The sequence below is a fragment of the Mesorhizobium sp. M1169 genome (genome assembly GCF_040318345.1).
GTDB lineage: Bacteria > Pseudomonadota > Alphaproteobacteria > Rhizobiales > Rhizobiaceae > Mesorhizobium.
In genome coordinates this window covers 1-42099 of sequence record NZ_JAMYME010000051.1, presented here as the reverse complement: position 1 = coordinate 42099, position 42099 = coordinate 1, and the positions used below count along the sequence as shown (strand labels likewise).

The 42099-nt window shown below is 63.2% G+C and carries 46 protein-coding genes; 25 read left to right on the top strand and 21 right to left on the bottom strand.

Annotated elements, in window-relative coordinates:
* The first annotated feature begins 372 nt into the window (after positions 1-372).
* The gene (locus NKH41_RS30335) at positions 373-501 is read left to right on the top strand and encodes a hypothetical protein (protein WP_352767336.1); all 129 of its coding nucleotides are present in this window, start codon (positions 373-375) and stop codon (positions 499-501) included.
* Positions 502-771: 270 nt separating this feature from the next.
* On the opposite strand, the gene NKH41_RS30330 is transcribed toward NKH41_RS30335, so the two are convergent.
* Positions 772-1995: an argininosuccinate synthase gene (locus NKH41_RS30330; protein ID WP_352767338.1), complete on the bottom strand. Its 1224-nt coding sequence runs from the start codon at positions 1993-1995 to the stop codon at positions 772-774.
* Positions 1996-2163: 168 nt separating this feature from the next.
* Between NKH41_RS30330 and NKH41_RS30325 the strand changes: the two genes are divergently transcribed.
* A complete protein-coding gene (locus NKH41_RS30325) occupies positions 2164-2805 on the top strand; it encodes a LysE family translocator (protein ID WP_352767339.1) in 642 nt (213 codons plus the stop codon).
* Here the strand turns inward: NKH41_RS30325 and NKH41_RS30320 are convergent.
* From NKH41_RS30320 to NKH41_RS30310, 3 genes are all read right to left on the bottom strand, one after another.
* Positions 2777-3256, bottom strand: a complete 480-nt coding sequence (locus NKH41_RS30320) for a hypothetical protein (protein WP_352767341.1) — start codon at positions 3254-3256, stop codon at positions 2777-2779. The two genes, NKH41_RS30325 and NKH41_RS30320, sit on opposite strands and share 29 nt — an antisense overlap.
* On the bottom strand, positions 3253-4485 hold the full coding sequence (gene rlmN, locus NKH41_RS30315; protein WP_352767342.1) for a dual-specificity RNA methyltransferase RlmN: 1233 nt from the start codon (positions 4483-4485) through the stop codon (positions 3253-3255). The genes NKH41_RS30320 and rlmN overlap by 4 nt, the downstream gene beginning before the upstream one ends.
* Positions 4486-4752: 267 nt before the next feature.
* The gene (locus NKH41_RS30310; RefSeq protein WP_023721899.1) at positions 4753-5259 is read right to left on the bottom strand and encodes an invasion associated locus B family protein; all 507 of its coding nucleotides are present in this window, start codon (positions 5257-5259) and stop codon (positions 4753-4755) included.
* 360 nt (positions 5260-5619) lie between these two features.
* On the opposite strand from NKH41_RS30310, the gene NKH41_RS30305 reads away from it, so the two are divergent.
* Complete coding sequence (locus NKH41_RS30305) at positions 5620-6228, top strand: methyltransferase family protein (protein WP_352767344.1); 609 nt, start codon at positions 5620-5622, stop codon at positions 6226-6228.
* Between the two features lie 44 nt (positions 6229-6272).
* On the opposite strand, the gene NKH41_RS30300 is transcribed toward NKH41_RS30305, so the two are convergent.
* The 4 genes from NKH41_RS30300 to NKH41_RS30285 form a co-directional block, all read right to left on the bottom strand.
* Positions 6273-6635: a YkvA family protein gene (locus NKH41_RS30300; RefSeq protein ID WP_352540811.1), complete on the bottom strand. Its 363-nt coding sequence runs from the start codon at positions 6633-6635 to the stop codon at positions 6273-6275.
* A 92-nt stretch (positions 6636-6727) separates the two neighbouring features.
* Positions 6728-7024 carry a 4a-hydroxytetrahydrobiopterin dehydratase gene (locus tag NKH41_RS30295; RefSeq protein WP_352470832.1) on the bottom strand — a complete coding sequence of 99 codons (297 nt, stop codon included), beginning with the start codon at positions 7022-7024 and terminating at the stop codon, positions 6728-6730.
* A 6-nt stretch (positions 7025-7030) separates the two neighbouring features.
* Positions 7031-7627, bottom strand: a complete 597-nt coding sequence (thpR, locus tag NKH41_RS30290) for an RNA 2',3'-cyclic phosphodiesterase (protein ID WP_352470831.1) — start codon at positions 7625-7627, stop codon at positions 7031-7033.
* Positions 7628-7764: 137 nt separating this feature from the next.
* Positions 7765-8409, bottom strand: a complete 645-nt coding sequence (locus tag NKH41_RS30285; RefSeq protein ID WP_352450197.1) for an arylesterase — start codon at positions 8407-8409, stop codon at positions 7765-7767.
* A 107-nt stretch (positions 8410-8516) separates the two neighbouring features.
* Here NKH41_RS30285 and NKH41_RS30280 point away from each other — a divergent pair, with 107 nt between their 5' ends.
* The 4 genes from NKH41_RS30280 to NKH41_RS30265 all read left to right on the top strand — a co-directional run bounded on the left by NKH41_RS30280 (position 8517) and on the right by NKH41_RS30265 (position 13455).
* Complete coding sequence (locus NKH41_RS30280) at positions 8517-9227, top strand: ABC transporter ATP-binding protein (protein WP_352615489.1); 711 nt, start codon at positions 8517-8519, stop codon at positions 9225-9227.
* Entirely contained in the window at positions 9227-11776 is a 2550-nt protein-coding gene (locus tag NKH41_RS30275) for an ABC transporter permease (RefSeq protein WP_352935304.1), read from the top strand. Before NKH41_RS30280 ends, NKH41_RS30275 begins: the two co-directional genes overlap by 1 nt.
* 219 nt (positions 11777-11995) lie before the next feature.
* Entirely contained in the window at positions 11996-12775 is a 780-nt protein-coding gene (locus NKH41_RS30270) for a Bax inhibitor-1/YccA family protein (protein WP_254817871.1), read from the top strand.
* Between the two features lie 110 nt (positions 12776-12885).
* Positions 12886-13455: a GNAT family N-acetyltransferase gene (locus NKH41_RS30265; protein WP_352470829.1), complete on the top strand. Its 570-nt coding sequence runs from the start codon at positions 12886-12888 to the stop codon at positions 13453-13455.
* A gap of 4 nt (positions 13456-13459) precedes the next feature.
* On the opposite strand, the gene NKH41_RS30260 is transcribed toward NKH41_RS30265, so the two are convergent.
* Positions 13460-13846, bottom strand: a complete 387-nt coding sequence (locus NKH41_RS30260; RefSeq protein WP_031212724.1) for a DUF2794 domain-containing protein — start codon at positions 13844-13846, stop codon at positions 13460-13462.
* A 475-nt stretch (positions 13847-14321) separates the two neighbouring features.
* A complete protein-coding gene (locus NKH41_RS30255) occupies positions 14322-15071 on the bottom strand; it encodes a DUF1223 domain-containing protein (protein WP_352470828.1) in 750 nt (249 codons plus the stop codon).
* A gap of 175 nt (positions 15072-15246) precedes the next feature.
* Here NKH41_RS30255 and NKH41_RS30250 point away from each other — a divergent pair, with 175 nt between their 5' ends.
* Entirely contained in the window at positions 15247-15927 is a 681-nt protein-coding gene (locus NKH41_RS30250) for a ceramidase domain-containing protein (protein ID WP_352780229.1), read from the top strand.
* Positions 15928-16019: 92 nt separating this feature from the next.
* Here NKH41_RS30250 and acnA read toward each other — a convergent pair whose 3' ends face one another.
* Positions 16020-18710: an aconitate hydratase AcnA gene (gene acnA, locus NKH41_RS30245; protein WP_352767348.1), complete on the bottom strand. Its 2691-nt coding sequence runs from the start codon at positions 18708-18710 to the stop codon at positions 16020-16022.
* A gap of 282 nt (positions 18711-18992) precedes the next feature.
* Between acnA and ccmA the strand changes: the two genes are divergently transcribed.
* From ccmA to NKH41_RS30215, 6 genes are all read left to right on the top strand, one after another.
* Positions 18993-19601: a heme ABC exporter ATP-binding protein CcmA gene (gene ccmA / locus NKH41_RS30240; RefSeq protein ID WP_352767350.1), complete on the top strand. Its 609-nt coding sequence runs from the start codon at positions 18993-18995 to the stop codon at positions 19599-19601.
* Between the two features lie 196 nt (positions 19602-19797).
* Positions 19798-20463, top strand: a complete 666-nt coding sequence (gene ccmB / locus NKH41_RS30235) for a heme exporter protein CcmB (protein ID WP_352470824.1) — start codon at positions 19798-19800, stop codon at positions 20461-20463.
* Positions 20463-20840, top strand: coding sequence for an Imm50 family immunity protein (locus NKH41_RS30230; RefSeq protein WP_352470823.1), 378 nt, complete (start codon positions 20463-20465; stop codon positions 20838-20840). The genes ccmB and NKH41_RS30230 overlap by 1 nt, the downstream gene beginning before the upstream one ends.
* 102 nt (positions 20841-20942) lie before the next feature.
* A complete protein-coding gene (ccmD, locus tag NKH41_RS30225; protein ID WP_352456348.1) occupies positions 20943-21110 on the top strand; it encodes a heme exporter protein CcmD in 168 nt (55 codons plus the stop codon).
* Positions 21107-21682, top strand: a complete 576-nt coding sequence (locus NKH41_RS30220) for a DsbE family thiol:disulfide interchange protein (RefSeq protein WP_352767352.1) — start codon at positions 21107-21109, stop codon at positions 21680-21682. Before ccmD ends, NKH41_RS30220 begins: the two co-directional genes overlap by 4 nt.
* Before the next feature lie 15 nt (positions 21683-21697).
* Complete coding sequence (locus NKH41_RS30215) at positions 21698-22741, top strand: DUF2332 domain-containing protein (RefSeq protein ID WP_352767354.1); 1044 nt, start codon at positions 21698-21700, stop codon at positions 22739-22741.
* Between the two features lie 16 nt (positions 22742-22757).
* Here NKH41_RS30215 and NKH41_RS30210 read toward each other — a convergent pair whose 3' ends face one another.
* Entirely contained in the window at positions 22758-22925 is a 168-nt protein-coding gene (locus NKH41_RS30210; RefSeq protein WP_023721879.1) for a hypothetical protein, read from the bottom strand.
* A 264-nt stretch (positions 22926-23189) separates the two neighbouring features.
* Here NKH41_RS30210 and NKH41_RS30205 point away from each other — a divergent pair, with 264 nt between their 5' ends.
* Both NKH41_RS30205 and NKH41_RS30200 read left to right on the top strand, forming a co-directional pair.
* Positions 23190-24107 carry an SMP-30/gluconolactonase/LRE family protein gene (locus NKH41_RS30205; protein WP_352767356.1) on the top strand — a complete coding sequence of 306 codons (918 nt, stop codon included), beginning with the start codon at positions 23190-23192 and terminating at the stop codon, positions 24105-24107.
* Between the two features lie 32 nt (positions 24108-24139).
* On the top strand, positions 24140-24349 hold the full coding sequence (locus NKH41_RS30200) for a tautomerase family protein (protein WP_352767358.1): 210 nt from the start codon (positions 24140-24142) through the stop codon (positions 24347-24349).
* 106 nt (positions 24350-24455) lie between these two features.
* Here NKH41_RS30200 and NKH41_RS30195 read toward each other — a convergent pair whose 3' ends face one another.
* The 8 genes from NKH41_RS30195 to NKH41_RS30160 all read right to left on the bottom strand — a co-directional run bounded on the left by NKH41_RS30195 (position 24456) and on the right by NKH41_RS30160 (position 31566).
* On the bottom strand, positions 24456-24989 hold the full coding sequence (locus NKH41_RS30195; RefSeq protein WP_352767671.1) for an NADPH-dependent FMN reductase: 534 nt from the start codon (positions 24987-24989) through the stop codon (positions 24456-24458).
* Between the two features lie 40 nt (positions 24990-25029).
* Complete coding sequence (locus NKH41_RS30190; RefSeq protein ID WP_352685342.1) at positions 25030-25650, bottom strand: pyridoxamine 5'-phosphate oxidase family protein; 621 nt, start codon at positions 25648-25650, stop codon at positions 25030-25032.
* Positions 25651-25740: 90 nt separating this feature from the next.
* A complete protein-coding gene (locus NKH41_RS30185) occupies positions 25741-26406 on the bottom strand; it encodes a septation protein A (protein WP_352493215.1) in 666 nt (221 codons plus the stop codon).
* Positions 26407-26466: 60 nt separating this feature from the next.
* Positions 26467-28050: a signal recognition particle-docking protein FtsY gene (gene ftsY, locus NKH41_RS30180; RefSeq protein WP_352767360.1), complete on the bottom strand. Its 1584-nt coding sequence runs from the start codon at positions 28048-28050 to the stop codon at positions 26467-26469.
* An 11-nt stretch (positions 28051-28061) separates the two neighbouring features.
* Positions 28062-29363, bottom strand: coding sequence for a tRNA (N(6)-L-threonylcarbamoyladenosine(37)-C(2))-methylthiotransferase MtaB (gene mtaB / locus NKH41_RS30175; protein WP_352685340.1), 1302 nt, complete (start codon positions 29361-29363; stop codon positions 28062-28064).
* A complete protein-coding gene (gene dapF, locus NKH41_RS30170) occupies positions 29363-30247 on the bottom strand; it encodes a diaminopimelate epimerase (RefSeq protein WP_352470815.1) in 885 nt (294 codons plus the stop codon). The genes mtaB and dapF overlap by 1 nt, the downstream gene beginning before the upstream one ends.
* Positions 30248-30321: 74 nt before the next feature.
* On the bottom strand, positions 30322-30483 hold the full coding sequence (locus tag NKH41_RS30165) for a DUF1328 family protein (RefSeq protein WP_031195454.1): 162 nt from the start codon (positions 30481-30483) through the stop codon (positions 30322-30324).
* Positions 30484-30555: 72 nt separating this feature from the next.
* Positions 30556-31566, bottom strand: a complete 1011-nt coding sequence (locus NKH41_RS30160; protein WP_352540819.1) for an MBL fold metallo-hydrolase — start codon at positions 31564-31566, stop codon at positions 30556-30558.
* 306 nt (positions 31567-31872) lie between these two features.
* On the opposite strand from NKH41_RS30160, the gene NKH41_RS30155 reads away from it, so the two are divergent.
* The gene (locus NKH41_RS30155) at positions 31873-32412 is read left to right on the top strand and encodes a protease inhibitor Inh/omp19 family protein (protein WP_352767361.1); all 540 of its coding nucleotides are present in this window, start codon (positions 31873-31875) and stop codon (positions 32410-32412) included.
* A 144-nt stretch (positions 32413-32556) separates the two neighbouring features.
* The gene (gene zapE, locus NKH41_RS30150; RefSeq protein ID WP_352685338.1) at positions 32557-33759 is read left to right on the top strand and encodes a cell division protein ZapE; all 1203 of its coding nucleotides are present in this window, start codon (positions 32557-32559) and stop codon (positions 33757-33759) included.
* Between the two features lie 31 nt (positions 33760-33790).
* Here zapE and NKH41_RS30145 read toward each other — a convergent pair whose 3' ends face one another.
* A complete protein-coding gene (locus NKH41_RS30145; RefSeq protein WP_352685337.1) occupies positions 33791-34219 on the bottom strand; it encodes a GNAT family N-acetyltransferase in 429 nt (142 codons plus the stop codon).
* Positions 34220-34451: 232 nt separating this feature from the next.
* Between NKH41_RS30145 and mdh the strand changes: the two genes are divergently transcribed.
* The 7 genes from mdh to NKH41_RS30110 all read left to right on the top strand — a co-directional run bounded on the left by mdh (position 34452) and on the right by NKH41_RS30110 (position 42085).
* Complete coding sequence (gene mdh, locus NKH41_RS30140) at positions 34452-35420, top strand: malate dehydrogenase (RefSeq protein WP_352456335.1); 969 nt, start codon at positions 34452-34454, stop codon at positions 35418-35420.
* A gap of 41 nt (positions 35421-35461) precedes the next feature.
* A complete protein-coding gene (gene sucC / locus NKH41_RS30135; protein WP_352767363.1) occupies positions 35462-36658 on the top strand; it encodes an ADP-forming succinate--CoA ligase subunit beta in 1197 nt (398 codons plus the stop codon).
* On the top strand, positions 36658-37149 hold the full coding sequence (locus tag NKH41_RS30130; RefSeq protein ID WP_352540825.1) for a hypothetical protein: 492 nt from the start codon (positions 36658-36660) through the stop codon (positions 37147-37149). The genes sucC and NKH41_RS30130 overlap by 1 nt, the downstream gene beginning before the upstream one ends.
* 32 nt (positions 37150-37181) lie before the next feature.
* Positions 37182-37553 (top strand): cupin domain-containing protein, encoded by a 372-nt coding sequence (locus NKH41_RS30125; RefSeq protein ID WP_352767365.1) that lies wholly within the window; start codon positions 37182-37184, stop codon positions 37551-37553.
* A 2-nt stretch (positions 37554-37555) separates the two neighbouring features.
* A complete protein-coding gene (locus tag NKH41_RS30120; protein WP_352767366.1) occupies positions 37556-38053 on the top strand; it encodes a DUF1579 family protein in 498 nt (165 codons plus the stop codon).
* A 12-nt stretch (positions 38054-38065) separates the two neighbouring features.
* The gene (sucD, locus tag NKH41_RS30115; protein ID WP_352450172.1) at positions 38066-38968 is read left to right on the top strand and encodes a succinate--CoA ligase subunit alpha; all 903 of its coding nucleotides are present in this window, start codon (positions 38066-38068) and stop codon (positions 38966-38968) included.
* 126 nt (positions 38969-39094) lie between these two features.
* The gene (locus NKH41_RS30110; RefSeq protein WP_502906069.1) at positions 39095-42085 is read left to right on the top strand and encodes a 2-oxoglutarate dehydrogenase E1 component; all 2991 of its coding nucleotides are present in this window, start codon (positions 39095-39097) and stop codon (positions 42083-42085) included.
* The last annotated feature ends 14 nt before the right edge of the window (positions 42086-42099 follow it).

The following is a 42099-nucleotide window of genomic DNA, read 5'->3' as shown; positions in this document are numbered from 1 at the left end:
TCAAAGGCCGGACATATGGACGCAAGCGATCGAAAACGACGCAAAACAACCGTTGCAGGCAGGGCGCCGTCCACATATGGATCCTGGGGTCTGCGCCGCGTCGCTTCGCTCCTGCTCCGCCCTGGGATGACGAAGCGAGGGAGGCTTCGGCCAATCTCAAGGTTGCCGTTTGCCGGCAAAATTACGCTGCAACAGTACTAGTTCCTCTGCACAGAGGTTTTGGTTCTTTGACAGAGCCTGAAAGGGCTGTGGACGGGAGCCTGCCGATCGGGCTGCCAATCGCCAAGGTTTGCGATTAGCGATAAGCCACCACATCTTCGTCATCCTCGGGCGGAGCAGGAGCGAAGCGACGTTGCGGAGACCCGAGGATCCATGCCGTTACGTCAGCCGAAGAAGGCAGCGGTTCAGAACGGCACTTGCGTCCGCACCAGCGCCGGCTACCCTTCAACCGTCACCGGCCATGCCACCATGACCGCGAGCCAGAAGCGCGGTACGAGCTGATCGAGAAGACCAACCCGGAGTGGTTCGAGCTTTTTCGCGGAACGGGGTGGTAGACTCCGGTCCGCAGGAGCACTGCCGCTAGGGAACGGCATGGATCCCAGGGTCTGCGCCGCGTCGCCTTGCTCCTTGCTCCGCCCTGGGATGACGAAGTCGAGGGGTGTCTCAGCAAATCTCCGAGGTTGCGATTTGCAGGTGAAATTGGCCGCTGACAGAACTATCGACGGTTGCTGCCGCTTCCAACCCGTCAAAATCACTGTGCAGAGAAACTGGCTATTTTCTACGGTTACGCGCCGCCAGCGTCCGCAGCCTGAGCGCATTGAGGCGGATGAAGCCTTCGGCATCCTTCTGGTCGTAGGCGCCGCGGTCGTCCTCGAAGGTGACCAGCGCGTCGGAATAGAGCGTCTTCCTCGACTTGCGGCCGGTGACAATCACGTTGCCCTTGTAGAGCTTCAGCCGCACGGTGCCTTCGACGTCTTCCTGGCTCTTGTCGATCATTGCCTGCAGCATCAGGCGCTCGGGCGCGAACCAGAAGCCGTTGTAGATCAGCTCGGCATAGCGCGGCATGAACTCGTCCTTGAGGTGGGCCGCACCGCGGTCGAGCGTGATCGATTCGATCGCCCGATGGGCGGCGATCAGGATGGTGCCGCCGGGGGTCTCGTAAACGCCGCGCGATTTCATGCCGACGAAACGGTTCTCGACCAGGTCGAGCCTGCCGATGCCGTTGTCGCGGCCGAGATCGTTCAGCGCCGCCAGCATCGTTGCCGGCGACAGCTTCTTGCCGTTGAGCGCAACCGGGTCGCCCTTGAGGAATTCGATCTCGATCTCGGTGACCTCATCCGGCGCATCCATCGGCGAGATGGTGCGCTGGTGGACGAATTCCGGCGGCTCGCTCCACGGGTCCTCCAGCACCTTGCCCTCGGAGGAGGAGTGCAGCAGGTTAGCGTCGACGGAAAACGGCGCATCGCCCTTCTTGTCCTTCGGCACCGGGATCTGGTGCTGCTCGGCGAAATTGATGAGATCGGTGCGCGACTTGAACGACCAGTCGCGCCAGGGCGCGATGACCTTGATGTCGGGGTTCAGCGCATAGGCGGAAAGCTCGAAACGCACCTGATCGTTGCCCTTGCCGGTGGCGCCATGGGCGATGGCATCGGCGCCGGTCTCTTTTGCGATCTCGACAAGATGTTTCGAAATCAGCGGCCGGGCGATCGAGGTGCCGAGCAGATAGGTGCCTTCATAGACGGCGTTGGCGCGGAACATCGGAAAGACGAAATCGGATACGAACTCCTCGCGGACATCGACGATGCGGATGTCCTTGATGCCCATCATCTCGGCCTTGCGCCTGGCCGGCTCCAGTTCGCCACCCTGGCCGAGATCGGCGGTGAAGGTGACGACCTCGGCGCCGAGTTCGGTCTGCAGCCATTTCAGGATGATCGAGGTATCAAGGCCGCCGGAATAGGCGAGCACGACTTTCTTGACGGCTTTTGCTTTCGACATGGTGGGCAGTTCCGCGACAGGGGTTCTTCGCGGGCGAGGTATCACGGCGTTTTAGGCCAGCGCAAGGGACGAATGATGCCTGGACCAGATGCTTCATCTCCAAGAGGCTGGCGAGCACACGGCTCTTGCGCTATGGCTGCGCCGTCTTTTGCCGCTACGAGACGAGCCATGTCCTTCATCCCCGACAGTACGACGCTTATCCAGTTCTCCATCGCCACCTTCATCCTGGCGATCACGCCCGGGCCTGACATGACGCTGTTCGTCTCGCGCACGCTGAGCCAGGGCCGTGCCACCGGCTTTGCCTCGATGGCCGGCGCCTTGTGCGGCACGCTGATCCACACCACGCTGGTGGTGGTCGGCGTCTCGGCGCTGATCGTCGCCTCGCCGATGGCGTTCTTCGTGCTGAAGATTTTCGGCGCCGGCTATCTGGCCTTCCTGGCATGGCAGGCGATCACAAAAGGGTCGGCGTTTTCACCGGAGAAGAAGAGCGGGCCGAAGATTTCACTGGTTCGCAGCTGGCTCGCGGGGCTCGGGGTGAATCTGCTCAACCCGAAGATCATCCTGTTCTTCATGACCTTCCTGCCGCAATTCGTCTCCGTGCATGACCCCAACGCGCCGGGAAAGCTGTTCTTCCTCGGCGCGATGTTCGTCGTGCTGGCGATCCCGGTGACGGCGCCGATGGTGCTGGCGGCGGAAAAATTCTCGGCCGCGATGAAATCCAGCCCGCGCGTGACCCGCGTCGTCGACTATCTCTTTGCCGGAGTTTTTTCGGCCTTCGCGCTCAAGATCCTGACGGCCCAGGCGAAATAGGGCGTCCGATCTGACGCCAGCTTCCGGCCGAGCGGCCGGCGCTCAGCCAGTAGAAAATACCGCCGACCATGCCGCAGCCGATCACCGCCAGCATGACGCTGGTATTGGTAACCTCGAAATTGGCATCGGCCGTCTGGTGGACGAAGCCAAGGAAGACCGCTGCCACCACAGCACCCGCCAGCGCATAGAACAGCCAGTCACGTCGGCCAAGGATCTCGGAGGCGAGGATGGCGATGACGGCCGGCATGAAAGCGAAATAGGCGACGAACAGCCCGACGAAGGGGATTGAAAACCACAGCGAGGCCTGCGCCGCCGGTTGCGTCTCGTCCGTCATCAGCCCAAGAGACGCCAGGAACATGACGTTAAGGAAGGCGCTTGCCGCCAGCGAAGCAACGCCGTAGCCGACAAGGATGACGGCGAAGCGGATCAGATAGGCGACGAGGCGGTTCACGCCTCGCCATGCCCCGCGATCATCATCGCTTCCAGCGCCAGCCGGTCGACCTTGCGCATGCGCTCGGAGTCCGACTTGAGCTGGCCGCAGGCGGCGAGGATGTCGCGGCCGCGGGGCGTGCGGATCGGCGAGGCATAGCCGGCATTGTTGATGTAGTCGGCGAATTTCTCGATCGTCTCCCAGTCCGAGCACTGGTAGTTGGTGCCCGGCCACGGATTGAACGGGATCAGATTGATCTTGGCCGGGATGCCCTTGAGCAGCTTGACCAGCGCCTTGGCGTCCTCGATCGAATCGTTGACGTCCTTCAGCATGACATATTCGAAGGTGATCCGCTTGGCGTTGGACAGGCCGGGATAGGCACGGCAGGCAGCGATCAGTTCGTTCAGCGGATACTTCTTGTTGATAGGCACCAAAAGGTCGCGCAGATCGTCGTTGGTGGCGTGCAGCGAGATCGCCAGCATGACGCCGATCTCCTCACCGGTGCGGAAGATCTCGGGCACCACGCCTGAGGTCGAGAGCGTGATGCGCCTCTTCGACAGGGAAAGCCCGTCGCCGTCGGATGCGATAAGCAGGGCCTTCTTCACCGCCTCGAAATTGTAGAGCGGCTCGCCCATGCCCATCATGACGACGTTGGACACTTTCCGCCCCTCGGCCGGCACGATGGCGCCGTCGGGCGTGTCGCGGTCGGGGAAATCGCCAAGCCGGTCCCGGGCGGTCAAGAGCTGGGCGAGGATTTCCTCGGCGGTCAGGTTGCGCACCAGTTTCTGCGTGCCGGTGTGGCAGAAGGAGCAGGTCAGGGTGCAGCCGACTTGCGAAGAGATGCAGAGCGTGCCGCGGCCTTCTTCGGGAATGTAGACGGTCTCGATCTCGACCGGCCGGCCGGCGCCGCGCGGCGGAAAGCGGAACAGCCATTTGCGGGTTCCGTCGGAGGAAATCTGCTCCTCGACGATCTCGGGCCTGGCGACGGTGAAATGCCTGTCGAGCGCGGCGCGCAGATCCTTGGAGATGTTGAACATGCCGGCGAAGTCGGAAACGCCGCGCACATAGATCCAATGCCAGAGCTGTTGGGCGCGCATTTTCGCCTGGCGCTCCGGCACGATGCCGGCGGCGACGAGGGCGGCCCCGAGTTCGGCGCGCGTCAAGCCGATCAGCGACGGTTTTTCAGGCGTCGTGCGGGTGCGCAACGCGTCACGCGCGCCTTCGGCGGTAAGATCGAATGAAAGGGTCATTGTTGCGCCAATATAAGCGATTTGCGGCCGAATACAGCATCGTGCCCGAAATGAAGCGCGGCGCATAGCACAGGTTAGCGGCGGAGTCATGCCGGGGTTCTTCCTTCTCCCCTTGTGGGAGAAGGTGGCCGAGCGAAGCTCGGTCGGATGAGGGGTGTTCCAGCTTGGCGCCGACGGCGTTCCGTCCAACACCCCTCTTCCGTCTCGGCGCTGCGCGCCGATCCACCTTCTCCCACAAGGGGAGAAGGGAAGACCGCGCCTAACCGCCTACTTGCACTTGGCGATCGAGGCCAGCGCCGCCGAGATGCCCTTCAGCGAGAAGACGTAGGTGGTGGTGTTGCCGCGGCCGGACTTAGCCGACACCTTCATGTCGGTGCCGGTCTTCATCGCGGCGATCAGCACCGGCTCCTCGGCGGCGTTCTCGACCCAGGCCGACTTGCCGCGCGTGAACATCGAAAAAGACTTCTTGTCGATGGTGACGGTGGCCTTGGAACCTTCCTGGAAGGTATAGCCGGCGATGAATTGCGGCTCGTAGGACACTTGCTGCCCCGGCCGCTGGCTGACGAAGAAGAACATGTCGCCGTGATCGAGCGTCGGCGGCTGCTTGTCGGTTGGCACCGTCAGGACATAGCAGACCTTGCCGCCGCCCGACGCCTGATAACTGTAGGTGCCCCAGGCATTATGCTGGCCGATCTTGGTTGCCGACTGCGCCAGCGCGGGCGCCGTCAAGGCCACCAGGGCCAGGCTGGAAACTATAGCAATCAATCCGCGCATCGCTTTTCCCGTATTCCACTGGTGCGGCGGCAGGCCGGCTCGGCGTCCTGCCCGTCGCTTCATTTTGATTTAATCTGGGTTACCAAACGGTGAATTTCCCCTTAGAAAAGGATGTTCACGCCAGGAAACCGCCGCCGTCTTCGCGCTGCCGCTCGAAAAAGCGGCTGGCGCAATGTCCCTGCCGCGACTTGGAGGCCACGAAAACGGCAAGAGTTTGACTTTTCAAGCAGCTAGGTCTTGCGGCGATTCCGCTTTTCTAAGGTACGTGACGAATTTCCCTGCAGGCGGTACCATGTCTGCGTTCGCCGCCACGGCGCTCGGCCAGGGTGCCCTCCCTGTCGGCTTGCGGGAGATTTGGCCATGGTCATTTCCGAGACAGTTCTGATCCTGGCGGGCGGCACAGCCGTCCTGGCGATTGTGTTCGGCATTCGTGTCGCCATGCGGCGGGCGGCCGGTGGCGCGGTGCGCCGGTCGGATGCCGGGGAGACGGCGGGCGGATCGGGCGCGCCCGACGTGGCCGGGGTCATTGCGCTGCCGCCTTTGATCTTTCTCGGTTTCCTGGTGGCGGCAACCGTGCTCGAGGTGCTCGTTCCGCTCCCGATCATGGCCGGGCAGGCGCTCGCCCGCTATCTGACCGGCGCCGTGCTCGCGGTGTGCGGCTTCGTGTTCATCTTTATGGCAGCGGACCGCTTTCAGGCCGCTGGAACCAACATACCACCGACCTTGCCAACGACGGCGCTGGTCGTCGACGGTATCTATCGTCGGACCAGGAACCCGTTCTATCTGGGGACGACCCTCGTCTATTTGGGCCTCGGCGTCGCGGCCGGAAGTCTTTGGGCTATCGCGCTCGTCATCCCCCTGCTGTGGGTGATCAATACCGGCGTCATCGCGCCGGAAGAGCGCTACCTCGAGCGGAAGTTCGGAGATGTCTATCGCGCCTACAAGGCGCGGGTGCGGCGGTGGATTTGACGGCCGGAAAGTCGGTTCTCACGCGATTTTTGCGCCGCACCGGCTCAGCTCTTGCCGGCGATGGCCTGCCTGGCGGCGAGCCGGTGCGCCGGCGTGATGTGGGCGCTGACGGCGGTAATCGCGGCGGTCAGCACGGCGATGTCGTCGGTGAAGCCTAGCCCAAGGATGAAATCGGGGATGACGTCCGTCGGCAGCACGAAATAGCCGAGCGCAGCAATCAAGGTGCCCTTGGCGCGAAGCGGCGTCTTCTTGTCCATGGCACAGTAATAGGCGGCGACCACCTCTTCCATAAACGGGATATGCCGGGCGGCCTTCTTCGCCGTACGCCAGAACTTTTCGCGCACTTCGCTCTCGTTGCCCGGCTTGCTGCCGAGGCCGAAGAAATCAAAACCGGATTTTTGCGCCATCAACCTCTCCTTGCGGCCGTCGCGTGGCTTCACGCGTGACCGCGAGGCAAAATGTGGTGAAAGCCGAACCTCGCTGCAAGGTGCAGACAGGCTCAGCCGCCGAAATAGCGGTTCATTTTCCTGGCCAGATCGAAATCCAGCGCGGTCAGGCCGCCGGCGTCGTGCGTGCTGAGCGTCACGTTTACCGTCTTATAGACGTTCGACCAGTCGGGATGGTGGTCCATCTTCTCCGCGGCCAGGGCGACGCGGGCCATGAAGGCAAAGGCTTCGGAGAAATTCTTGAAGGTGAAGGTGCGGGTGATCGAGCCGCCATCCTTGGCCAGCGACCAGCCGTCGAGGCCGGCAAGTTCGGCGCGGATCGCTTCTTTTGCTAGTTTCTCCCTGGCCATGTCCGTCTACCGCATGATCCGCGAAGCGTCGGCGCCGCCGACCAAACGGCTGGCGACGCGGTTGTCAGCACCTGAAAGCGGCCAGGCCTCCTCGACGACGTAAGGGCCGCCGCCGACCGAATCGCGCGACGACATCAGCACGAAGCGGCCGACCCGGAACGGCAGCGTCGAAAAATTGCCGCGTGCCGACAGGTACTGGGCGACGTCGAGCGGGCTCGAATTGCGCAGGCGGGCCAGCGTCACATGCGGCATGAACTTGCGCGGGTCGGCCGGAATGCCGAGCCGCTGGCAGATGCGCTCGATCTCGGCCTGCAATGCGGAAAGATCGGGCGAAGCGGCGACCCCGGCCCACACCGCATGCGGCTTCTTCTGGCCGAAGGCGCCGACGCCGGACAGCGTCAGCGGGAAGGACGGGCGGTGAACACGGTCAAGCGCATTGGCGATGTCGTCGGCGACATGGCCCTCGACATCGCCGATGAAGCGCAGCGTCAGATGATAGTTTTCGACGTCGATCCAGCGGGCTCCCGGCAGGCCGCCCCTGAGCAGGGACAGCGAAAGAGCGGCATCACGCGGTATCTCGAGGGCGGTAAAAAGACGCGGCATGGGAAGCCTCCTGTCCTCGAATCGAACTCTTGCCCCTAGCGAATCATCGATATTCAAACGGGGCAAGGGGTTTGTTGGTCGCAGGCCTGCCTAAAAGCTTCCCTTGCGGAAGGTGTTGCGACGGCGAACCCTCGCCTTCAGGAATTGCCCCGGACCGCTTCAATGGTCTTCTCCACACTGGGCAGGATACCCTCGACGATACGGTCGACGCCTCGGGCGTTCGGATGAAGGCCGTCCTCGAGTTGCAGGACGGATTGACCGGCGATGCCCTCGAGAAAGAAAGGATAGAGCGGCACGCCATATTTTTCAGCCAGTCGCGGAAAGGTCGCGTCGAAGGCGTTCTGGTAGTCGGCGCCGAGATTGGGCGCCGCGCGCATTCCGGCCAGCAAAACGGCGATCTTGCGCTGCTTCAGTTTTGCCAGCATGGCGTCCAGGTTCTTTTCCGCTATGGCGGGCGAAACGCCGCGCAGCATGTCGTTGGCGCCGAGCTCCAGGATGACGAGTTGCGTGCCGTCCGGCACCGACCAGTCGAGCCGCGACAGGCCGCCGCTCGTCGTATCGCCGGAGACGCCGGCGTTGGCGACCGTGACATCGTAGCCCTTGGCGCGCAGCGCCGCCTGCAGCTTCTCGGTGAAGCCCTGACCTGGCCCGAGGCCATAACCCGCCATCAGGCTGTCGCCGAAACCGACAATGGTGAATGGTTCGGCACGCGCCGACGAAATGGCGCCGCAAATGGCGAGGAAAAGGGCGAACGCTGCGGCAAAGGTGTGTTTGAAAGCCATGCGGCAGGCCCCATATGACCAGGAACATCTGTTGGCGAAGGCAGGTTTTCGTCTTTGTCGAGCATCGGATGCACTAGCCTTCATCCCCCATATAGGACGATTTGATTTTGGAAGAAGCCGTCATTTCGCTGAAAGACGTATCGCTGACGCTCGGCGAAGGTGCATCCTCGGTCCATGTGCTGAAGGGCGTCAGCCTCGATGTGGCGGGCGGCGAAGCGACAGGCATCGTTGGACCTTCAGGTTCGGGAAAGTCGACATTGCTGATGGTTTTGGCCGGGCTTGAAAGGGTCGATTCGGGCACGGTCCGAATTGCCGGCGAGCTGCTCAACGGCAAAAGCGAAGATCAGATCGCATCGTTTCGGGGACGAAACATCGGCATCGTGTTCCAGTCTTTCCATCTCATCCCCAATATGACGGCGCTGGAAAACGTTGCGGTCCCGCTGGAGCTTGCCGGCCATGTCGATCCATTCGGCGTGGCGGCACGCGAGCTGGCGGCGGTGGGCTTGAGCGATCGCGTCACCCATTACCCCGGCGAATTGTCTGGCGGCGAGCAGCAGCGCGTGGCGATCGCCCGGGCGCTGGCACCGTCGCCACGCATCCTGATCGCCGACGAGCCGACCGGCAATCTCGACCAGGCGACGGGGCGGCACGTCGCCGACCTGCTGTTTGCCAAGGCGGCCGAACGCGGCATGACGCTGGTGCTGGTCACGCATGACCCGGTACTCGCGGCGCGCTGCTCGCGCCAGGTGTCGATGCGGTCGGGGCTGATCGAAGACGCGCCTAAGCCGGCCACCAGGGCTGGCAGGATGACCGCATGATGCCGCTGGCGCGCACGCTGAGGCTCGCCTTTCGGTTTTCGCTGCGAGAAATGCGTGGCGGGCTGTCCGGCTTCCTGATCTTCCTTGCCTGCATCGCGCTCGGCGTCGCTGCGATCGGCGGCGTCAATTCGGTGGCGCAGGCTATTTCCGCCGGTGTTGCCGACCAGGGCCAGACGCTGCTCGGCGGTGATCTCCGCTTCCAGCTCAACCAACGCGATCCGACCAGAGCCGAACGCAGCTTCCTCGACCGGCTTGGCACGGTTTCGCACAGTGCCAATATGCGCTCGATGGCGAGGCTCGAGGACGGCTCCGACCAGGCGCTGGTCGAGGCCAAGGCGGTCGACGGCGCCTATCCGCTCTACGGCGCGCTGGAGACCGAGCCGGTGCTGTCGCGAGAAGATCTGTTCGGCGAAAAATCCGGGGTCTTCGGCGCCGCCGCGCCGGACCTCTTGTTCGAGCGGCTGAACCTTGGCATCGGTGACCGGCTGAAGCTCGGCAGCGCGACGTTCGAGCTGCGTGCCAGGCTGGTCAACGAGCCGGATGCAGTGTCGGATGGCTTCGGTTTTGCGCCGCGGCTGATGGTGTCGACCGACGGGCTTGCCGCTTCCGGCCTGATCCAGCCGGGCAGCCTGGTCGAGAACGCCTATAAGGTCCGCCTGCCTGGCGGCACCACTGAGGCACTGATCAAGGCGATCCAGGAGCAGGCGGCAAACCAGTTCCCGCAGGCCGGCTGGTCGATCCGCACCCGCAGCAACGCAGCACCGGCGCTGTCCTCGAATATCGAACGGTTTTCGCAATTCCTGACTCTGGTTGGGTTGACGGCGCTGGTGGTCGGCGGCGTCGGCGTGGCCAATGCGGTGCGTGCCTATCTCGACGGCAAGCGCGGCGTCATCGCCACCTTCAAGAGCCTGGGGGCTTCGGGCGGCTTCGTCTTTGCCGTCTATCTGGTGCAGATCCTGATGATCGCCGCCCTCGGCATCACGCTAGGCCTTGTGCTTGGCGCGCTGATGCCGTTCGCGGCCAGCGCCGCACTCCAATCGGTCATTCCAGTGCCGGCGGAAGGTGGGTTCTATCCCGGCGCCCTCGGCATGGCAGCGCTGTTCGGGCTGCTGGTGACGCTGGCTTTCGCCTTGCTGCCGCTCGGCCGCGCCCGCGACGTGCCGGCAACGGCGCTGTTTCGCGAAATGGGTTTCGAGGGCCGCGGTTTTCCCCGCCCGCTCTATATCGCCGCGGCATTGGGCATCGCGCTGTTGCTCGCGGTACTGGCGATCCTGTTTTCCGGCGACCGCCGTATTGCCTCGATCTTCGTTGGCGCCACGATCTTTTCGTTCCTGGTGCTGCGTGTGGTCGGCTCGCTGGTGCAGTGGGCGGCGAAGAAAAGCCCGCGCGTGCGCTCGACCGCGCTCAGGCTCGCCATCGGCAACATCCATCGGCCTGGCGCCTTGACGCCGTCCGTGGTGCTGTCGTTGGGACTCGGGCTGACGCTGCTGGTGACGCTGGCGTTGATCGACGGCAATCTCAGGCGGCAGATCTCGGGCAGCCTGCCGGAAAGGGCACCGAACTTCTTCTTCGTCGATATCCAGAGCAGTGACGTCGATGCCTTCTCCGCGCTGGTCGGCAAAGAGGCACCGCAAGGCAGGCTGATCAAGGTGCCGATGTTGCGCGGCCGGGTGATGGCGCTCAACGGCGTCAATGTCGACAAGGTCAAGGTTCCGGCCGAAGGCGCCTGGGTACTGCGCGGCGACCGTGGCCTGACCTATGACGCAAAGCTGCCGGAGAATGCGACGCTGACCGAGGGCAGCTGGTGGCCGGAGAACTATGCCGGCGAGCCGCTGGTCTCGTTTTCCGCCGAGGAAGGCAAAGAGATCGGGCTGAAGCTCGGCGACACCATCACCGTCAACGTGCTCGGCCGCAACATCACGGCCAAGATCGCCAATTTCCGCCAGGTCGAATGGGAAACCATAGGCATCAATTTCGTCATGGTGTTCTCGCCCAACACGTTCGCCGGTGCGCCGCATGGCTGGTTGGCGACGCTGACCGAGACGAATGCGTCGGCAGCCGACGATGTGCATCTTCTCAACGCCGTCACGCGTGCCTTTCCCGCGGTGACGACGGTCAGGGTCAAGGACGCGCTCGAAATCGTCAACCGGCTGGTGGCGCAGCTCGGCACAGCAATCAGGGCAGCAGCGGGGGTGGCGTTGATCGCCTCGGTGCTGGTGCTGGCCGGGGCGCTCGCCGCCGGCAACCGGGCTCGCATTCACGACGCGGTGGTGCTGAAGACCCTGGGTGCGACCAGAAAAACGCTGATCGCCGCGTTTTCGCTGGAATACATGCTGATCGGCCTTGCTACCGCGATCTTCGCGCTGGCGGCGGGCGCTGTGGCGGCATGGTTCGTCGTCGCGCGCATCATGACGCTGCCATCGCACTTCATGCCCGAGGTGGCGGTGGCGACCATCGGCTTTTCGCTGGTGGTCACGGTCGGCATCGGCCTTGCCGGCACGTGGCGGGTGCTGGGCCACAAGGCGGCGCCGGTGCTGCGGAATCTTTGAGCCAGAGCCGGTTTCGATTAAATCTCGGTAATGTTCCGGGCGGGAAGGCCAATAAAACCGTATCTCCGGCACTTCACGGAGCATTACGCTTGGTTACGGTCTTGTCCTTTACGCCAAGAACCATCATATTTCGGCGCAGGCATGCTGGAGCCCCGCCAGCGGCGCCTGGGTTCAAAAGGACCTGACACCGGACGGGGCGGAAGCAATATGAGGATTTCCATGGCTGATCCCGTTCGCAATTATCAGACGCGCGCCGTGCCCGGCGCCGGCGTCGATGCTGCCATCGACCAGGGCCTGCGGGCCTACATGATTAAGGTCTACAATCTGATGGGGCTTGGCCTCCTCATCACCGGCCTTGCCGCGGTCGGCACAATCATGCTGGCCACTACCAGCGATCCCGCCTCGGCGGTCGCGACGTTGCCAAGCGGCGAGATGCTGACCTCGTTCGGCTACGCGATCTTCGGCTCGCCGCTGAAATGGCTGGTGATCTTCGCCCCGCTGGCAGCGGTGATGTTCCTGTCGTTCCGCGTCCAGTCGATGAGCGTTTCGGCTGCGCAGACGACATTCTGGGTCTACGCCGGCCTCGTCGGCCTGTCGCTGTCGTCGATCTTCCTGGTCTACACCACCGCCAGCATCTCGCAGACCTTCTTCGCCACCGCCGCCGCCTTTGGCGGGCTGTCGCTCTACGGCTACACGACCAAGCGCGATCTCTCGGCGTTCGGGTCGTTCCTGGTCATGGGCCTGGTCGGCCTGATCATCGCGATGGTGATCAACATCTTCCTGCAGTCGTCGGCGCTTTCCTTCGCCGTTTCGGCGATCGGCGTGCTGATCTTCGCTGGCCTCACCGCCTACGACACGCAGAACATCAAGGAGATGTACTTCGAGGGCGACGAGACCGATGTCGCCGGCCGCAAGGCGATCATGGGCGCATTGAGGCTCTATCTCGACTTCATCAACCTGTTTATGTTTCTGCTGCAGTTCATGGGCGACCGTCGCTAAGTACGGTTTTCCTGGACCAGCGAGTTTGGAAAGGGCGGCCCAATGGCCGCCCTTTTCTTTTGTCCCGGCTTTTGCTGTGATATAGGGCAGATGAACGACGTGCCTAAATTATGAGCAGCATCACGATACGCGCCGCGACATTGGCCGACCTTGACCAGATCACGGAAATCTATGCCGACGCGGTGATAAACGGCACGGCGAGCTACGAACTCGAACCGCCGAGCCGCGCCGAGATGGGCACGCGCTTCGACACTCTGATGGCGGGCGGCTTTCCCTATCTCGTTGCGGAAAAGGCCGGCGCCGTGCTCGGCTATGCCTATGCCGGGGCGTTCCGGCCGCGCCCGGCCTACCGCTTCGTCGTCGAGGATTCCGTCTATGTCGCGCCCGAGGCCAAAGGGCAAGGCGTCGGGCTGCTCTTGATGCAAGGGCTGATCGAAGCGGCCAAGGCGGCGGGTTTTCGCCAGATCATCGCGGTGATCGGCGACGGCCGGCCCGACAGCGCCTCGGTAAGGTTGCACGAGAAGCTCGGCTTTCGTCATTCCGGCCGCCTGGAAGGCTCAGGCTATAAGCACGGACGCTGGCTGGACACGGTTTTCATGCAGCTGCCGATCAACGGCGGGGCGTCCATCCCGCCTGATCCGCAATCGCTGCCCGAGCGCAAGTTCCGCCTGCAAAAATAAAGGGTTACGCCTCGACCAGCTTCAGTGTTCGGTCGAACACGCCAAGCACCCGGCCGAGTTCCTGGCCGCGCTTGAGGATGCGCCCGCCGGCGGCGATGACGGCGAACGCGCCTTGCCGGCGCGCCAGCTTCGGATCCTTGACGATCTGGAAAAGCGGCACCTCGCTGGTGCGGCGGAAGACGGAAAAAACGGCGCGGTCGGCGAGATGGTCGATGGCATAGTCGCGCCACTCATTGGCGGCAACCATACGGCCGTAGAGCCTGAGGATCTGGTCGAGTTCGCGCCGGTCGAACCGCACCGGCTGGTCGAGGCGTTCGCGTCTTGCCTCATGCAGCGGGATCAATATTGCGGATGCGTCCCCATCCTCCGTCCCGCTGCTGCGATCAGTCATGCCTGGATCCTCGCAATGAATCGTACGCCGACCAAAGTTGGCGCTTTCGTTGCCGAATTGCAAGGCCCGGCCGGGCAACGGCAGCACCGCGCGGTTTCTCCAGCGTCCAGTCACGTTTGCGAAACGCCTGTTGAAATTGGTGATGCTTTGCCACAATCCTGCCCTTTTTTATCCGTGCTCATGCCCCAATGTCCGACGAATTTACCGGCGTTGCCTGAGACGGTTCGGTCCGGCACCGGCTCGTAAACCCCAAGCCCCCCGCCCACGGGTCTGCGTCGGATCGAACCAACCTCGGTTTTTCCTTGGAAAGATCGGGTGCGACGATCCCAAAACCTAAATGACCGGCGTCAGAAGCAAGCTGACGCCGGTTTTTTATTAGCCGTGGCGATGCGATCCATCCAGATAGGCTGTCGTCGGAGGCTTGAGCGCGGTTATCCCTTCTCCCACAACAAGGGGAGAACGGGGGGCGCCCTATCTAAGGCTTGCGGATAAAGGCTGCGCCCAGGATCGGCCCGGGCATGCCGTCCTTGCCGACCGACTGCAGCAGCACGGCGCAGCCGCCCTTCTTGGCGATCTCGCTCATCGGCAGTTCGTAGCGCTGCGCCTTGCCGTGCCACATGCCGGCGGTCTGGATGCTGGAGACGGCGTTCCAGTAGGTCATGCTGCGGCCGCTGTTTTCGCCCTTGCCGATCTTTATCGTCTGCGGCGGATTGAAATAGACGATGACGACATGCGCGTCGGTTGGGCCGGTCACAGCGTCGCCGGCATCGATCATGACGCGATCGCTGGTCCGGCTGACCTTGATGCCGACGCGCATGCCTTCGCCGACCCTCTCCATGCGGGCCAGCGCGCCGTCGACTTCCTTGCGGCTGGCGCCGTTGACATGGCTGCGGCCGTTTATGACGGCTTGCGGGGTGTAGACGGAACGACTGCCGAAGGCGCGCATATACTCGTATTGCCGCTCGGTATTTTCCTTGCGGCTCAGCGTGTCCTGCCAGCCGAGGTAATCCCAATAATCGACATGATAGGCGAGCGCGACGATGTCCTCTTTGGCGGCGAGCTCGGCGAAGAATTCATCTGCCGGCGGACAGGAGTTGCATCCCTGGCTGGTGAAGAGCTCGACGACGCCTAATGGCTTGTCGGTTGGCTCGGCAAGGGCCCTGCCGGCAAACGCCGAGAGGGCCAGCGCAAGGGCCGCAAGCCGCAATGGTCTTCGAGATGGCATGGCCGTTCCGATCCCGCCGGTGACGCCGGCTTTGTTCTGGTTGTCGAAATATGTGGCAGAAGCGGCAGTCAACGGGAAGTCACGTTGCGGTGAAATTTTGCCGTTGCAACCGCTGGCAAGGGCGCAATAGGTGGACTTGCACTTCACGATGGAAGCGATTCGGGCGGCAATCAGCATGTGGCAATCTCTCCTGGCGCCGGTCGACCTCTATTGCGAGCGGACGGGGCCGGAATTCTGGGCCGAACCGCTCAATGCGCTGAGCAATCTGGCTTTTTTTGCCGCCGGGCTATGGGGTGTCTGGCAGGTGCGCAAGCGCGGCACCGGCACCTTCGCCGAAGTGCTGGCCTGGTGGGTGGTGGCGATCGGCGTCGGCTCGTCGCTGTTCCACACCTTTGCCAACCGTGGCACGGTCTGGGCCGACGTGCTGCCGATCGCCGGGTTCACGCTGGCCTACACGCTGTTCAACCTGCGGCGTTTTCTCGGCATGAAATGGGGCAAGGCGATCGCCATTTTCGTCGCCTTCTATGCCGTCGCCGGGCTGGTGACCTTTGCCGTGCCCGACTGGCTGCGCCAGGCGTCGAACGGGACGACCGGCTATCTGCCGCCCTTCCTGGCGCTCGCCTTCTTCGGCGCCATGGTGGCGGCCAGCGGTAACCGTGCCGGCTGGTACAATCTGGCGGGCTCGGCGATCTTCGTCGTGTCGGTCATCTGCCGGATGATCGATCCGCTGGTCTGCGGCGGCTTTCCGCTCGGCACGCATTTCCTGTGGCACATATTCAACGGGCTGATGCTCGGCGTGCTGCTGGCGGCGACAGCGCGGTTTGGAAAGCCGGGAATTGGGGGAGTAGGGCAGTAGGGCAGTAGGGCAGTAGGGCAGTAGGGCAGTAGGGGAATAAGTCGCTTCTCCTTGCTTCACCCTACTGCCTACTCCCTTATTGCCCTACTCACTTAAGCGGCCAGATCGCGCAGCACGTATTGCAGGATGCCGCCATTCTTGAAGTAGTCGAGCTCGTCCAGCGTATCGATGCGGCAGATGATCGGAACCTCTTTGACGCTGCCGTCGCCGTAGGTGATCCTGGCGATCATCTTCTGCCGCGGCTTGATGTTGCCCAGTCCGTCGATCTCAACCAGTTCGTCGCCCTTGAGGTTGAGCGAGGCCCATGAGGTGCCTTCCTCGAAGACGAAGGGGATCACGCCCATGCCGACCAAATTGGAGCGATGGATGCGCTCGAAGGACTGGGCGATGACCGCGCGGACGCCCAGCAAATTGGTGCCCTTGGCCGCCCAGTCGCGCGACGAGCCGTTGCCATATTCGACGCCGGCGAAGATGACCAGCGGCACGCCTTCCTTCTTGTACCGCATGGCGGCGTCGTAGATCGATTCCTCTTCTTTCGACGGGTAATGGATGGTGTAGCCGCCCTCGCGGCCGTTCTCGCCCAGCATGTGGTTGCGGATGCGGATGTTGGCGAAGGTGCCGCGCATCATTACCTCATGATTGCCGCGGCGCGTGCCGTACTGGTTGAAATCGGCGACGCCGACGCCGTGGTCGGTGAGGTACTTGCCGGCCGGCGAGGCCGCCTTGATCGAACCGGCCGGCGAAATGTGGTCGGTGGTGATCTTGTCGCCGAACAGACCGAGCACGCGCGCGCCCTTGATATCGCCGATCTTGCCGAAGCCCGACGTCATGCCGGCGAAATAGGGCGGGTTTTGCACATAGGTGGAATTGTCGTCCCAGGCATAGGTCTGGCCTTCCGGCGCCTTGACGTTCTGCCAGTACTCGTCGCCCTTGAAGACGTCTGCATATTTGCGGGCGAACAATTCGCGCGTGACGTTCTTCTCGATGAATTCCTGGATCTCGACCGAACTCGGCCAGATATCCTTGAGATAGACCGGATTGCCGTTGCGATCCTCGCCGAGCGGTTCGGTGGTCAGATCCTTGGTCACGGTCCCGGCCAGCGCGTGGGCGACGACCAGTGGCGGCGAGGCGAGATAGTTCGCCTGCACGTCGGGCGAGACGCGGCCTTCGAAATTGCGGTTGCCGGACAAGACTGCTGCAGCAATCAGGCCCTTATCGTTGATGGTCTTGGAGATCGGCGCCGGCAACGGGCCGGAATTGCCGATGCAGGTGGTGCAGCCGAAGCCGACCAGGTTGAAGCCGATCTGGTCGAGCTCCTTCTGCAGGCCGGATTTCTCGAGATATTCGGCGACGACCTGACTGCCCGGCGCCAATGAGGTCTTGACCCACGGCTTCTGCTTGAGGCCGAGCCGGTTGGCATTGCGCGCCAACAGCCCGGCGCCGATCAGCACGCTCGGGTTCGAGGTGTTGGTGCAGGAGGTGATGGCGGCGATGACCACATCGCCATGGCCAAGATCGTAGTTCGTGCCGTCGACGGCATAGCGCTTGTCGATTTCGGCGGCCTTCCTGTATTCGGACTCCATGGCCTTGGCGAAGCCGGCCGGAATGTCTTCAAGTGCGACCCGGCCTTCCGGCCGCTTCGGCCCGGCCATCGACGGGACGACACTGCCGAGATCGAGCTCCAGCAGGTCGGTGAAGACCGGATCGGCCGAGCCGGCGTCGCGCCACAAGCCTTGCGCCTTCGAATAAGCCTCGACCAGGGCGATGCGGCTTTCGTCGCGACCGGACATGGTCAGATAGCGGATCGTTTCGCTGTCGACCGGGAAGAAGCCGCAGGTGGCGCCATATTCCGGCGCCATGTTGCCGATGGTGGCGCGGTCGGCCAGCGTCATGTTGGACAGGCCCGGCCCGAAGAATTCGACGAACTTGCCGACGACGCCCTTCTTGCGCAGCATCTGGGTGACGGTGAGCACCAGGTCGGTGGCGGTGACGCCTTCCCTCAGCCTGCCGGTGAGCCGGAAGCCGATGACTTCAGGCAGCAGCATGGAGACCGGCTGGCCAAGCATCGCGGCCTCCGCCTCGATGCCGCCGACGCCCCAGCCGAGAACGCCGAGGCCGTTGATCATCGTGGTATGTGAATCGGTGCCGACGCAGGTGTCGGGATAGGCGGTGGTCTCGCCGTCTTCGCTGTTGGTCCACACGACCTGACCGAGATATTCGAGATTGACCTGATGGCAGATGCCGGTGCCGGGCGGCACGACGCGGAAATTGCGGAACGCCTGCTGGCCCCATTTCAGGAATTTGTAGCGTTCCTCGTTGCGCTCATATTCAAGCTCGACATTGCGGGCGAAAGCCAACGGCGTGCCGAATTCGTCGACGATGACCGAGTGGTCGATGACCAGATCGACCGGCACCAGCGGATTGATCTTTTGCGGATCGCCGCCGAGCGAGGCCATGGCGTCGCGCATGGCGGCAAGGTCGACCACGGCTGGAACGCCGGTGAAATCCTGCATCAGCACGCGAGCCGGGCGATAGGCGATCTCGACGCCGGCGGTGCCCCGGTCAGTCAGCCAGCCGGCGACCGCCTGGATGCTCTCCTTGGTAACGGAACGGCCGTCCTCGTTGCGCAGCAGATTCTCCAGCAGCACCTTCATCGAATAGGGCAATTGGGCAATACCGGTGAGGCCGTTCTTTTCGGCCTCGACAAGGTCATAGTAAATGTACTCGGTGCCGCTGGCGGTCAGCGTGCGGCGGCAATTGAAGCTGTCGAGTGATTTGGACACGTGCGATCCCTAACTGTCGGTTGCCGGAAGGGAACGGACGCCAGTGGGCATGCAAATCACGCGCAAAGGTGCGGGTACGGCCATTTCCGCTATCCGTTCCCAAGCGTCCGGGCCGTTCAAGGCGGCACGCGCGCTGGTTCGGCGCAAATTCGGTTCCCGTGCCGACCGCTGGCACGGATGATGCGGATATAGAGAATTTTCTGGAATAGTTCTAGACACGGAATCGCCATTTTTGGTGCGGCGCACCGAAGCCGCGCCTGAACTTTCGGCGAAGGGGGACGGATGCGGCTGATCGCCGAAAATCTGGGCGGCGAACGCGGCGGCGAGACGGTATTTTCCGGCATCGAATTCGCGCTGGGGGATGGCCAGGCGCTGGTCGTCACCGGGCCGAACGGCGCCGGCAAATCGACGCTGCTCAGGATCGTCGCCGGACTGTTGCCGGTGGCGGCAGGCCGTGTGCGGCTCGAAGGTGGTGGCGAAGACTTTCCGTCGGCCGCCTCGGCGTGTCACTATCTCGGCCACCTCAACGCGATGAAGACGGCGCTGAGCGTTACGGAAAACCTGTGCTTCTGGCGCGATTTTTCGGGCGCCGGTTCCGCGGGTGTTGGAGAGGCGCTGGAAACCGTCGGGCTGGGCGGCATCGGCCATCTGCCTTTCGGCTATCTCTCGACCGGGCAACGCCGCCGCGCGGCGATTGCAAAACTGCTGGTAAGCCACCGGCCATTGTGGCTGCTCGATGAGCCGACGGCAGGACTGGACAACGCTTCGGAGGAGAGATTCGGCGAATTGATGGGGAAGCACCTCGAGAGTGGGGGGATCGTGGTTGCGGCGACGCATTTGCCGCTTGGGATCGAGGGGGCACAAGGGCTGGTGATGGGCGAGGCCGTTTGATGTTGGTGCTCTACGGCGCCCCCCTCTGTCCTGCCGGACATCTCCCCCACGAGGGGGGAGATTGGCAGCTTCGTCGCTGCGCTCAACTCTCAACGATCGAGATTGGCGAAGGCAGTCGTGACAGCCAATCTCCGCCCTTGAGGGGGAGATGTCCGGCAGGACAGAGGGGGGTGCCCAGGCGAAAGCATCTCACATCATGCTAGCCCTCTTTCTGCGCGACATCCGCCTGAGTATCCGCGCCGGCGGCGGGGCGCTTACCGGCGTGATTTTCTTTCTCGCCGTTATCGCGACCATCCCCTTCGGCGTCGGTCCCGAGCTGAAGCTGCTGGCCCGCATCGGCCCGGCGATCCTGTGGATCGCCGCATTGCTGGCCTGCCTGCTCGGCCTCGACCGCCTGTTCCAGGCCGACCGCGAGGACGGCTCGCTCGATCTTCTGGTGCTTGGCAACGACCGGCACATGCTGGCCTTGACCGTTCTGACGAAATGCCTGGCGCATTGGGCGGGAAGCGTGCTGCCGCTGGTCATCGCCGCTCCCTTGCTCGGCCTGTTCATGAACATGGAGCCCATCGGCATCGGTGCGACGGCGCTGACGCTTCTGGTCGGTACGCCGGCGATCACCTTCATCGGTGCCGCCGGTGCCGCGGTGGCGGTGGCGCTGCCGCGCGGGGGCCTGCTGATCTCGGTGCTGGTGCTGCCGCTAACTATTCCCGTGCTGATCTTCGGCGTATCAGCAAGCTATGGCGCGGTGGCGAACCCCGATCCTTTTCTGCAGCCCTTCCTCATTCTCGCCGCGCTGACCCTGTTCCTTGCCGTGCTCGGGCCGGTGGCGGCGGCGCTGGCGCTTCGGCACGGAACGGATTGATGTGGCCGCTGCGCATAGAGAACCCGATCTTTCTCCAGACAATCTACGGCAACTATCCGGACCTGTCTTCCGTCGAGGTAACCAAGGCCGAAATCAATCGTGAAGGGCCTAGCATGTATCTTTCCTTCATCTCGACCGTCCTCCCCTACCGGCCCCCCGCCAAATGGGCGGCGTTCAATGCCGTGTCTTTCGGGCTTGAGTTCATCGCGGTCGAATCGATTAGCCTTCGCAAGTTCCGGAGCCATGGCTGGAGTGCAATCAGGATGTGGGATGACGCCGGTAGAATCCTGCTTACCTGCGAAGGGGCTGTCAGGCTGTCTCTGACGTGCCAATACATGCGTATCAAAAACATATCAGGTGTTTTGCGTTCGCAGTGACCTTCGGCTTGCGATAACCGCAAATCTGCCGCAGACCCGTTCATTGCGACAAACAGCCGGTGAGGCTATGAATTCCGCCGTGAGAAGCCTTGGATCGGGAAAATGAGCGTTCACGCCCTTTATGTCACCGCCGCCTATGCGATCACGGCCGTGGTGCTGGGTGGGCTGATCGGCTGGATTCTGCTCGACCAGCGCGGCCGCAAGCGAGAGCTTGCCGAGCTGGAGGCATCCGGCGTGCGCCGGCGCTCCGACAAGGCAGTAAAATCATGAGCACGGAAACCCAAACATCGGCGCGCCGCCGCCTGATCGTGCTGCTGCCGCTGGTGGTCTTTCTCGGGCTGGCGGGATTGTTCCTGGCGCAGCTTTTGTCCGGGCGCGACGTGTCGGAAGTGCCGTCAGCGCTGATCGGCCTGCCGGCGCCGCAGACCAACCTGCCGGCGCTCGAAGGCACCAATTTGCCGGGCCTCGATTCAAAACAGTTCGCCGGCAAGGTGACGCTGGTCAACGTCTTCGCGTCCTGGTGCGCGCCGTGCCGCGAAGAGCATCCGGTGCTGCTGGCGCTGTCGCAGGACAGACGCTTCGTCATGGCGGCGCTGAACTACAAGGACCAGCCGGAAAACGCCCGTCGGTTCCTTGGCGATCTCGGCAATCCATTCCAGGCGATCGGCGTCGACCAAGCCGGACGCACGGCGATCGACTGGGGTGTCTACGGCGTGCCGGAAACCTTCGTCATCGGCAAGGATGGCAAGATCGCCTATAAGCATGTAGGGCCGCTGACGCCGGACTCGGCGCGGACGCTGCTGTTACCCGAAATCGAGAAGGCGCTCGCGGCTCCGGGCTGAGACACCTGAAACGCGATGGACGAACGAGACATCCGCGATCATTTTCTGGCACAGGCGAAAGCCTGCGATGGACTTGGCTCGCCTTTCACCGCGAATTTATGCCGTGCGCTCGCTAAGGTTCTCGACGCAAACACCAGGACCGGGCAGGCGGTGCTCGGTTGGCCGGGCGACGCGCGCGCCGACGCCCTCGCATTGCGGCTTTGCGGCGCGCTGCATGGGTTGGTCCTGACGGGTGCCAATGAGCGATTGGCACTGATCTATCCGCCCAACCAGACAAGCGAATCCGAGATCGCGGCGGTGCTGCCGGAGGCAATTGCGCGATCCGACGAGCGGATCGTCGCCGGCCTCGCCGGTGCGCCGCAGACCAATGAAATCGCCCGGTCGGCGATGCTGCTGCCTGGATTTCTGACGGTCGCGCGGGAAACCGGCCTGCCGCTGGACTTGTGCGAGATTGGCGCCAGCGCTGGGCTCAATCTCCTGTTCGACAGCTTTCACTACCGCTACGGCGATGCCGAGTGGGGCGACCGGACCTCCACCGTTCGGTTGGCGCCGGAGGTGCGCGGACTCGCTGTTCCGCTTGGTGGAGCGATCGACGTCCGCCACCGCGCCGGCTGTGACATCGCGCCGGTAGATGTCGCCGACGCAGCCACACGGTTGCGGCTTCGGTCTTACGTCTGGGCCGATCAGGCTACGCGGCTGGCCCGGCTCGACGCTGCGCTGTCACTTGCCGAAAAGTTTCGACCGCCACTTGTCAAAGCGGACGCGGCGGATTTTGTCGGGAAGGGGCTGGCCGCGCGGCAGGAGGGTGGCGCTTTTGTGCTCTATCATTCGATCATGTGGCAATACCTGCCGCGGGCGACCAAGGATGCGATCATCGTCGCCCTGGAGCAGGCGGGCAGACAGGCCACGGCCGCTGCGCCTATCGCAAGGCTGAGGATGGAGCCGCGCGATCCCACAAACAATTGGGCGGTACTCAGCCTGACTTTATGGCCGGGCGGCGAGACGCACCGCCTGGCCCATTGCGATTACCACGGCCGCTGGATCGAATGGGTGGGCTAAGCCCGATCCCATTCACTCAGCCGTAGATCTGCTTGTGGACCTGGTAGAGCATTTCTGAGCGGTCGGCGCGCATGTCGGCGAGGTCGCGGCTGCTGAAGCTGTCGATTTCGGCGACGAGGCGGTTGTAATGCCGGCGCTTGGCGATGCTGGCGCGAGCGCGGCTCATGAGGCTGTCGATGATCATAGCGAGTTTCCTTTTGCGCCGCATTTCGCGGCCAGTTGTTCCTCCCTTGATCGATACGGAGCATGACATAGTTATGGTGCGTTGCAAAAATAAGATGTTGCAATGCACCATTGCGCTGGGCGCATAGCCGGTTAACGGGATGTGACCTGCCGTCCGGGCCAGCATTCGCTTCCATAATGCTTCAGACGCATCATCGATCTTGCCATATCGATCGCAGGCTGGCTTGATCGCGCCCTTGCCAAGCGACTGCTACCGGGAGGAACCATGGCCAGCGAATTCTACGAAGTTCTCGATCCGCGCTTTTCGCGGCTTTTCAACGGCAATGCACAGGTGGACAGGCTGTTTACCGGCTGCCGATGGGCGGAAGGACCGGCCTGGTTTGCAGCCGGGCGCTATGTGGTTTGGTCCGACATCCCGAACAATCGCATGCTGCGTTACGACGAGACCGACGGCAGCGTCAGCGTGTTCCGTCAGCCGTCCGGCAATTCCAACGGCAACACCGTCGACCGGCAAGGCCGGCTGGTTACTTGCGAGCATTCCGGCCGCCGCGTCAGCCGCACCGAGCATGACGGCTCGGTCATCACCATCACCGACAAATGGCGCGGCAAGCGGCTGAACTCGCCCAATGACGCGGTGGTCAAGTCCGATGGCTCGATCTGGTTCACCGATCCGAGCTACGGCATCGATACCGATTACGAGGGCGACAAGGCCGAAAGCGAAATCGGCGCCTGCCATGTCTACCGGGTCGATCCCGGCACCGGCGAGACCGAGGCGGTGATCACCGACATGGTGAGGCCCAACGGGCTCGCCTTCTCGCTCGACGAGCGCCAACTCTATGTCGCGGATACCGGCCGCACGCATGGTGCGCAAAATCCGGCGCACATCCGGGTGTTCAATGTCGGCCAGGGCGGCAAGACGGTCTCAGGCGAAAAGGTCTTTGCAGACTGCACCGCCGGCCTGTTCGACGGTTTCAGGCTGGATGCGGACGGCCGCATCTGGACCAGTGCCGCCGACGGGGTCCATTGCTACGATCCGGACGGGACGCTGATCGGCAAGGTCAAGGTACCAGAAGTCGTTGCTAATTGCGTGTTCGGCGGCAACAAGCTGAACTGCCTCTACATCGCCGGCACCACATCGCTCTACATGGTCCGGCTCATGGTCAACGGCGCCAAAACCTACTGAGCGGCCGCCAAGCATATGCAAGGGAGGGAACCATGCCATTCGTGAATATCCGCCTGGTCAAGGAGGCGATTGCCGATGACCCGGCCGGCAAAAAGGCCGCGATCGCCGCCCAGGTGACAGCGGCCATCACCGGCGTCACCGGCCTGACCAACAACGATGTCTGGGTGGTTTTCGAGGAGGTCGCTGCACGCGACTGGTTCGTCGGCGAGACCGACGTCGAGACGCGGAGGAGCAAGGGATAGTTCCCGGCACAGATTGGCCGCAGCTCCTAGCGTCGTCATCCCGGGGCGGAGCAGGAGCGAAACTCCGTCGCGGAGACCCTGGGATGGCGAAAGCACGGTCCGGCGTTCACCGCGAGCGGATGAACTCCGCGAAGGCGGATAGGGCATCGCGCATCGTCAGCCGGTTTTCCGGCTGCGATAAGATATCCTCCACCTCCGGCGGCTTCTTGCCGAGCAGCGCTATTTCGAGCGCTGCTTCCTCATGGAGCGCAAAAGACATTGTCCGCATGATCTCGACCAGTGCGGCGCGGGCAAACAGCGAGCGCGGCGAGGCATGCACCAGCATGGCTGGCTTGCCAACGGCGGCATCGCGCGACACCAGCCAGTCAAGCGCGTTCTTCAGGCCGCCTGGCACACCGTGGGCATATTCCGGGCAGGAGACGATGACGCCGTCAGCGGCGGTGACCGCATCGATCAGCACTGCTGCTTGCGGCGGCGTCCGCTCGCCTTCGTCGTCGGGGTTGAAGATCGGCAGCCGGCCAAGTCCATCGTAGACGAAGACGTGACAGTCCGGCGGCGCGTTTTGCGCGAGTGCCGCGACCAGGGCCGAATTGGTCGAGGCGGCGCGCAGGCTGCCGGAGATGGCGAGGATGTTCAGCAAAGGAATGGAGACCGGCTTGGGCGATTCGTTGCCGGGCACGCTACCACATGGTCTCCCTGTATTCCTCATCCAGCCAGCGGTCGGTCGCCTCGGCCGAATCGGCGAGCGCCAGCTGGTCGCGCAGGATCTGGCCGAGCGTCGGCAGCGTCGCGCGGTCGTACCAGCTCTCCGGCTTCCACAGTTCGGAGCGCATGAAGGCCTTGGCGCAATGCATATAGGCGGCCTTGACCGTCACCACGACGACGCTTTGCGGCGCCTTGCCGTCGACCGCCAGCCGCTCGCGTAACGCCGCATCGACGGTGATGCGGGCATCGCCGTTGACACGCAGCGTCTCGTTCATGCCGGGAATGAGGAAGAGCAGCCCGACCGAGCGATTGAGAAGGATGTTCTCCAGCGTGTCGAGCCGGTTGTTGCCCGGCCGGTCGGGGATGGCGATGGTCTTCTCGTCGAGCACTGCCACAAAACCCGGCCTGTCGCCCTTGGGCGTCACATCGGCATTGCCGGCGCCGTCGGACGAGCCGATCAGCACGAACGGGCTCTTGCCGATGAATGAACGGCAGTGGCCGTCCAATGTCTTCAATTCCTTGCGGATCGAGCCGTCGGTCAGCCGAGGCGTCTTGTAGATCGTCCTCAACTCGTCGCGCGTGGTGATGAATTCCATGCCCCTCTCCCCTTATTCTGATGCAATTCCCTAGGGAAAACGCTACGCGCTTTTCCCGGGAAAACCGCTACACACTTTCCTGGAATTGCTCTATTTGCCGGCCTTCTCTTCCTTGCCGGCCTTGTCCTCGAGCGAATGGCGCAGGATCAACGGCATTTGGCTTAACGTGAAGACAAGGGTAATGGGAATCGTGCCCCAGACCTTGAAATAAAGCCAGGCTTCCTCAGAAAAGTTGCGCCACACGATCTCGTTCAGCGCAGCCAGAAAAAGGAAGAAGAGTCCCCATCGGAAAGTGAGCTTGCGCCAGCCTTCGGCGTCGAGATTGAAGGCGGAATCAAAGACATAGCCCAACAGCGATCTGCCAAACGCCAACCCGCCAAGCAACGTGATGCCGAACAGGCTGTTGATGATTGTCGGCTTCATGAAAGCGAAGGTCTTGTCCTGCAGCCACAGCGCCAGCGCGCCAAACACAAACACCACGATGGCCGAGACCAACGGCATGATCGGCCAGCTACGCGTCAAAATCCACGAAACGCTGAGCGACAGTGCCGTCGCCACCATAAAGAACGCTGTGGCAATCAGGATAGGCTCGCCGATATGGCCGAGGATCGGAAACTTCCCGACAAGCCACGCGCCGCGGATGGTGGTGAAAAAGAACACCAGGCCAGGCCCGAGTTCGAGCAGGAATTTCAGGCCGGGGTTCAACGCCCTGCGTCGCGGATCGGACGGGTCGCCTTCGAGGATGGGTGGGTTCATAGCGTCCTTCTTACGCATGATCCAATCCAAAGAGCCTGCAACTTTTCGGAATCATGCTCGTCAAGCCACTCCAGCGATCGCCCTGGCGAATTCGCTTGCGGAAAAGGGTTCGAGGTCGTCGACCTGTTCGCCGACGCCGATGAAATAGACCGGCAATTTGTGCTTTGCCGCGATCGCCACCAGAATACCGCCGCGCGCCGTGCCGTCCAGCTTGGTCATTACCAGGCCGTTGACGCCGGCGACATTGCGGAAGATCTCGACCTGGTTGAGCGCATTCTGGCCGGTGGTGGCATCGACCGTCTGCAGCACGGTGTGCGGCGCTTCCGGATCGAGCTTGCCCAGCACGCGGACGATCTTTTCCAGTTCCGCCATCAGTTCGGTCTTGTTCTGCAGCCGCCCGGCGGTGTCGATGATCAGCACGTCGGAGCCGGCCTCCTTCGCCCGCTCGAATGCGTCATAGGCGAGGCCAGCGGCGTCGGCGCCGAGCTTCGAGGCAATGACTGGCGAGTTGGTGCGCTCGCCCCAGATCTTCAGCTGCTCGATCGCGGCGGCGCGAAAAGTGTCGCCGGCGGCGAGCATCACCGAGAGGCCGCCATCGGTCAGCTTTGCCGCCAGCTTGCCGATGGTTGTGGTCTTGCCGGTGCCGTTGACACCGACGACCAGGATGACATGCGGCTTGTGGCTTAGATCGAGTTCCAGCGGCATGGCGACATGCGTCAGCACCTTCTCCACCTCGGCCGCCATGATGGCGCGGACTTCGGTGTCGGAGACGTCCTTGCCGTAGCGGCTGGCGGAGAGCGCGTCGGTAACGCGCAAAGCCGTCTCCATGCCGAGATCGGCGCGGATCAGCACATCCTCCAGGTCCTGCAGCGTGTCCTCGTCAAGCTTCCGCTTGGTGAAGACGCCGGCGATGTTGCCCGACAACTCCTTGGAAGAGCGGGCAAGCCCGTCTCGCATGCGCTGGAACCAGGAGCGCCTCGGCGCCGGTTCGGGCGCCTTCTGCGGCTCGGCTTTCTGCTCGACCTTCTTGGTTACGGTGACTTTGCCGGGGGCGGGCTTTGGCTCAGGTTGCGGAACGGCTTCCGGCTCGGGCTTTACCTCCCCCTCGATGGGAGGGTGGGGCGCCGGCACGACCTCCGGTTCGGGCGCGATCTCGGTCAAGATCGGTTTCGTCTCGGCCGGCGCTGGCTGGCGGATCGGGGGCGGTATTTCGGCGGGCGGGACTTCGCGCTCTGGCGCTGCTGAGGGAGCCTCGGTGGGCACTACCGGCACTTCGACGGGTGCAGGTTCCGGCTGGGAGGGGACGATTTCTGGCTGCTGCGGCTCGGCCCGGATCTCCTCCGGTTCCTCAGCAGGCGTTTCCGGCTCGGGTGGAATGGTCGGCGGCGGCTCAGGCTTCTGCTCTTCCGGCGCCGGTTGCGGTGCCGGAGACAACTCTGGTTCGACTGGCGGTGGAGGTACGGCTTCGACTTCGGGCCGCGATTCTTCGCGTTTCAAAAACTCCGGGACGGCCTGCTCGGCGGCCGGTTTCAGCGCCTCCAGTTCGTCCCATTTGATCGGCGGCAGCGGCGCGGCCTCGTCGGGCCGCTCCTCGACGACTTCCTTCTTGCCGAACGAAAATATCTTCTTGAAAAACCCAGCCATGTCTTGCGCTCTCAGGCGGCGCGGGCGGCAAGCGGCGCGGCGATCAGTCGGATACCGTCATGGCCGGCGATATCAGCCTCGACAATGTCGCCCGGAGCGCCGGCAGAGACCGCGGCCAGCGTAAACCCTTCGGTGCGGCCAAGGCCGTCACGCTCGACCAGGATCGACTGATGCGTTCCAGCGAGCGAGGTAAGATGGCGGCGATAGGCGGCCTCGCCGGCGGCGCGCAGGCGTGCCGCGCGTTGCTTGACGACGTCGCGGCGGAGCTGCGGCATGCGCGCGGCGGGCGTGCCCTGGCGCGGCGAAAACGGGAAGACGTGGAGATGCGTCAGGCCGCATTCCTCGACGATCTCCAGCGAGTTTTCGAACATGGCGTCCGTCTCGGTCGGGAAGCCGGCGATGATGTCGGCGCCAAAAACAATGCCCGGGCGCAGTTTGCGCACATCCTCGCAAAAGCGGATCGACTGGTCGCGGCTGTGCCGGCGCTTCATCCGCTTCAGGATCATGTCGTCACCCGATTGCAGCGACAGATGCAGATGCGGCATCAGCCTCGGCTCGGTGGCGATGGCGTCCAGCAGATCGTCGTCGGCTTCGATCGAGTCGATCGAGGAAAGCCGCAGGCGTTTCACGTCTGGCACCTGCTTCAGGATGGTCTTGACCAATTTGCCGAGCTTCGGTGCGCCCGGCAGATCGGCGCCAAAACTGGTCATGTCGACGCCCGTCAGCACGATCTCGGCATAACCATTGCCGACGAGTCGCTTGATCTGCTCGACCACGGCGCCCATCGGCACCGAGCGCGAATTGCCGCGACCGTAGGGAATGATGCAGAAGGTGCAGCGGTGGTCGCAGCCGTTCTGCACCTGGACAAAGGCGCGCGCCCGGCCCTCGATGGCGTCGACCATGTGGGCGGCCGTCTCGCGCACCGAAAAGATATCGTTGACGCGCGCCTTCTCAGTGTCGTTGACGCCGAAATCCGGCAGCGCGCGATAGGAATGCGCCTTCAGCTTTTCCTCATTGCCGAGGACGAGATCGACCTCGTCCATGGCGACGAAATCCTGCGGGCCGGTCTGCGCGGCGCAGCCGGTGACGATGATGCGGGCGGCCGGGTTCTCACGGCGGGCTTTTCTGATCGACTGCTTGGCCTGGCGTACAGCCTCGCCGGTGACGGCGCAGGTGTTGAAGATGATGGCACCGCCTTCGAGGCCGCCGAGGCCCGCACTTTCGGCTTCACGCCGCATCACCTCGGATTCATAGGTGTTCAGCCGGCAGCCGAAGGTGACGACCTCGATACCCTTGTTGCCAAGAGGAGCCATCAGGCGGCGCTTTCGGTGTCGCGCGCCCACGCCCCGGTCGACGGATCGAAGCTGCCGGAAAATTCCCATTCGGCGGCACCGGTGAGGATGACGTGGTCGTCGTCGCGCCACAAAACATGCAGCGAGCCGCCGCCGGGCGTCATCAGCGTGACGCCGCGGCCGGTACGCCGGGTGCGGGACGCGGCGACCACAGCGGCGCAAGCAGCCGTGCCGCAGGCCTTGGTCAGGCCGGCGCCGCGCTCCCAGGTGCGGATGGCCATGGTCTCCGGCGAGGTCACCTGCGCGATGGTGATGTTGGCGCGCTCGGGGAAGATCGGGTGGTTTTCGAGCAGCGGGCCGAAGCGCTCGAGCTCGTACGACCAGACGTCGCGGTCGACCCAGAAGATGGCGTGCGGATTGCCCATCGAGACGACCGACGGCGAATGCAGCACCGGAGCATCGATCGGGCCGATCTGCAGCTCGATCATGCGGGTGTCGCGGAATTCCTCGGCCAGCGGGATGTCCTGCCAGCCAAAGCGCGGCCTGCCCATGTCGACCGAGATCATTCCGTCGGCATGTTCCTCGGCATTGAGGATGCCGGCGACTGTTTCAAAGGCAAATGTCTTCTGGCCGGTCTCGGCGGCGAGCGCCTGGACGACACAACGCATGCCGTTGCCGCAGGCTTGCGCCCTGGTTCCGTCGGAATTCAAGATGTCGATGAAAAAGGCGGTGCCCGGCGTCCTGGGGTCGTGGATCGCCATGATCTGGTCGAACCTGGTCGCCGCATCGGCATTAAGCGCGACGGCTGCCGCAGGCGTCACGCGATCGGCACGGCCACGCATATCGGCAACGATGATTTCGTTGCCGATGCCGTTCATCTTGGCGAAAGGGGCCGCGCTTGCCATCGATCGAAAGGTCTCTTGCCGGTTTGGCGCCTATATGGCGGATAGCGGCAGAAATTACCAGCGCGGCGTGATTTTCAAGTCACCGCGAAGACGCCAAGCACGATCAGCAGGAAGATGATCAGCACGATGCCGATGAGGATGCGCGCGCCGGTGGCGGCGGCTCCGGCCAGTGCCGGCATGCCGAGCAGGCTCGCCGCGGCCGCGATAATCAAAAGAATGATGATCCACCTGATCATGAGAGACACCTCGCGCAGGCGACAGGTTTGAACACCTACAAACGTCTATGTGATGCCTTAGGTTCCGCCGCGCTAGACCGCCGGCACGTCCCAGACTTCGCCCGGCCGCAAGGCGCGAAAACGTTGCCGCGGCAGGCCGGCAGCATCGAGCGCTTCGCCGAGCTTTCTGGGCGGCTCGTCGATCGGCTCGTTGGTGAGCCGGAACGTGCCCCAGTGACAGCCGGCTGCATAGGCGGCGTTGCACAAAAGCATGCCTTGCACCGCCTCCTCCGGATCCTGGTGATGTGGCGCCATGAACCAGCGCGGCTCATAGGCGCCGATCGGCAGGATGGCGAGGCGGAAGCCGCCGTGCTTTTGCGCCATCAGCCGGTAATTGATGCCACCGTGGAAGCCGGTATCGCCGGCGAAATAGATCTTTGCGTCGGGTGTCTCGACGACGAAACCCGCCCACAGCGCCATGCGCCGGTCGCGAGTACCGCGGGCCGACCAGTGGTGCACCGGCTCGACATGGACGGCGACGCCATCGCCGATATCGACCCGGTCGCCCCAGTCATGCGCGGAAAGCCTCATACGGGGCACGGCAGCGCCGATGATCGTGTCGTTGCCGAGCGGCGTCAGCAGCAGCGGGTCGTGTCTTGTCTTCAGGCGCTTCAGCGTGGCGAGGTCGAGATGGTCGTAATGGTTGTGGCTGACCAGCACGAGGTCGATCGGCGGCAAATGCGAAAACGCGATGCCCGGCGGATTGACGCGTTTCGGACCGGCGAAGGAGAGCGGCGAGACGCGTCGCGACCAGACCGGGTCGGTCAGGATGTTCAGGCCGGCTGTCTGGACGAGCAGCGAGGAATGACCGACCATGGTGAGGCGCAGCGCAGAACCATCGATGCGCTCGACCGGTCTTGCCGGTGGAAACGGGCTCGGATCCGCCGCCGGCCATTTCGAGCGCTCGCGGCTCAATTGCCATTTCAACAGATCGGCAAAGCGACCGGGCGGCCGTCCGTCGGGATTGAAGAACAAGGTGCCGTCGAAATGATCGCTGGGCGGCCCGCTGTAATAGCGGTTGGCGGCTCTCTTTCTCGCGGCCAAGAAATCGGCTCCCTGCAGTTTGCTGATCGCCAAGAGATAATGCCGGCGCCGGCCCGCACAAGCATTTGAGGTGAACGCCAGGGATTTGGCGCCAGCGCGCCGTATCGAAATCAACCGCAGGTGTCGGCCAAACGGCCAAGGCGTAACGCAATTTCAGGCAATGTGAATTTTGCGACAAATTTGCAACATTACCGGCGCAAACCGTATTTTAACCATATCGGGTTGAAATTTCGCCACCTTCTCCATCTTGGTGAGGGGGACATTGCGCGGACGGCATCCCCAGCCCGATCCGACGGAGGTTGAAGAATGAAACTTTCGAAAACCGGCCCGCTGGCCGTATCGTTGGCCGTGCTCGTTGCGAGCGGCTGTTCAACCTCACGGTTCACATCGATGGACGAGCAGCAGCCGGCGCCGCTGGAAGCTGCGCCCGCCGGCAAGGTGACTGCAAACCAGCTGCCGCCACCGGCGACACCCGGCCCGGCCGACCCGTCGAAATTTCCGACCGCGCCGCAGAACACGCAGGTCGCCTCGCTGCCGCCCGACGGGACCGCGCCGGCCGGTGCGGCCGACCTGACCGCGTCCAGCGTCGCCGGTGTTTGGAAGGCAAGCGTGTCCGGCCAGAGCTGTCAGGTGGCGACGCCGCAGACCAAATTCGGGTCGGGCTACCGCGCCGGACCGCTGCATTGCCCGGCGCCGCTCGATGGCATCAAATCCTGGAACGTCGCCGGCAAGCAACTGACGCTCTACGACGAGAATGGCGGCACGCTGGCACGGCTTTATTCCTCAGGCGGCGAGAAATTCGACGGCCAGACTTCCAACGGCCTGCCGATCTCGCTTACAAGGTAAGAAAACGGCCCTCATTGTTACGCAATTCCGGACGGAAAACCGTTACACACTTTTCTTGGAATTGCTCTCTTTTGTTTTTTACGCAATTCCGGACAGAAAACCGCTGCACACTTTTCTTGGAATTGCTCCGGAACGACGTGACCAATGCATCTGCGTGACGGCCTCCAGACTCATGCGACCGTCAAGCAGCGCTATGACCATCTGGTCGAGACGGGCGCCATCGGGCGCGATCCGGCGCAGGAGCGGATCGCCGCTGCGCTCGACCGGCTGATCGAAGAGATATCGGCAAAGCGGCTGGCGCAGAAATCAAGCGCGCTGGGGTGGTTGTTCGCCCGCAAGCGCGAGGTGCACGAGGCGGTCAAGGGCCTTTATATCCATGGCGGCGTCGGCCGCGGCAAGACCATGCTGATGGACATGTTTTTCGAGCTGCTGCCGGTGCGGCGCAAGCGCCGGGTGCATTTCAACGACTTCATGGCCGACGTGCAGGACCGCATCCAGAAGCACCGACAGGCTCGCAAGAACGGCACGGCCAAGGAGGACGATCCGATCCCGCCGGTGGCGCGCGCGCTGGCCGAGGAAGCCTGGGTGCTATGCTTCGACGAGTTCTCCGTCACCGACATCGCCGATGCGATGATCCTGTCAAGGTTGTTTTCGGCGTTGTTTGCCAATGGCGTGGTGCTGGTTGCCACTTCCAATGTCGCGCCGCAGGATCTCTACCGCGACGGCCTGAACCGTCAGTTGTTTTTGCCGTTTGTCGCTATCCTGGAGCGCCACGCGCAGGTGCTGGCGCTGGACGCCGATAAAGACTACCGCCTCGACAAGCTCAGCCGCATGCCGGTCTACATCACCGCGGCCGATGCCGCCGCCGACCATGCGCTCGACGACGCGTGGGCGGTGATGACGCATGGCAGGCCGACGGCCGAGACGATGCTGACGGTGAAGGGCCGGCACGTCGTGGTGCCGCGTTCTGCCGGCGAGGCGGCGCGGTTTTCCTTCGCCGATCTCTGCGAGAGGCCGCTCGGCGCCCGCGACTATCTTGCCATTGCCAGCCGTTTCTCGACCATTTTCATCGACCGTGTGCCGGTGCTCGGCGAAGGCAAGCGCAACGAAGCCAAGCGCTTCATCCTGCTGGTCGATACGCTCTACGATCATCATGTACGGCTGGTGCTGAGCGCCGCGGCACCGCCGGCGCAGCTCTATACGGCCAAGCGCGGCAACGAAGTCTTCGAGTTCGAGCGCACCGCATCGCGGCTGATCGAGATGCAGAGCCACGACTGGCTGGAGAACTGGGCGGAGAGGCAGGGGGCGCAGGGATCATCGACCGAGGCACGGCAGGCTCAGGCGTGAGGGATAGTACAGAAGGGGTCGCTGCCGCCGGCTATAACCGATAAACATACATGACGAACCCCTCCGCCGGTCCATGCGGCTCTTTTCGCGACTCGTAAAGTGCGCGAGCAGCAACATTGTCCGGGTCGGTGCCGACCCACGCCTCCTCACAGCCATGCTCGCGACCGCGTGCCAGCATGGCGCCGAGCATCCTCGTCGCAATGCCTAGGCGTTGAAAGGCCGGCGCCACGCCGACCTCGTCTATGTAGAGTTCGCTCACCTTGTCCGGGTGGCGGTGGATGACGGCTGCGCATTGGCCAACGACGATGCCGTCGGCGAGGTTCACGACCATGAAATGACCGGGCCCCGCGAGATAGGCGGAGAGCCGATCCGGCCTGACCGGCTCGTCGAAGACTTCGTCGGCAACCCGCATCACAAGGGCGTCATCGCCAGGAAACGGCCTTCTGATTTCCACTGCCATTGTGTAGAATTCCTCTAGTCGGCTTCAGAATTTTGACGTTTACGTAATTCCCATTGTTTCTAACCGATTGAAATTACTCACTCCAAAATAATCGTTTGAATTTTTGTGCGGCCGGGGCTATTTCGTGCGGCGAATTTCGCGGTTCCGCAGCATTCCGGCCTCTTCCTCCGACGCCGTCATCAAATCGTCAAGGATTTGGGCGCCGTCATAGTCAAAGGGAAAACATCCTGACATGGCACGCAACAAGATAGCGCTCATCGGCTCGGGCATGATCGGCGGCACCCTCGCCCACATGGTCGGCCTCAAGGATCTCGGCGACGTCGTGCTGTTCGATATCGCCGAAGGCATCCCCCAAGGCAAGGGACTGGACATCGCGCAGTCGTCGCCGGTCGATGGGTTCGACTCGAGGCTGACCGGCGTCAACGACTATGCCGGCATCGAGGGCGCCGATGTCTGCATCGTCACCGCCGGCGTGCCGCGTAAGCCCGGCATGAGCCGCGACGATCTTCTAGGCATCAATCTGAAGGTGATGGAGCAGGTCGGCGCCGGCCTCAAGAAATACGCGCCGAAAGCCTTCGTCATCTGCATCACCAATCCGCTCGACGCCATGGTCTGGGCGCTGCAGAAGTTTTCCGGCCTGCCCAAGAGCCATGTCGTCGGCATGGCCGGCGTGCTCGACAGTTCGCGCTTTCGTTATTTCCTGGCCGAGGAATTCAAGGTCTCGGTCGAGGACGTCACCGCCTTCGTGCTCGGCGGCCATGGCGATTCCATGGTGCCGATGATCCGCTATTCGACGGTTGCCGGCATCCCGCTGCCCGACCTCATCAAGATGGGCTGGACCTCGAAAGAGCGGCTCGACCAGATCGTGCAACGCACCCGCGACGGCGGCGCCGAGATCGTCGGCCTGCTCAAGACCGGCTCTGCCTTTTATGCGCCGGCCGCCTCGGCCATCGCCATGGCCGAAGCCTATCTCAAGGACAAGAAGCGGGTGCTGCCCTGTGCGGCGTACCTCTCCGGCCAATATGGCGTCAAGAACACCTATGTCGGCGTTCCCGTGGTAATCGGCGCCGGCGGCGTCGAGCGGATCATCGAGATCGAGCTCGCGAAGAGCGAGCAGAAGATGTTCGACAATTCGGTCGCGGCGGTGCAGGGCCTGTGCGACGCCTGCGTCAAGATCGCTCCGCATCTCGCGGCCAAGTAAGCCGGTAACCAAGCCCGCCAAGCAAGCTGGAGACATAGCGCATGAACATCCATGAATATCAGGGCAAGGCGCTGCTGAAAGGCTTTGGCGCACCCGTGGCCGAGGGCGTGCCGGTGTTCAAGGCGAGCGAGGCGGAAGCTGCCGCCAAGGCGCTGCCCGGCCCACTCTATGTAGTCAAGAGCCAGATCCATGCCGGCGGCCGCGGCAAGGGCAAGTTCAAGGAGCTCGGGCCCGATGCCAAGGGCGGCGTCAGGCTGGCGAAGTCGGTGGCCGAGGTCGTCGCCAACGCCAAGGAGATGCTCGGCCATACGCTGGTCACCAAGCAGACCGGCCCGGCCGGCAAGCAGGTCAACCGGCTCTACGTCGAGGACGGCGCCGACATCGACCGCGAGCTCTATCTGTCGATCCTGGTCGACCGCTCGGTCGGGCGCGTCGCCTTCGTCGTCTCGACCGAGGGCGGCATGGACATCGAGGCGGTCGCCCACGACACGCCGGAAAAGATCATCACCGTCGCCATCGACCCGGAAAAGGGCGTGACGGCCGACGATGTGAAGAAGCTCAACGCCGCACTGAGGCTCGACGGCGACGCCGCCAAGGATGGCGCCACGCTGTTCCCCATCCTCTACAAGGCCTTTGTCGAGAAGGACATGAGCCTGCTCGAGGTCAACCCTTTGATCGTCATGAAGAACGGCCGGCTGCGCGTGCTCGACGCAAAAGTGTCGTTCGACAACAATGCGCTGTTCCGCCACCCCGACGTGCTCGAATTGCGCGACACCACCGAAGAGGACGAGAAGGAGATCGAGGCGTCGAAATACGACCTCGCCTATGTCGCGCTCGACGGCAATATCGGCTGCATGGTCAACGGCGCCGGCCTTGCCATGGCAACGATGGACATCATCAAGCTCTATGGCGCCGAGCCGGCCAACTTCCTCGATGTCGGCGGCGGCGCGTCGAAAGAAAAGGTGACGGCGGCGTTCAAGATCATCACCAAGGATCCGGCGGTCAAAGGCATCCTGATCAACATCTTCGGCGGCATCATGAAGTGCGACATCATCGCCGAGGGCGTCATCGCCGCGGTCAAGGAGGTCGGCCTGCAAGTGCCGCTGGTGGTGCGGCTGGAAGGCACCAATGCCGAGCTCGGCAAGAAGATCATCAACGACAGCGGGCTGAACGTGGTGTCGGCCGATGACCTCGATGACGCAGCCAAGAAGATTGTCGCGGCGGTGAAGGGCGACTGATGCATCGGTTGCTGGCCATAGCGCTCTGCGGCATGGCCTTTTGGGCCAGCGCTGCTGCGGCCGCGGATAGTTCGAAGTCGCCCGCCTGGATCGGCAAGAGGGTCAATCTCTTCATGAACTTATGTCCGGCAACGGCGCCCAGCTTCGGCCGGTTCAACGCGGTTGCCCGGCAAAGCGGGTTCAAGGCCGGATCCGACGGGCTACAAGTCTACAAGGCTACGGAAATCGTTGCCTCAATCAAGAGTTCGAACGGTCGCTGCGACTGCCTGGTCTCCTTCGGCACCAACGATCCGAAGCTGGCCGCCAACATGATCCTGAAAAGGCTTCTGACCAAATATGGCAGCAGTTTCCAAGCCGATGATGACCCCAAGTCCCTTGGTGAATTGAGAACGTCTGGCGGCAATTTATCGGTGCAGATCGTGACGATCCGGCGCGCCGGGGGCCGATGGATCGGTGCTGTCGTTCACGGAAACCAAAAATGCCCAGCTTGAAAACAGAACTTCAGGGTCAAGGTTGATAGGCGATGCCTCCGCACAAGATAAACCTCGTCGAGGCGGCGGATCAGAAGATCAAGAAGGTCTTCGATCCGCATATCGCCGGCGACGTGAACGACAGCCAGGTCAAGATCGCCAAATTCGGCGATGTCTTCGACTGGCACGCGCATGACAATGAAGACGAAGCATTCTTGGTGCTGCGCGGCCGCATCGCCATCGATTTCCGCGACGGCACGGTTGAGCTTGGCAGCGGCGAGTTCATCGTTGTGCCGCGCGCCGTCGAGCACCGGCCGCGCTCGCTCAGCGAACAGCCGGTGGTGCTGATGTTCGAGCCGGCGACGACGCTCAACACCGGCAACGCTAAGAGCGACCTCACCGCCGCCGATCTCAAGCGGCTCTGACCATGAACGCTGCGCCCTTCTCCTCACTCTCGGCCGATCACCAGCGCCTGCGGGCGCTGGTCGGAGCGTGGCGCGGCGAGGAAGAGGTGTCGGCCACGAAATGGGCCGACGGCGGAACAGCGAGTTCGGAAATACTGGCAGAGGCACAGTTCGGCGGCCTGTTCGTAGTGCAGCGCTATCGCCAGCGCCGCGACGGCACGGTTTCGTTCGGCGCGTACAGCGTGTTCGGCTTCGACCAGCAAAACAAAATCGTCACCATGCACCAGTTCGATTCGATGGGTTTCGTGCCGATGTCGCCGGCCAAAGGCAGCTGGAACGGCACGGAGCTGGTTCTGGAGCGGTCGTCGCAGCGCGGCTCCGCGCGTGTGACTTATATTTTCGACAATGCCGATGCCTTCCGCATGCGACTGCATTTCAAACCTGCCGGCGGCGATGGCTGGCAAGACATGGTGAGCGGCGTCTACCGGCGCGTCTCGCCTTCCTCGATCAACGGTTTTTAGAAAAGGGCTCCGATGTCCATTCTCGTCGACAAGAACACCAAGGTGCTGGTGCAGGGCCTGACCGGCAAGACCGGCACGTTCCATACCGAACAGGCGCTCGCCTACCACGGCACAAAGATGGTCGGCGGCATCCACCCCAAGAAGGGCGGCGAAACCTGGACCGGCGCCAAAGGCGAGGCGCTTCCGATCTTCGCCACCGTAGCCGAAGGCAAGGCCAGGACCGGCGCCAACGCTTCGGTCGTCTACGTGCCGCCGGCGGGTGCTGCCGAAGCGATCCTGGAAGCGATCGAGGCCGAGATCCCGCTGATCGTCTGCATCACCGAGGGCATACCGGTGATGGACATGATCAAGGTCAAGGCGAGGCTCGACCGTTCGACGTCGCGGCTGATCGGGCCGAACTGCCCCGGCGTGCTGACCCCCGACGAATGCAAGATAGGCATCATGCCCGGCAACATCTTCCGCAAGGGCTCGGTCGGCGTTGTTTCCCGCTCGGGAACGCTTACCTATGAGGCGGTGTTCCAGACCACGAATGTCGGCCTCGGCCAGACCACCGCCGTCGGCATCGGCGGCGATCCGGTCAAAGGCACGGAGTTCATCGACGTGCTGGAGATGTTCCTCGCCGACGACGAGACCAAGTCGATCATCATGATCGGTGAAATCGGCGGTTCGGCCGAGGAAGACGCCGCGCAATTCCTCAAGGACGAGGCAAAGCGCGGCCGCAGCAAGCCGATGGCCGGCTTCATCGCCGGGCGCACCGCGCCGGCGGGCCGCACCATGGGCCATGCGGGCGCGGTCATCTCCGGCGGCAAGGGCGGCGCGGAAGACAAGATCGCGGCGATGGAATCGGCCGGCATCAAGGTTTCGCCGTCGCCGGCCCGGCTCGGCACGACGCTGGTCGAGGCGATCAAGGGTTAGGGGAGTAAGGGAGTACGGGAATAGGGGAGTAGGGAACAAGACGAGGGCATTTGCCCTACTCCCTTACTCCCCTATTCCCTTACTCCCCTCCAACAAAGGAGACGAAGCAAAGGCTTCGACAGTGACATGGCAAGACAAGATCAGGCCAACGACCAATTTTCGCTTACCTCTTTCCTCTATGGCGGCAATGCCGATTACATCGACGCGCTCTATGCCGCCTATGAGGACGATCCCGCTTCGGTCGATCCCGAATGGCAGGACTTCTTCGCGGCGCTGAAGGATGACGCCGGCGACGTGCGCAGGAACGCCAAGGGCGCCTCTTGGGCCAAGCCCACCTGGCCGATGCAGGCCAATGGCGAGCTGGTCTCGGCGCTGGACGGCAATTGGGGCCTGGTCGAAAAGCACATCGAAAAAAAGGTCAAGGACAGGGCGGCCGGCAACGGCGCAGCGCTTTCCGACGCCGACGTGCATCAGGCGACGCGCGATTCCGTCCGTGCCATCATGATGATCCGCGCCTTCCGCATGCGCGGCCACCTGCACGCCAATCTCGATCCGCTTGGCATTGCCAAGCCGCTCGAGGATTATAACGAGCTGTCGCCGGAGAATTACGGCTTCACCGAAGCCGACTACGACCGGCCGATCTTCCTCGACAATGTGCTCGGGCTGGAATTCGGCACCATCCGGCAGATGCTCGATATCCTGACCCGGACCTATTGCTCGACGCTCGGCGTCGAATTCATGCATATTTCCGATCCCGAGGAGAAGGCCTGGATCCAGGCGCGTATCGAAGGCACCGACAAGGAGATCTCCTTCACCGCCGCCGGCAAGAAGGCAATCCTGCAGAAGCTTGTCGAGGCGGAAGGCTTCGAGCAATTCATCGATGTCAAATACAAGGGCACCAAGCGCTTCGGCCTTGATGGCGGCGAGTCACTGATCCCGGCGCTGGAGCAGATCATCAAGCGCGGCGGCCAGCTCGGCATGAAGGAGATCGTGCTCGGCATGGCGCATCGCGGCCGGCTGAACGTGCTGTCGCAGGTGATGGCCAAGCCGCACCGCGCCATTTTCCACGAGTTCAAGGGCGGCTCGGCCGCGCCCGACGAGGTCGAGGGCTCGGGCGACGTGAAGTACCATCTCGGTGCCTCGTCGGATCGCGAGTTCGACGGCAACAAGGTGCATCTGTCGCTGACCGCCAATCCCTCGCATCTGGAAATCGTCGACCCGGTGGTGATGGGCAAGGCGCGCGCCAAACAGGACTATCTGTTCGGCCGCAGCCGCGAGGAGATCGTGCCGCTGGAAGAGCGTGCTAAGGTGCTGCCCTTGCTGCTGCATGGCGACGCCGCCTTTGCCGGCCAGGGCGTGATTGCCGAAATCCTCGGCCTGTCGGGCCTGCGCGGCCACCGCGTCGCCGGCACGCTGCATTTCATCATCAACAACCAGATCGGCTTCACCACCAACCCGCGCTTCTCGCGCTCGTCGCCCTATCCGTCCGACGTGGCCAAGATGATCGAGGCGCCGATCTTCCACGTCAATGGCGACGATCCGGAAGCCGTGGTCCATGCGACCAAGGTGGCGATCGAATTCCGCATGAAGTTCCACAAGCCTGTCGTGGTGGACATGTTCTGCTACCGCCGCTTCGGCCACAATGAGGGCGACGAGCCCGCCTTCACCCAACCGATCATGTATCGCAAGATCCGCAACCAGAAGACGACGGTGCAGATCTATGCCGACCGGCTGATTTCCGAAGGCCACATCACCCAGGCCGAGTTCGAAAAGATGAAGGCCGATTGGCGGGCGCATCTCGAGCAGGAATTCGAGGTGGGCCAGCATTACAAGCCGAACAAGGCGGACTGGCTGGACGGCGCGTGGTCCGGCCTGCGCTCGGCCGACAACCAGGACGAACAGCGGCGCGGCAAGACCGCCGTGCCGGTCAAGATGCTGAAGGAGATCGGCAAGAAACTGACCGAGGTGCCGAAGGATTTCGAGGCGCACAGGACGATCATCCGCTTCCTCGACAACCGCCGCCAGGCGATCGAGTCCGGCGAAGGCATCGACTGGTCGACGGCCGAGGCGCTGGCCTTCGGCGCCATCCTGCTCGACGGCAATCCGATCCGGCTGTCCGGACAGGATTCGGAGCGCGGCACCTTCTCGCAGCGCCATTCCGTGCTCTACGACCAGCGCGACGAGACACGCTACATTCCGCTCAACAATCTGTCGGCGGCGCAGGCCGGCTTCGAGGTCATCAACTCGATGCTGTCGGAAGAGGCCGTGCTCGGCTTTGAATATGGCTACTCGCTGGCCGAGCCGAAGGCGCTGACGCTGTGGGAAGCGCAGTTCGGCGACTTCGCCAACGGCGCCCAGGTGGTGTTCGACCAGTTCATCTCGTCGGGCGAGCGCAAATGGCTCAGAATGTCGGGCCTCGTCTGCCTGCTGCCGCATGGCTATGAAGGCCAGGGGCCGGAGCACTCGTCGGCCCGGCTCGAGCGCTTCCTGCAGCTTTGCGCCGAAGACAACATGCAGGTCGCCAACGTCACGACGCCGGCCAATTACTTCCACATCTTGCGCCGGCAATTGAAGCGGGACTTCCGTAAGCCGCTGATCCTGATGACGCCGAAGTCGCTGCTGCGCCACAAGCGGGCGGTATCGACGCTGCCGGAAATGTCGGGCGAAAGCGCCTTTCACCGGCTGTTGTGGGACGACGCCCAGCTGCTGTCAGGCCAGGCCATCAAGCTCACCAAGGATTCGAAAATCCGCCGTGTCGTGCTCTGTTCGGGCAAGGTCTATTACGACCTCTACGAAGAGCGCGAGAAGCGCGGCATCAACGACATCTATTTGCTGCGCGTCGAGCAGCTCTATCCGTTCCCGGCCAAGGCGCTGATCACCGAACTGTCGCGCTTTCGCAATGCCGAGATGGTGTGGTGCCAGGAGGAGCCCAAGAACATGGGCGCCTGGTCGTTCATCGATCCGTATCTCGAATGGGTGCTGGCGCATATCGACGCCAAGCATCAGCGGGTGCGCTATACCGGCCGGGGGGGCGGGCCCGCCCCCGCCCGGGGCGGGGGGGGGAGCGGGGCCGGCCCCGGGCGGCCGCGGGGGGCGGGCCCCCGCGGGGGCCTTTGATGCAACGCACGGAA

Excerpts from the sequence above, each read along its gene's own strand:
- NKH41_RS30335 (WP_352767336.1), top strand. The coding sequence starts at position 373 with ATGCCGTTACGTCAGCCGAAGAAGGCAGCGGTTCAGAACGGCACTTGC.
- NKH41_RS30330 (WP_352767338.1), bottom strand. The coding sequence starts at position 1,995 with ATGTCGAAAGCAAAAGCCGTCAAGAAAGTCGTGCTCGCCTATTCCGGC.
- NKH41_RS30325 (WP_352767339.1), top strand. The coding sequence starts at position 2,164 with ATGTCCTTCATCCCCGACAGTACGACGCTTATCCAGTTCTCCATCGCC.
- rlmN (WP_352767342.1), bottom strand. The coding sequence starts at position 4,485 with ATGACCCTTTCATTCGATCTTACCGCCGAAGGCGCGCGTGACGCGTTG.
- NKH41_RS30310 (WP_023721899.1), bottom strand. The coding sequence starts at position 5,259 with ATGCGCGGATTGATTGCTATAGTTTCCAGCCTGGCCCTGGTGGCCTTG.
- NKH41_RS30305 (WP_352767344.1), top strand. The coding sequence starts at position 5,620 with ATGGTCATTTCCGAGACAGTTCTGATCCTGGCGGGCGGCACAGCCGTC.
- NKH41_RS30300 (WP_352540811.1), bottom strand. The coding sequence starts at position 6,635 with ATGGCGCAAAAATCCGGTTTTGATTTCTTCGGCCTCGGCAGCAAGCCG.
- NKH41_RS30295 (WP_352470832.1), bottom strand. The coding sequence starts at position 7,024 with ATGGCCAGGGAGAAACTAGCAAAAGAAGCGATCCGCGCCGAACTTGCC.
- thpR (WP_352470831.1), bottom strand. The coding sequence starts at position 7,627 with ATGCCGCGTCTTTTTACCGCCCTCGAGATACCGCGTGATGCCGCTCTT.
- NKH41_RS30285 (WP_352450197.1), bottom strand. The coding sequence starts at position 8,409 with ATGGCTTTCAAACACACCTTTGCCGCAGCGTTCGCCCTTTTCCTCGCC.
- NKH41_RS30275 (WP_352935304.1), top strand. The coding sequence starts at position 9,227 with ATGCCGCTGGCGCGCACGCTGAGGCTCGCCTTTCGGTTTTCGCTGCGA.
- NKH41_RS30270 (WP_254817871.1), top strand. The coding sequence starts at position 11,996 with ATGGCTGATCCCGTTCGCAATTATCAGACGCGCGCCGTGCCCGGCGCC.
- NKH41_RS30265 (WP_352470829.1), top strand. The coding sequence starts at position 12,886 with ATGAGCAGCATCACGATACGCGCCGCGACATTGGCCGACCTTGACCAG.
- NKH41_RS30260 (WP_031212724.1), bottom strand. The coding sequence starts at position 13,846 with ATGACTGATCGCAGCAGCGGGACGGAGGATGGGGACGCATCCGCAATA.
- NKH41_RS30255 (WP_352470828.1), bottom strand. The coding sequence starts at position 15,071 with ATGCCATCTCGAAGACCATTGCGGCTTGCGGCCCTTGCGCTGGCCCTC.
- NKH41_RS30250 (WP_352780229.1), top strand. The coding sequence starts at position 15,247 with ATGTGGCAATCTCTCCTGGCGCCGGTCGACCTCTATTGCGAGCGGACG.
- ccmA (WP_352767350.1), top strand. The coding sequence starts at position 18,993 with ATGCGGCTGATCGCCGAAAATCTGGGCGGCGAACGCGGCGGCGAGACG.
- ccmB (WP_352470824.1), top strand. The coding sequence starts at position 19,798 with ATGCTAGCCCTCTTTCTGCGCGACATCCGCCTGAGTATCCGCGCCGGC.
- NKH41_RS30230 (WP_352470823.1), top strand. The coding sequence starts at position 20,463 with ATGTGGCCGCTGCGCATAGAGAACCCGATCTTTCTCCAGACAATCTAC.
- ccmD (WP_352456348.1), top strand. The coding sequence starts at position 20,943 with ATGAGCGTTCACGCCCTTTATGTCACCGCCGCCTATGCGATCACGGCC.
- NKH41_RS30220 (WP_352767352.1), top strand. The coding sequence starts at position 21,107 with ATGAGCACGGAAACCCAAACATCGGCGCGCCGCCGCCTGATCGTGCTG.
- NKH41_RS30215 (WP_352767354.1), top strand. The coding sequence starts at position 21,698 with ATGGACGAACGAGACATCCGCGATCATTTTCTGGCACAGGCGAAAGCC.
- NKH41_RS30210 (WP_023721879.1), bottom strand. The coding sequence starts at position 22,925 with ATGATCATCGACAGCCTCATGAGCCGCGCTCGCGCCAGCATCGCCAAG.
- NKH41_RS30205 (WP_352767356.1), top strand. The coding sequence starts at position 23,190 with ATGGCCAGCGAATTCTACGAAGTTCTCGATCCGCGCTTTTCGCGGCTT.
- NKH41_RS30200 (WP_352767358.1), top strand. The coding sequence starts at position 24,140 with ATGCCATTCGTGAATATCCGCCTGGTCAAGGAGGCGATTGCCGATGAC.
- NKH41_RS30190 (WP_352685342.1), bottom strand. The coding sequence starts at position 25,650 with ATGGAATTCATCACCACGCGCGACGAGTTGAGGACGATCTACAAGACG.
- NKH41_RS30185 (WP_352493215.1), bottom strand. The coding sequence starts at position 26,406 with ATGAACCCACCCATCCTCGAAGGCGACCCGTCCGATCCGCGACGCAGG.
- ftsY (WP_352767360.1), bottom strand. The coding sequence starts at position 28,050 with ATGGCTGGGTTTTTCAAGAAGATATTTTCGTTCGGCAAGAAGGAAGTC.
- mtaB (WP_352685340.1), bottom strand. The coding sequence starts at position 29,363 with ATGGCTCCTCTTGGCAACAAGGGTATCGAGGTCGTCACCTTCGGCTGC.
- dapF (WP_352470815.1), bottom strand. The coding sequence starts at position 30,247 with ATGGCAAGCGCGGCCCCTTTCGCCAAGATGAACGGCATCGGCAACGAA.
- NKH41_RS30165 (WP_031195454.1), bottom strand. The coding sequence starts at position 30,483 with ATGATCAGGTGGATCATCATTCTTTTGATTATCGCGGCCGCGGCGAGC.
- NKH41_RS30155 (WP_352767361.1), top strand. The coding sequence starts at position 31,873 with ATGAAACTTTCGAAAACCGGCCCGCTGGCCGTATCGTTGGCCGTGCTC.
- zapE (WP_352685338.1), top strand. The coding sequence starts at position 32,557 with ATGCATCTGCGTGACGGCCTCCAGACTCATGCGACCGTCAAGCAGCGC.
- NKH41_RS30145 (WP_352685337.1), bottom strand. The coding sequence starts at position 34,219 with ATGGCAGTGGAAATCAGAAGGCCGTTTCCTGGCGATGACGCCCTTGTG.
- mdh (WP_352456335.1), top strand. The coding sequence starts at position 34,452 with ATGGCACGCAACAAGATAGCGCTCATCGGCTCGGGCATGATCGGCGGC.
- sucC (WP_352767363.1), top strand. The coding sequence starts at position 35,462 with ATGAACATCCATGAATATCAGGGCAAGGCGCTGCTGAAAGGCTTTGGC.
- NKH41_RS30130 (WP_352540825.1), top strand. The coding sequence starts at position 36,658 with ATGCATCGGTTGCTGGCCATAGCGCTCTGCGGCATGGCCTTTTGGGCC.
- NKH41_RS30125 (WP_352767365.1), top strand. The coding sequence starts at position 37,182 with ATGCCTCCGCACAAGATAAACCTCGTCGAGGCGGCGGATCAGAAGATC.
- NKH41_RS30120 (WP_352767366.1), top strand. The coding sequence starts at position 37,556 with ATGAACGCTGCGCCCTTCTCCTCACTCTCGGCCGATCACCAGCGCCTG.
- sucD (WP_352450172.1), top strand. The coding sequence starts at position 38,066 with ATGTCCATTCTCGTCGACAAGAACACCAAGGTGCTGGTGCAGGGCCTG.
- NKH41_RS30110 (WP_502906069.1), top strand. The coding sequence starts at position 39,095 with ATGGCAAGACAAGATCAGGCCAACGACCAATTTTCGCTTACCTCTTTC.